This is a genomic window from Flavobacterium paronense (genome assembly GCF_030409795.1).
GTDB lineage: Bacteria > Bacteroidota > Bacteroidia > Flavobacteriales > Flavobacteriaceae > Flavobacterium > Flavobacterium paronense.
Window position 1 is genome coordinate 1,326,442 of sequence record NZ_JAUFQN010000019.1, and the last position, 57,671, is coordinate 1,384,112.

The window sequence follows — 57,671 nt, forward strand, 5'->3', positions numbered from 1 at the left end:
AAGACAGAAGTGGCATTAATTTCAGCAATTCCACATCCAGATTTAGGAGCGATTAAGCGCAGCATTGAATCTAATGCACAAAGAAAAGTAACTATTATTAAACCTAATCAAATCAGTTCGTTAACAAATTATAACGTTTTGATTTTGTATCAACCAAACGCCGAGTTTAAAGCCATTTTTGATCAAAATGAAAATGCCAAAATCAACACTTGGATTATCACAGGAAACGATACAGATTATAGCTTTTTGAATCAAAATCAAAACAGTTATACTTTCAAAATGAGTGGAAGCAAGGAAGATTATTTGGCTACATTTGAAAGTCAGTTTAATCTTTTTGCTTTAGATAATATCGGTTTCGAACAGTTTCCACCGTTGGAAAATCCTTTTGGAGCGATTACGGCCAGCGGTAATACCAATACGTTGTTATCTTCTACCATTCGTAATATTCCAACCAATCAGCCTTTGATGACTTTCACGGAAAATCAAGGTAAAAGAAATGCATTTTTATTTGGAGAAAACATCTGGAAATGGCGAGCCAATTGTTATGTTGATAAAAAAAACTTTGCGGATTTTGATATTTTTTTAGACAAAACGATACAATATTTGGCATCAAACAATGCCAGAAAATCATTGGTGGTTACTCATGAACGATTTTATAATTCAGGTGAAGGCATTGAAATTACAGCCCAATACTTCAACAAAAATTATGAATTAGACGAAAAAGCTAGATTGACAATTGCGGTTAGAAATACTAAAACCAAGCAAGTTAAAAATTATGATTTGCTTCGAACCACAAATGCTTTTCAGGTTAATTTAGATGGATTATCAGCAGGAAATTATTCGTTTACTGTGAAAGAATTGAATTCTAATTCCGTTTATTCAAGCAGTTTTGAAGTGTTAGATTTCGACATCGAAAAACAATTTGTAAATCCGGATTGGAACAAACTAAACCAATTGGCAATTCAAACTAAAGGCAAAGCATTTCTCCAAAATCAAACAGATGCACTTATCCAACAATTACTTGCTGACGACAGCTATAAAGCCATTCAAAAAACAGTCGTGAAAAAATCACCTTTGATTGACTGGATTTGGTTATTGGTTTTGATAGCCATTTCTCTTGGTGCAGAATGGTTTATTAGAAAATATAACGGAATGTTATAGTTTTACTTTTATCTCGAAACAAATTTACCTCCAAGATACGCCATTGGAATATAGGCTAATCCTAAATCGACAACTGTAAACCAAATTGGTGAAGGAAGCATGAAAACATTCAGTACGCCACCAACTAAAAAGCAAATTCCAATTGCCATAGCAAATCGCATTTTATAAGTAGTAGCTATACTTGCGGCAATTATTGCACCAACTATTGTTCCCAGTGCATGAGCAAGAAACGGTAATAAGAAATGTTTAGGTTCCATAAGTGGCATTGCGGCTTGTAAACCTTCCATAGTCGTTAAATCAGCTCCTTCTGGTGGAGGAATAATCGAACCGCTAGTCATAATGATTGACATGTTTACTGTTCCTCCTATAATTAGACCAGTAACTACTGCTAAAATGTTTTTTAAAACTGTCATACTAAATTAGTTTTAATTATTAGATAGTAAATCTCTTATTCTGAATTCAGGAACTTCTTTTCATCTACTAAAATAATAAAATTCATTCACATAATCATTTTTAACAAAAACTAACCAAAAGGCAAACCAATTTTGCTTAAATTCGTACCACTAAAAGAAACACATGAAAATAGCCATTGTATGCTATCCAACCTTTGGTGGTAGTGGAGTAGTTGCTACTGAATTAGGATTAGAGCTTGCGCATCGCGGACACGAAATTCATTTTATTACCTATCGGCAACCAGTAAGATTAGCACTCTTAAACTCCAATGTGCATTACCATGAAGTTAATGTTCCGGAATATCCTTTGTTTCATTATCAGCCTTATGAATTAGCATTGTCCAGCAAGTTAGTTGACATGGTTAAACTTTACAAAATTGAATTGATGCATGTACATTATGCTATTCCGCATGCGTATGCAGGTTATATGGCAAAGCAAATGTTGAAGAATGAAGGTATAAAAATTCCGATGGTAACTACACTTCACGGAACTGATATTACTTTGGTTGGAAATCATCCGGTATACAAACCGGCTGTTACTTTTAGCATTAACAAATCAGATATTGTGACTTCGGTTTCACAAAGTTTAAAAGACGAAACCAATAAGTTATTCAATATAAAGAAAGAAATTAATGTGATTCCAAATTTTATTGAGCTAGATAAAATCCGTAATGAGAGCCAGATTTCCTGTCATCGCTCGGTTATGGCGAAAAAAGAAGAACGAATTGTAACTCACATTAGTAACTTCAGAAGAGTAAAACGCATTCCGGATATTATTAAAATTTTCTATAAAATTCAACAAAAGATTCCCGCTAAACTTATGATGGTTGGAGACGGTCCAGAAAAAGCAAAAGCAGAAGAACTTTGTATAGAACTTGGTATTGAAGACAAAGTAATTTTCTTTGGAAACAGTAATGAGATAGATCAAATTCTTTCTTATTCAGATTTGTTTTTATTACCCTCTGAAACCGAAAGTTTTGGTTTGGCTGCACTTGAAGCAATGGCCTGGAGTGTTCCTGTAATATCAAGTAATTCTGGTGGTTTGCCAGAAGTAAACTTTGATGGAATATCAGGCTATCTCAGCAACGTTGGCGATGTTGATGGTATGGCCGAAAATGCTTTAAAAATACTTTCTGATGATGCAACTTTAGCTAAGTTTAGAGAAAGCGCCTTGAGTGTCGCTCAACAGTTTGATATCAAAAATATACTGCCATTGTATGAAGCATTATACCACAAAGCCATAAACAATTCCAAATGAGAAAAGTAATTTTAATAGTCGTAATTGCTCTTTTGTATTCCTGTTCGTCAACTAAGAACGCAGCAAACAAACCTTTGTATGAAGTGTTAATGGTAAACAACGATGGTGGTGCCAACATCAAGTTTTATGAAGTGCTGACTGAACCAAAAGAAATCAAAATGCTTTTAGGAGATGAAACGCTGAGTAAAAAGATAAAATCTAATGATATAACCGATTGTAATTTTGTTATCCTTAATTCAGGACCAACACTAGAAAATAATAATAAAGTGACAATTGAAAAAGTAACTGAAACTTCAACCCAAATAGAAGTTTATATTAAAGACAATCAAAAGAATATTGATGCGGTTCAAACTGATGACGATACTTTATATCCTTACACAGTGGTAAAAATCAATTCAAAGAAACCAATTGTTATCAAATAAAAAATCCCATCTGGTCAAAGATGGGATTTTTGTTTTTATAAAGCTTTTGATTAAAATCTATAACGAATTCCAAGTGCGATATCCGGACCAAAATTGTCTTCTCTAAATTTATTGCTACCTGAATTGTTTAAGTAAAATTCAGGTCTAAAATCTAAAGATAATTGAATTGGTGCCTCTTGAAAATTATATTCAATTCCGATATCACCAGCAGCTAAAATAATAGTTCCACTATCACTATAACCACCCTTGTCATAGCTCCAGCTTCCTAAACCACCACCAACACCAGCATACCAATTGAAACCATTATCAATGTCCCAAACCCATTGGTATAAACCAACAACTTTCCAGGCATCAACATCGTTGCTGTTTCTCCAGCCTAAATCCAATTCTAAACGATTATTTTTTGACAAACCTCTTTGGTAAGATACTTCTCCTCCAAAACCATCGTTGTCTCCTAAACGAAGTCCTAATGCATTCTTCGAAATGTCCTGAGCCTGCGCGCTAAATGCTAATCCAATTAGCATAAAAGCAGATAAAATGATTTTTTTCATTGTTTAATTTTTAAATTAGTTTTAGCAAAGTTGACAAAAATAATGCCAACATCCTTATATAATATTGCAAATTTATTATACAATTATTGACTAAACTAATCAGTTGTTAATTATTTTTCTTTGGCATAAATCACAGAAGCTATAAGTTGCTGACTTATAAATTACTCCATCTCAAATAAATTTACTTGATAACTTGGTTTCCTTTAATTATTTCAAGCTTATTCTAGGGTTAATTTTGAATAATAATTTTTTTCGCTTTTAAACTTTACCCTATATTTGTTTAAAACAATATAAAATGGCTGGAAATAGTTACGGAACACTTTTTAAACTTACAACTTTTGGAGAATCACATGGCGCTGCTTTAGGCGGTATTATTGATGGATGTCCTGCCGGAATTGAAATCGATTTGCAAGCTATTCAAAACGAAATGCAACGCAGAAAACCTGGTCAATCAGCTATTGTTACACAACGAAAAGAAGAAGATGAAGTACAATTGTTATCAGGTATTTTTGAAGGCAAAACTACAGGAACACCTATAGGTTTTATTATTCCAAACACCAATCAAAAGTCGGATGATTACTCGCATATCAAAGACAGCTATCGTCCAAGTCATGCCGATTTTGTTTATGAAAAAAAATATGGAATCCGTGATTATCGTGGCGGAGGAAGAAGTTCGGCTCGAGAAACTGCGTGTAGAGTAGTAGCTGGTGCTATTGCTAAACAAGTCTTATCCAATATAAAAATCAACGCTTTTGTTTCTTCTGTTGGCGAAATATTTATAGACAAACCTTATCAGGATTTAGATTTTTCTTTGACTGAAGCCAATGCCGTTCGTTGTCCGGATTTGGCTATTGCCGAAAAAATGGAAAACTACATCAAAGAAATCCGAAAAGAAGGCGATACAGTGGGTGGAACTATAACTTGTGTTATACAAAATGTTCCAATAGGTTTAGGCGAACCGGTTTTTGATAAACTCCATGCCGAATTAGGCAAAGCGATGCTTTCGATTAATGCCGTAAAAGGTTTTGAATTTGGTAGCGGATTTTGCGGAGCCCGAATGAAAGGAAGCGAGCACAACGATTTATATAACGAAGACGGCACTACAAAAACCAATCTTTCAGGCGGAATTCAAGGCGGCATTTCAAACGGAATGGATATTTATTTTAGAGTCGCTTTCAAGCCGGTAGCGACATTAATTCAGAAACAAGAAGTATTGACCAATGAAAACACTTTAGTTGAGCAACAAGGTAAAGGAAGACACGATCCTTGTGTAGTACCTCGTGCCGTGCCAATTGTAGAAGCAATGGCAGCTATAGTTTTAGCTGATTTTTATTTGTTAAATAAAACGTATCAATAATTAATGACTACAACTCAAATTCAAAAATCCTTCTTTTCCAATCTTACGGTTCAGATTCTAATTGCTATGATTGTCGGAGCTTTGCTTGGTGTTTTTATCCATAATAACTATTCAGAAGACATTGCTAAAGATTTTAGTGGTTATATAAAAATGCTGGCTACTGTTTTCATTCGATTAGTGCAAATGATTATTTCGCCATTGGTTTTTACAACTTTAGTTGTTGGCATAGCCAAACTGGGTGACATAAAAGCAGTAGGACGAATAGGAGGAAAGGCTTTAGGCTGGTTCTTTACAGCTTCGTTTATTTCACTTTTAATCGGAATGTTTTGGGTAAATACTTTACAACCTGGAGTTGGATTGAAATTAGGAAATGTAGACTTATCAACAGCAACCGAAGTGGCAGAAAAAGCTGATGGTTTCTCGGCACAGAATTTTATCGAACATATTATTCCGAAAAGTATTGTAGAAGCCATGGCAACTAATGAAATATTACAAATTGTAATTTTTTCTATTTTCTTCGGATTGGCAGCAGCTTCAATAGGTGCAAATGCAAAACCGGTCGTAAATGCTTTAGATAAAACGTCGCACATTATTTTAAAGATGGTAAATTATGTAATGAAATTTGCTCCTATAGGCGTATTTGGAGCCATAGCCGGAGTTTTTGCCATTCGTGATTTGAATGATTTATTACTTACTTATGCCAAATTTTTTGGTTCTTTTCTAGTCGGAATTTCAACACTTTGGATAGTACTATTATTGATTGGCTATGCATTTCTCAAAAGCAGAATGACCATTTTATTAAAACACATAGTAAGTCCACTGATAATCGCATTCGGAACCACAAGTTCTGAAGCTGTTTTTCCAAAATTAACGGAGGAATTAGAGCGATTTGGAATTAAAGATAAAATAGTTTCTTTCATGTTACCATTAGGCTACTCTTTCAATCTTGACGGAAGTATGATGTACATGACTTTTGCCAGTATTTTCATCGCGCAAGCATACGGTGTTCATCTCGATTTTGGTACACAAATGACAATGTTATTAGTCTTGATGCTAACCAGCAAAGGAATAGCAGGTGTGCCAAGGGCAAGTTTAGTGGTAGTAGCAGCTACTTGTGGGATGTTTAAAATTCCGATAGAAGGCATCGCTTTGATACTTCCAATTGACCACTTTTGTGATATGTTCAGAAGCGCAACAAATGTGCTGGGAAATGCTTTAGCCACATCAGTTGTTGGTAAATGGGAAAAAGATAGTTAAAAAACTATGATATTTAAAATACTTTATTAAATTTGTTCACTTATAACTAAAAAAACTATTTATATGAAAAAATTATTACTTTCTTCGATTCTATTATTAGGGTCTTTATCTTCATTTGCTCAAGATGATTGTTCAACGCCTTTAGTTGCTGTAATTGGAACTAACACTGCTCCAGCGGTTGCAGGTGTTTGGGAAGCTTCTTGTTTCAATCTTACTGCTGATAATACAGGTGGACCAATTAACGGATTATGGTATTCATACACTCCAACTTCTGATGGTGAAGTTACTATATCATCTGATTTAGCTGCAAACGTTGCTCCTAATAGCGTTGATACTATGATATCAATTATGACCGGAACATGTGGGACTTTAAATTGTGTTGCTTCAGATGATGACGTTTCTGCAACGAATTATTTGTCAAGTGTTACTTTCCCAGTTGCTGCTGGTGTTACTTACTATATAGAATGGAGTAACTATTGGGATGGTGCAGGTTTTGATTTCGATTTATCATTTACTGCAATTTCATGTTTAGGAACATATTCTGTTAATTTACCAACAAACACTACAACTACTTCAGTTACTTTAAACTGGGATGCTTCGTTAAGTAATCCTGCTAATTATGAAGTAGAATATGGTGCTCAAGGATTTACACAAGGGACTGGAACTACATTATCTCCAGCAACAAACTCTGTTAACGTATCAGGTTTAGCTGCTGAAACTGTATACGATTATTATGTAAGAGCTAATTGTGGTACTACACAAAGTACTTGGACAACGGTTAACAAATTTACGACTGCAAAACTTTGTCCTGAATTAGCTACTTTTGACAATGCTACGCAATTAGTTGGATGGACTACAAGTGGTAATACAGGCGCTTATGGTGTTGGTACAACTGCTGCAAATGCTCAAGGTGGAACAGGGCAATACTGGATATTTAACAACAGTATTGATGTTGCCACTAACAACTGGTTAATTTCTCCGGCATTTTCATTACAAGCTGGTGAGCAAGTAACAGTTTCTTTTTATGAAAGAAACGCAACTGCTAATGGACTTAGAAGCTTGAGAGTAACTGTTGGTACTACACCTTCAGTTGCAGCACAAACTACTCAGTTGTACTCAAATGCAGCATTGTTAAACAATACATATACTCAAATTACTGTTCCTGCTTGGACTGCTCCAGCAGCTGGTACATACTATTTTGGTTTTAATGATAATTCAGCTTTGGCTACTACAACTGCAGCAACTACTATGCGTTTTGACACAGTAAACTTCACTTCAGTTTTAGGAACAAGTGATTTCTTATCGTCTAAATTTTCAGTTTTCCCTAATCCTGTAACTAATGTTATCAACTTCTCTAACAATGCTAACGCTTTGGTAAGTACAGTTGAAATGACTGACATGAACGGAAGAGTAATTAAATCAGATAAAGTAAATGCTACTGAAGGTCAAATTTCAGTTAGTGACTTAGCAACTGGAATGTACATGATGAAAATCACAACTGACCAAGGTGTTGCTGTTAAGAAAATTGTTAAGCAATAATCTTATTTAACATCTTTAAAATAGAAAAAACGACTAAGGAAACTTAGTCGTTTTTTTTGTTTTTACTATTCATCATCATGATAACAAAGCCTACTAAAGCTGCAATAACCAAAGCAAAAACAGCAATCATAATAAAGGCACCATTTCCCCAGGAATAGGCTGCAATGTTTGAAAATGTCATATTGTAAATATTAAAGTTTATCCAAAATTACTTTAATTAAAACTTAGTTTAAATGACATTTATCATACAAGAAACTTGTTGGCTAAATCAGGTGTTGGAATCATACAACTCTCTTTTTTACCAAACCATTTGTATCTGTTTTTAGCAATAAAGTCATAGATTCTATTTAAAAGTGAAGTTGGTAAAATTGTAAAGACAAGCAAAACTCTATAGGCTCCGCTCAAATGTTTTACAATTTCTAACGCTGCCCTTGCTTTGTAACGGTAACCTTTTTCAGGTTCATATAAAATAATGCTGTCAATGTTAAAAGTATCAATACGACGAATAATTTTTTGACCTAATTCTGATTGAAGTGCAACAAACCTAAACACATCTTTCTTGTCGTGCTTTATCACAAATTGAACAGAAGAATTACAAAGATTGCAAACCCCATCAAAAAGAATTATTTTTTTATCTTTTGGTAAGTCTGAAATTTCCATGTGTATTATTTTGCTTGAACATATTCAAGTTGTTCTAGGTTTACTTTAGAAGTGAAGACACCATAATTAACAACAGCTTTATTTTTCTCTATTTTATCAATAGTGCCAATAGCTTTTCCATCAATCATTCGAACTCGGTCGCCAACTTTGATGGTAACTTTAGGCTTTTCTAAAGGAATGGCTTTTAATTTCTTTTCTTTCTTTTCAGCTCGAATTTCTTCTACTTTGATAGTAACTTCTTTTATAACTTCTTTTTCTTCCTGTTTTTTTACTATGATTTCTTTTGCTGATGCTTTTTTTCGCTTTGAATTTTCTACCTCAACAATCTTCAAAAATTCACCAATTAAAATCTTTTTGTCTTTATTATTAAAGTATTTCTCTGCAATATCATCTACTTTTTGTCCCATGTAAATCAAGCGTTGATTGGCATCATATAATTCCTGATACCGCTCTAATTTCAATTGAATTTTAGAATTTATGCTTTCCATTTTTTTGCTTTCTTCCCGAGTCTTTGTTTCTTCTTCTTTTAAGTTTTGTGAAGTTTTCTCTAGCTTGGAACGCTCTTTTTGAAGTGTAGCGATAGTTTTGTCAAATCGAACTTTTCCACCTTCTATTTTCTTTTTAGCACGATTTATTAATCCAAAAGGAATTCCGTTTTTCTGAGCAACCTCAAAGGTAAAGGAACTTCCGGCTTGCCCTAAAATCAATTTGTACATTGGTTCTAATGATTTCTCATCAAAAAGCATATTGGCATTAGAGGCATAAGGTAATTCGTTGGCTAGTATTTTTAAATTAGAATAGTGCGTAGTGATAATTCCGAAAGCTTCTCTGTGATAGAATTCCTCCAGAAATATCTCTGCCAAAGCACCACCTAATTCAGGATCTGAACCTGTCCCAAATTCATCAATAAGAAATAAGGTTTTACCATTACATTTTTTCAGGAAATAGTTCATGTTTTTTAAACGATAACTATAGGTACTCAAATGATTTTCTATCGATTGATTATCGCCAATATCAGTCAGAATTCTATCAAATAAAAAGGTTTTGCTACGCTCGTGTACCGGAATCAAAATGCCACATTGTAACATTAACTGCAGCAACCCTATGGTTTTTAACGAAATAGTTTTTCCACCGGCATTAGGTCCTGAAATGACAATAATCCGATTTTCAGTATTCAATTCTATGGTTTGTGGAAAGGTCTTTTCTTTCTTTTCCAAATTGCTTAAATACAAAATAGGATGGAAGGCATCTCTAAAAAACAATTCCTTTTCAGTAGTAATTGTTGGCAATAGCCCATTAATTTTGTTAGCATATTTAGCTTTAGCTGCAACCACATCTATATCGCTCAAAAACTCCTGATATTGTTTTAACAGGTCTAGAAAAGGCCGAATATCATTGGATAACTTCTTTAAAATCCGCGTGATTTCCTCACGTTCCTCATATTCCAGGTTACTCAGCTCTCTCGAATAACGCAGTGTTGCCTCCGGTTCAATATAAGCGATGCTACCTGTTTTAGAACTCCCCAAAATAGACCCTTTTACTTTCCGTCTGTACATAGCTAAAACCGCTAAAACCCTACGGTTTTCAACAAAACTTTCTTTTATTTCATCTAAGTAGCCTAACGAATTGTATTGGCTCATCGCTTGTCCGAAACTTTGATTCACTTTGCCCCGAACCAAACTCATATCTCTGCGAATGTTGATCAAATCAGGTGAAGCATTGTCTTTAATTTCACCATATTTATCAACGACTTCATCAATTTTCTGAATGATGTATTTGGTATATTCCACCTGAGTGGCTTTATCATTCAGCTTTGGGTAATACTCATGGAATTTCTTAAAGAACAACAACAACACATTTACGGTTTCCGATAGCGTTGCAATTTTTCTGAAACTGCCCACTTCGAGAAAACTGTCTTCAATGGCCAGAAATTTTAAATCGTTAGTAAGATTGTCAAATCCGTGATTGGGAATTGCATTGTTATTGGAGAAAGAAGAGAGATATTCAGAGGTCTGCAACAAAGCATTCATCAACGTTTCTTTGTCTTTAAAAGGAACAATTTCAAGTGCTTTTTGCTTCCCGATTTCAGTGTTGCATCGTTCTGAAATGGTTTGCAAAACCGTGTTGAATTCTAAATCTTGTAGTGTCTTATCAGTAATGGATATCATTAAATCAGTGTCTAAGGTTCAAAGTTACAAAGGATGCATTCCATATTGCAATAGAAAATGGTATTTTTGGTAAAATTTTATGAGATGTTTATCAAAATAGATTCCTCTTGGCAAACCCAACTTTCGGATGAGTTTGAAAAGCCTTATTTTCAGCAATTAATTTCTTTTGTTAAAAATGAATATGCCAGCAATACCTGCTTTCCAAAAGCAAGTGAAATCTTTGCCGCTTTTGATCATTGTCCGTTTGACAAAGTAAAAGTGGTTATCATTGGGCAAGACCCGTATCATGGATTTGGACAAGCCAACGGATTGTGTTTTTCAGTAAATGATAGTATTGCTTTGCCGCCTTCGTTGATAAATATTTTTAAAGAAATCCAAACCGATTTGCAACAGCCTTTTCCACAATCGGGTAATTTAGAGCGATGGGCTGACCAAGGTGTTTTGTTGCTCAACGCCACTTTAACCGTCAGACAAAGTGAAGCCGGAAGCCATAAAAAGCAAGGCTGGGAAACGTTTACCGATGCTGTGATTCAGAAAATATCAGAAGAAAAGGAAAATGTAGTCTTCCTGCTTTGGGGCGGATTTGCCAAAAAGAAAGGCGCTAAAATTAACCGTACGAAACACCATGTTTTAGAAACCGGTCATCCATCGCCATTGAGTGCTAATCGAGGCTTTTGGTTTGGAAATAAACATTTCAGTAAAACCAATACTTATTTACAAAGCTTAGGAAAAGAAACGATAGTGTGGTAGTTTAGTTTACAGTAAAGTTATAATAGCCACCAGAATTAAGTCCACTAATCAATGAATTTATATTCAAAATTAAACGTGTAGCCGGACTTAATGAACGCAGTTCTACTTTGGTCAAAGAATCACTGTTATATCCAAAACTCATACGATAAGTTCCCGAAGACAATAACGGAAATCCAACGCGATATTCATAAGTTTCATCTGTAGCATTGTATTCGCAAATGCCATAAACATAAGAACCATTTTGAGCAGTACCTTTTACAATGTCTAATTGACTATCATTTACCGTTACCACTTCCCAGGTAGTTGCGTTTGTTTGTTTTTCTATTACATAAGAAAAAGCAAACTGAGTTGCTCCTGTGGTTTTATAAATATCTAAGAGTGCACCATCACTTAAATACCTTGAGAAATCTGCCTCGATGTATAACTTTTCGCCAACAGCATACGTGGATGCATGTGGCTCGATGGCAACTAAATTAGGGATGTCTACAAAAATATTATTGTAAAAACCATCGTCGTTAGTATCGCAATTGGAAACCAGTAATGCAACTGCAATTAGTAGTATATAGTGTAATTTTTTCATCTTTCTGTTTATTAAAATCTGTACCCTAAATTTAAACCAACTCTTGAAATAACATCAGGACTTTTCTCTCTATTGGTAAGGTTTGATCCAAATCCGACAATAAATTCTAAAGCAATGCTATCATGGAAATACATTTTATAACCCAAGCTTCCGCCTAAACCGAAATCGGTATATTTTGATTTTTTTGTAGTGTAATAATCAGGTTGTGGTGCCGTGCCAGATACTCTAACGATCTCTTTATAATCACCGCCATTATAGGAACCAAAAACTTCGGCAAAGTAATATCTCGACTTGCTTTTGGATAGCGCATATCTCAAATAAGGATTAAACTCAAACTTGGGAACATTGTTTCTGTATCCATTGTCAAAGTCTTCATTTAGTTTATTACTATTAGAAAAATTTACATTAAAACCGGTAGAAAAACTATTTCCAAAAAAACGTTCATAACTTAAACTGGCTTTTGTATTGACAATAGCTGATAATAAATCAACACGAAATTCATTTTTTTTATTGACAAGTACCGTATTTTCTTGTGCTTGAGATGCTAATGATAGTAAGAGAAATAGACAAAATAACTTTTTCATTATAGGTCGTTTTATTTGGAAACGAATATAGTAAATTAATTGTGAATTATGAATTGTTAATTGTGACCCGAGCGCGCAGCGCGAACTGTATAGAGCGTAGCGGAATAAATTAATCTAGTGTCAATGCTCCGAGTATCTCTTCATTCATAAATGGACCACCAGGATATTTAGCGGTGTAATCAAGATTAAGCCAAATATTTCCTCGCTCATCGATGTGGTAATTGATGGGTTTATTTTTACTTTCGATTGGGAAAAGTTCTTTTTTGATGGCATAATTGATACGTTCTAAATCTTTTTTAGTTCCAATCAATAGTTCAGGATAAATATGTCCTTTAGTATGAATTAACCTTGTAGTGCCTCCAATTGATTTAATACAAGCCGCCATAAAAACCGAATGATCGTCACAATCACCGGAAAGATATTGCAGCGATTCTGTAGCGCTGGCAATATAGTCATGTCCTTTGGGATCGCTAACGTAATTCCAACGGGTATTTATTTCTTTAAAAATAGCGAAGGATTGAATGATGGTGAAATAATCATAATAGCCTTTCACATGCTTAAAATGCTTGTTGATAGCCATAATAGAAAAGTTTCTTATTCTCGGATTTTGATATTCTACGGCATCTACAATTTTAGATTTGTTTGGAAAAGGCAGTAATTTGGAAATGATAATATCCTCCGGATGCGGATCTTCATTCATAGTGTACATCATAGAACGATAATCTTCAATTACGCTCGTAAAGCCATACTTGCCTGATAATGTTCCGTATCCAAGCATGATAACATATAAAATTATCGAAATCAGCGTTACTCTTCGCAAAGCTCTCAATACAAATTGAATAGCTATGAGTATCACCAAAAAGAGAATTATTCTATCAATGTGATGCGCCCAATCTAAAGTGATAAAATTGTGGTGGGCAATAATAAAAATGGGTATGGTAATAAGAATGTTTAGGACAAAAATGATAATCAAATCCCAAGGACTTTTTATCCTGAATTTTTCTTTCAGTTCTTGATAAGTAAGACTTCCTAGTTTTATCATATTGCCAATGGCAAAAGCTAAACGGCTTTCACTATTTCAGCAAAAGTACCTTTTTTATCTATAATCTTCAGGTCAAACAATTGATTTTGAATTTTGTTTAACACTTTTTCTTCTAATGGTTTTTGTGACCATTTGGTTAATGACAGCCATTCCTGAATATCTTCTAATTTCTGATTGTATTTAGAGGCGAGCGTTCTGTCAATACTTGGAATATCTTTAAATTCAATAGTGGTATTGTTTATCGTTTCTAAAATAAGTGCGACAGATTGTTGGTTGGCTTCCAAAAACTCGTTTCTTACTGCAATCACAAAACAAGGCCATGGCGTTGGACAATCGGCAACCCGTCGAAAAATTCCTTTGTCAACCAATGGTTTTGTCATAAAGCGTTCCCACATAAAGTAATCGGCTGTGCCATTGGTTAGTGCTTCAACGGCGCCATCAATCGTGTTTACCGTTTCAAATTGTAAGGTATTGGTACTCCAATTCTGATTTTGAGCATTCACATACGCCATCAAATGCGAACCCGAACCATAGCGTGAAATGGCAACTTTGGTGTTTTCTAAATCTGATAATGCTTTGTATTTTGAAGTAGCTGCAACGTGAATTCCCCAAATCAAAGGACTCTCGACATAAACCTGAACGATAGAACAGTCATTTCCAGCTACGATATCTTTGACAATGCCTTCGGTTAAAATAACAGCCATATCGGTTTCGCCATCGCGAAGCAGTTGACACATTTTACCGGTGCCTTCCGGAATATCGGTCCACTCTAAAGCAATCCCGATTTCCTCAAACTCACCATTCTCAATGCATAAGTGCCAAGGCAGGTTAAAATGTTCGGGAACGCCTGCTATTTTTATTGTTTTCATAATTATTTTGGATGAGAGACGGAGAGATAATAAATGATAGACTTCTCAGTTTATATTTTGTCTATTAGTCTATTATCTATTATCTATTAGTCTATTCTCTTTTTGGATTTTCCATCTGCCACCATTTCCATAACACGCCATCTTTATCCAAATACTCTTCCATAAAGTTCATTCCGACTTTCTGCAGTATATGATTGGAAGCACCATTTTCTGAATGGGTGTAAGCATTCATTATTTCGATTTTCATTTGGTTGAAACCATACGCTAACCAGGCAATAGAAGCTTCGGTAGCGTAACCTTTGCCCCAATATTTTTCATTTAGTCGATAACCATAATCGTAGAAATTAGTATTTCCGTTTTCTACATGATCATCAATATATTTGATGCCTGTCCAACCAATGAATTCACCTGTTTCTTTTAGGATAGTGGCAAAACGACCAATAGCATTTCTTTCGTATTGACTACGAACATACTCAATGATTTTGATAGATTCCGCTATTGTTTGTGTTGGAGTTTGCCAAAGATATTTATGCACTTCCGGATTGTTATCCATAGCAAACATACCGTCAGCATCAGATAGTTCTAATGGGCGAAATAGCAGGCGTTCGGTTTCTAGAATTAGTTTCATTTGTTTGTTATTTGATTCAGATGATGATAAAAATGCACAAAGTAGTCTTCAATTACAAAGGCTAAATCGGTTACCGTTTTATTTGGAAGCACAATAGGATATTTTAGCGTTACTGCTGTTTGATTTTTGACCAAATAAATGATATGCCTATTCAATGCAATCAGGAGCGTAATCAAATCTTGAGTATTTTTATGCTGATAACAATTAGCTTTTACCAATTCGTCCTGATTATAAGGTCTGATACGATAGGGCTCAGCTGCATGTTGTATTTCGGTAAACCTTTGCAAATTATTGATGGCAGAATCGACCAAGTGTCCCAGAATTTCTTTTTTAGACCAAGACGTTTCTGTTGCTTTAATATCAAAATCAGCAATAGCCAACAACGACGTTTCAAGTCGGGCCAATACTATTTCAAATGCAATGATTTTATCTTTCACAGTAAACAATCGTTCGGTTTGAAGGAGTAGATTCATGATTTTTAGAAAATTAGACTAATAGATGATAGACGGATAGATGATGATGCTGTCTTTATAACAAAGTTGTCTATTCTCTCTTCGTCTTTTTTTACTCAGCCAATTTCCCCAAAGCATACTGAATCAAAGCATCCACAGCCTTATACGGATCATCACTAAAGGTTCCGTTGGCACGATTGGCAATGATAGCGTTTAACGACAAACAGTTATGACCTAAAAGCTTTCCTAAACCATAAATTGCTGATGTTTCCATTTCTAGGTTGGCCATTCTTACATTACCAAATTTGAAGCTATCCATTTTACTGTTCAACTCAGGATCCTGAATTGCCAAACGCAATACTCTTCCTTGTGGACCATAAAAACCACCGGCAGTTCCGGTAATTCCTTTGTGGATTTGGTTGCTGTCGAATTTATTTTTTAAGGTTTGTGAACAACCAATGATATACGGTTTTCCTTTTCTCAAATCCCAATTGGTGTGTTTGATGAAAGCATCCTCTATATCATTTTCAGTGATATCATTAATCACGTAAGAGCGAAGCATATTGTCTAAACCAAGTCCGTATTCGCCCATCACAAAGCTATCCACGGGAATATCCTCCTGCAATGAACCCGAAGTTCCGATACGAACAATGTTTAAAGAAGTCAACTGCTCTTTTGGTTTACGCGTTTCCAAATCGATATTCACCAACGCGTCCAATTCATTCATGGTGATATCAATATTATCCGGACCAATGCCCGTTGACATTACCGTAATTCTTTTGCCTTTGTATAAACCCGTTTGGGTTTTAAACTCCCGTTTTTGTGTGGAGAATTCAATGCTGTCAAAGAACTGTGTGATTTTTTCAACTCGGTTTTGGTCGCCCACAAAAATGATGTCGTGCGCAATATGTTCGGGTTTCAGGTTTAAGTGATAAACACTTCCGTCTGGGTTTAGTATTAATTCTGAAGATTTAATCATTTGGTTATTCGGTTATTTGATTATTCGTAATTTCTAATTCGTAATTTTTCAGCCTCCAACACGCTTTACTTTAAAGCCTTTCTCTTTTAGTAGGTTCATTATCTTATCGCGGTAATCGCCCTGAATGATAATCGCCCCGTCTTTAAAAGTGCCGCCTACACTGAGTTTGGTTTTAAGCTCTTTGGCTAATAGTTTAAAATCGTCATCGCTGCCTTCATAGCCTTCGATGAGGGTGGTAGCTTTTCCTTTTCGCCTTTCGTACTTGCAAATCATTGGTTCTTTTTGGATAAAAAGAGTATGCTCTTGCGTTTCAACGGCCTCGGGTTCGTTGGAAGGTTGGTATTCCGGAAATAGTTTTTTTAATTGTTCCTGTAAATCCATACTGTTCTGATACTACAAAAAGTAAAAATCCAAACCTCAGGGCTTATTGAGACTTGGAAATTACTACTTCAAAGATATAGATTTATTTTTTGATTATGCTTAATTCTGTCAATCTTTCGTTTCTTTTATAATATAGGCTTTTTTAATAGAATCCAGTTTCGGAAAAAGGCTCAAGTACTTTTTACGGTTGGCGCTTAGGGAGTCATAAACATCCATTGTCTTATTGCCGTATGCTGAATAGAATTTTTCTACCACATCCATGCCTGTAGTTACATAACCCAACACGGGGTAACCTCTTACACCTTCGGGAGCTACGGTATCTAACCTCACGTTGTCTTTCAGGTTAATAAACAAATCATTACCGCGGGTTTCCTTACCGGCTCTGGCAAAACTAACATAGCCTTTTAGATTGCTTTTAAGTACCGGTTCATCAGGAACTTTATACTTATCCCATTTCTTGTTGACTATAGTATCGGTATTCCCGAACTGCACTACAAAATCAGGCACGACTCTGTAAAAAAGCTGATGGTCATAAAAGTGATGTGTCAAGAGTTGGTGCAGACGATCAGCCGCTAGCGGCGACCATGCACGAGTAACCTGAATATCAAAACTCCCTTGTGAGGTTTCAAAACGGGCGGTATACGTTGGCGGTGCCGTTTGCTTTGTCCATTCAGGATTAAAGGTGGCTTTGCTGCAACAGATTAGAAGTAAGGCCAGAAGTGCTATTAGGATGTATTTCATAAGATGGTGTATGAGTTATTGTTTTAGCTATCGGGTTAACCGGCGTTATTAATTGGAATTATGGATACTTAACTTTCTCTCCATTTGCAATAAAAACCAAAGCATCAAAATGTTTGAACCATACAGTGTTGCCATTACCCATTCCGGTTCCAAACATGCCTTCAAAACTTTTATCCTTATCCAGTGGATTTGCTTCAATGAAAAGTTGGGAGTTAATAAAATAATTATGATCAGTATCCGGTAATAAACTTAGTAAATTATTCTTGTTTTTTTGCTGTGACTTAATAAATTTATCAGTTCTATACGGCATTTTAATTGGTGCAAAAGCAATATGATATGTTATTCCGGGATTGAGTTGATTGTATAGATATCCCATATTTTGGTATTCCATATAATCTTCATTAAGTTTTGATATATGAGCATTTGCGGCCCATACCATAAATTTGTCATTGGGTAATCTCTCCGTTAGAAAGTTAAGATTCTTTGCCATTTGTGAGTCTCTTAGCTGTTTGCCCATTTTTTTAGAAGAGGTATATTGTATAACTGTACTTTTGAAACTTTGCATAAATTGATTCCATTCAGCATTAGAAAGAACTCTGCTGTCTTTAAGCAGATTATCAATTTGAGCCGTAATGTAATCTACGTCATTCTGACTGAGTATTTTATCAATTTCGCTTCCGTTTTTCATTACTACTGCTACAAGATTTTTAAATCTTTCTTCAATAACAATATCATTTTGTTGTAGAAAACTAAACAGTTGCTTTGAAAAAGTAGCGAAAGTAAAAGGAGTACTAAATTGATTGTCAAAACCCCAAATTACAACATTATGTTCTTTTAAAAATTTAAAGAGCTCTTCACATTGCACTGATTTAGACCAAAAAGGAAATGTATTTTTCTGTTCATGCTCAAAATAGAGAGCGAAAAAATCACTTTCAAAAGCAATATTTTGATACTGATGTTCGGTCACAAGGTACTTGACAAACTCGGTTTTTGCTAAAAAATCGGAACCAATATGATGCTCAGATTCACCGAGAAAGACAATTCTTTTGTTTAAAAGATCCTGAGTAATTATATTTTTTACTTCGGGAGTTAAAAGCTTTTGAATTGAATCCAAAGTATAAACAGCTTTCTGAGCATTTAATGGATAACTAATTACAATGAAGAGTATACATTTATATAATTGTCTTAGCGTCATATTTTTGAATTCTGCATTTTTGATTTAGTATTTATGCAACGTTCCAATGCTTTAGGCTGTTTTGAAGTATGGAAGCCAACCCCAATATCTAAAACGGCACTTGACAATCCTTATTTATTTGATTTTGCCCAGACGTTATATTCATTAATCAAATCTATAATTTGTTTTTCTTTGGCAATTGGTTTTGTTACAAATAAAGTATCCAGTTTAAAACTTATTTCGTTGTTCCCATAAAGGTATGTTTTTAATATTTCATATACTGATTCATTTAATTCGATACCCTTACTAAAATCGAAAAATTTAAAGAATTTCTTGTCTTTGATTACTTCTAATTTCGAATCATATATTCCGATATAATAAGTACTATTTTCAGCAGTATAAAAACCAGCACCATTGCCATTTCCAAATCCATTTCCAACCCCGTTTCCAAATCCGTTTCCTAATCCATTTCCAACAGGAGGGCTATTTTTTATAACTTCACAAAATAGTTTAACTTTACCTTCGGTTAACCTTTGAATGTATTTATATTGTTTAACGACTTCATATTTCTCTAAATACAAGTTTTCATTTCTTTTATAATCATACCTGTCCGGCGTTTTAACCTCTTTTTTTTCGACCGGTATGCGAACATAATGCTCTTTTTTCTTGGCGATATAGTAACTAATGATATCATCAACTTTATATTTTTTCTTTTCGTCAAAAAACTTTGTTTTAATTTCAAAGTCGGACACAGTGATCTTATCAACATAAAGCGTATCATTGGCTGTAGTGACAATAAAATCAGATTTTTGAGCCGTACAAAAGGAGCAAATCAATAGTGCTAGTAAAGTTATATTGTTTATGGTTTTTTGTTTCATGATGTTTGCTAACGTTTCCTTGCTAAAGCTTGTGGCGGTTTATGGAATGCTTTTTTTCTGTAACCGTCCGAGCGAAGTTATGAAAAGTAAACGAACAATTTACCGAAAAACTAGCCAGGTGTTTTAGCAAGTGTTAGCGGATGCCATTTTTATTCGTCAAGTTGATTGTTTACTATTTCAAATTTGGAGATTATGGTGTCTAATTTTGCTCTTTGCTTATTTATTTGCTTTGGTCTTAAATAGAACCAATTAAATAAAATCCATATAAAAGTAATTCCATAAGTGGCTAATCCCCAAATTGGTTTCATTCGGGATGTATATTCATACATGTATAACCCAATTCCTGTTGAAAGTAAAATGAAATACAAATTCAATATAGTGGTTTCCATAAATTTCTGCTTTGCCTTAATGGTTAATAAGTCTTTTAAATAATCGCTATTGCTTTGCGAGTTCTTATCGCTTTTGAAAAGAGAATAGCTATTATTATAAGCAAATAGGAACACCGCCATTGCTAAAATAATCAATATAATTCCAATTTTAGTTGTAAGTAATTGGGGTTGATAACGCATCCAAATGAAGATGATAAATATAGCTGTAGCAATTAGTAATATGTTTGTTAATATGAGCTTTCTAAAATTGTATTGTTTTATTTTTTTAATCTCAGCTATTAAATTGTCCGGATTGGGCACAACAGATGTTTGCTTAGCCCATAGGTCTTTGAAATTTATATTATCGCTCATTTCGACTAAATTTTTGTGTTAATTTTTCTTTTATTCTGTGAATTTTCACTCGTATGTTGGCTTCTGATAATCCAACTATACTTGCTATTTCGGCTTGTTTTACGTCTTCAAGTTCTAGTGAAATAATGATACGGTCAATTTCTGGAAGTTCAGCAATACATTTGTATAAAAACTGAATTTGAGGTTCAATATTATGTTGCTTTTCTTGGGATAAATTTAAAGGCAATTGTGCTTTTGGGAAACGATTTTGTTTTTCAATTTGCCGCAAGCAATTATTAGAAGCAATTCTAAAAATCCAAGTTCCTATGCTGGATTCATTTCTAAATTTAGGAAGTTGTTCCCAAACACTTATAAAGGTTTCCTGTGTTAGGTCTTGTGCAAGGGCATGATCGTTTACATAACCCATGCACAAGCGAAATATCTTTTGCCAATAGCTTTCATATATTTCTTCAAACACCTGCATTTATCGCTTGATTAAGTTTATTTTAGATGCTAAGCTAAAGATTAAAATTAGAACAATACCTACGGCAATATTTTTTGTTGCTATTCCAACTGCGGCTCCAATAATGATTCCTTGTTTAGTTGGTGTAAAGTAATTTAGTTTTTTCATAGTAATTAATTTAAAAAGTTATTTAATTGGTTCAAATACCATTCTTTGTCGTCATACATTATAAAATGCAGACCTTTGTTGGAATATTGTAAGTTGGCAGTTTTCAAGTTTTTATATTGCTCTTCAATTGCAGGTTTTACATTTTTAAAATATTCTTCTAATAAAATCAGAGAAGGACATTTTATTGTTTTAATTTTTTCTCTCAAATCAGTATTTGAAAAATCGCAATACATTTCTGCAAATGTTCTTCTGTCGGATTTAACACTCCAACCCACAACTAATTCTTGTTTTGAAGTATCTGCAACAAGTCTTTGAATAGACATTTTTTGCATTTGATAAAATTGTTCATTCGTTGCCGAGGTCATTTGATTAATCATTGCAGAACAGTCTGTTTTTTCTTCTGCTTCAAAAGTTGGATTCATCAATGCTGCTAAGCAGGGAAGTGCGTCAACTACAATTATTTTTTTAATAAGTTCTGGATAGTCAGAAGCAATAGCCAAAGCCAATCCTCCTCCCATACTGTGTCCAATTAGTATTGGCTTTTCAATTTTGTTTTCATGAATATAGTTGACGATACTAGTTTCCCAATTGGTGAATGTTGCATTTGGTTGCGCTTTTACTTCTGCAAAACCCGCCATAGTCAAAGTGTAGCAAGTGAAATCTTTTTCATACATTGATTTTGTTTCGTTCCATACTTCACCTGAACTTGCAAATCCTGGAATAAAAATGATTGATTGTTTACCTTGTCCACTAATTTTTATATCAAATGGATACGACTTGTTTTGTCCATAAAGATTTGCCCATAAAGCAGTAAATAAAAATAGTGTAAAGAAGAATTTGAATTTGTTCATTTTGCTTGTTTTTTAGTTTGTTTCGCTTTTAGATACGAGCTTATCTAAAATGTTACAGTCTTCTAAAAAATAATTTCAAAATGCCCTCAAATGTCTATTAAGTAGAGTGTTTCGCAGGGTTTCCGCCAACATGTCGCCGCTTCACGAAGTTGCGGATTTTCAACACTTTTGCTTACAAATATAGACAAATTTTAGTTTCAAAAATTACCAATTCTGATAAATCCCAAGTCCCGCAATTTCGTGAAACGGCTGTTGTGCGTTCGTTTTTATTTAAATTTTCGTTTTTGTATTAAATATTCTTTGTTTTCTACAATCCAATATTTTTCTACCCAAAGGTTGTCTTTATTATAAACATATCTAAATTTTTCATTCTGATAGTGAGCTCTTCCACCAGTCATAATAATTGGATATTCTTCTTTTGGTTCTGATTCTCTATTCAATTCTATAACATTATTAAAACTATCATACTTATAAAATGTAATATCAATTTTAATTTGATTGTCAATTTTTGAATATTCTTTTTCTTCTATAATATTGTTTTTAGAATCATATTTTAATTCTTTTCTAAAACCAAAAACAGAATCTATTGCTGTTTTTTCAGATTCAATTGTTTGAGGTAAGTTTTTGTCATTGAAATTTGAAAAATATCGTTTAACTAAATCAACTTTTTCTATTAATTGTTTTTTTTCATTATATGTGTATGAATAATCTATTGTATCATTAATTTTACCTTTATTGATTTCAAATTTTATAATTTCAAAATCTAAATCATTATTTTTATCATATCTATATTCTGAATTGTATGTTAAGGTTGATTTGTTGTAATTACTAATACCACTTATTTTTCCATCTTTCAAAATAATTTTTTTAGACCAACCTGTTTTCTTTTTCTTATTGAAAAAATTAGTAATTTTTAAACTATTGTATTTTTTAAGGTTGTCATTTTTTTCAATTTTTTCAAATGATTGGCTAAATACTGTTGAAGAGAATAATAATATAATTAAAAGTTTCATAATGTAAGTTTTTCGGCGGTAAAATGACGCACAACTAGTAAATAAACGAAAGTTTTAATTATCTCCTTTACAGCAAAAAACTATTGTTATATACCTTCTAACAAAGCTAATCATTATTCCTACATTCCCTAACATTACCCTTACTATTTTAAACCTAAGTTGCCTCCGCCATCACCACCATCACGGGGCTAAACTCCTTCGTATTCAGATAATTTCTTTCGGTAAGTAGGTTGGGGTTGTAGTACAAGAGTTTTACTGCCGCCAGTACAAAATACCCTTCCGGAATTGGCGTAGTATGTAGCAGTTCCTGTGCAGGTAGTACATTGTTTTGCGTTATTGATAGCATGTTATGAAACACCAAGGGTATGGTAGTTTCCTTAAAGTCGGTCGCATAGGCAAAGACTAGTAATTTGGCATTACAACAGCCCATTGGGAATCCCATTGCTGTCGACGGGTCAAAGTCGGGTAAGGTAATCACTACTTCATTAGTGGTTGTTCGCTCGGTCGAGAAGGTAGGTTTAAAATACCCCTTAAATGGGGAGTGGGTATTGAATTCAAATCCAAGTAAGGAATCCATAGCCGTATTGAACGGGTTACGCTCTCCCAGCGGAATGGAGGTGTTGGTTCGTATGGCGTTATAAACCGTCGTGGTAAACCGTTGGTGCATGGTACTATCGGTTTGTCCCACCAATAAAGGGGTTAATCCTATGCGTAAATTCTTTGCCCAACGGCTGCATACGCCAAACTCGGAGGCGCTTTTTTTAGTAGCCTTGGTTTGCTTAATATTTTTGCGTTTTCCTTGTGCCACTTGTTTGTTATACACTTCTCTAAAAACCAAAGGGCCTATTGTGCCACTTAACATCTTGTTGTTTTTAATCGTTGCCATATCGTATTGTTTATAGTTCAGTTACTTAAATCCAATAATTGTGCCAATTAGGTTCGGAGTGTATCCATAATAATAAAATAGTAACTCTATCGTGAGTCCATAAAAAATGCGTTTTTCATGGACTCATCATGGACTCACCATGGACTCATCATGGACTCATTAGGACTAAAACTGCAATCGAAATAACTTGAAGTTGGATAACTGAACGGTGTTAAGTTAATCTAGAACAGTTTTAGATTTAACAGCTTCTCGATTAGCTTTGCTCAGTTCGTCTTTGCAGCCTCGGGTCAATTTTGTTGCACAAAATCACTCGAAGTGACGGCATTGCGTAAAGCTAGACCAATTGAAGTGACGACATAGCGTAAAACAGGAGCAATCAAAGTGACGGCTAATCGTAAAGTAAAACCAGTTGTTGTGTCAATTGATACCGCTATTAAAAAGTAAATCCTCTCGACTATGCAAATCTGGCTTTAGAGGTGAAAGAAAAACGATAGCTCTTTCTACCGTCAGTTCGAGTGTTCCGATGCAATCGGAATGTATCGAGAATAGGTGTAGATTTAAACGCTTCTCGATATAATTTTGTTGCACAAAATCACTCGAAGTGACGGCATATCGGATAGTAAGACCTATTGATGTAGGTATTACTATTTTCATTAAAATAAAAACTAAACTTGCCAACCTATTTTTATATTTTTGCGGGACATAAAAATACACCCATGAATTTCGACAGAAAAGAATTGTCTAATATCCAATTATTGGACTTATATAAAAGCTTACTAAAACCAAGACTTATCGAAGAAAAGATGCTTATTCTTTTGCGTCAGGGTAAAGTGTCCAAATGGTTTTCGGGTATTGGGCAGGAAGCTATTTCGGTGGGCATCACGGCTGCTTTAGATAAAGACGAATACATACTGCCTATGCATAGAAATTTAGGTGTTTTTACCGGTCGGGATATTCCGTTGCACCGTTTGTTTTCGCAATGGCAGGGTAAAGCAACCGGTTTTACCAAAGGCAGAGACCGTAGTTTTCACTTTGGTACGCAAGAGTTTCATATCATCGGAATGATATCGCATTTGGGTCCACAACTGGGTGTGGCTGACGGAATTGCCTTAGCGAATAAATTAAAAAAGAACGGCAAAGTAACAGCAGTGTTTACCGGAGAAGGAGCTACCTCTGAAGGCGATTTTCACGAAGCACTCAATATAGCTTCGGTATGGGATTTGCCGGTGTTATTTGTGATTGAGAATAATGGTTACGGGCTTTCGACACCTACCAACGAACAATACCGTTGTGAGAACTTGGCAGATAAAGGAATAGGGTATGGCATGGAAAGCCACATCATTGACGGCAATAATATCTTAGAAGTCTATACTAAAATAGCAGAATTAAAAGCTTCTTTAGCCGAAAACCCAAGACCTGTGTTATTGGAGTTTAAAACCTTCAGAATGCGTGGTCATGAAGAGGCGAGTGGCACCAAGTATGTACCGCAAGAGTTGATGGATATGTGGGCAATCAAAGATCCAATTTCAAATTATAAAGCATGGTTGACCCAAATCAGTGTGCTTTCAGAAGAGGAAGATGCCAAGATAATTAAAGCCATTAAGAAAGAAATAGATGAACATTGGGCGATTACACAAGCAGAACCTGAGGTCGTAGCCAGTTTAGAAGAAGAATTAGGTGATGTATATAGACCGTATGATTTTGAAGAAGTTACTCCTTCTGATAAAGTAGATAACATTCGTGTAGTTGATGCTATTTCGAATGCCTTGCGCCAATCGATGGAACGTCATGACAACCTCGTTATCATGGGTCAGGATATTGCTGAATATGGTGGTGCCTTTAAGATTACAGATGGCTTTGTAGCGCAATTTGGAAAAGAAAGAGTGCGCAACACACCTATTTGTGAAAGTGCTGTCGTTTCAGCCGGAATGGGATTGTCTATCAACGGACATAAAGCGGTGGTTGAAATGCAGTTTGCCGATTTCGTTTCTACCGGATTTAATCCGATTGTGAATTTATTAGCCAAGCAGCATTACCGTTGGAACGAAAAAGCCGATGTGGTAGTGCGAATGCCTTGCGGTGGCGGTACACAAGCCGGACCTTTTCACTCGCAGACTAATGAAGCCTGGTTTACTAAAACACCGGGACTAAAAGTAGTATATCCTGCCTTTCCGTATGATGTAAAGGGCTTATTGAATACAGCAATCAACGACCCCAATCCGGTGATGTTCTTTGAACACAAACAATTATACCGTTCGGTTTATCAAGATGTGCCTTCGGATTATTATACTATTCCGTTTGGAAAAGCGGCTTTGTTAAAAGAAGGTACTCAAGTAACCATAATTTCGTTTGGTGCCGGAGTGCATTGGGCCTTAGAAACCTTAAGCAAACATCCTGAAATCAGTGCCGATTTATTGGATTTAAGAACCTTGCAGCCTTTAGATACAGAAGCTATTTTTACTTCCGTAAAGAAGACCAATAAAGTGATTATACTGCAGGAAGATACACTTTTTGGTGGAGTTTCGAGCGATATCTCTTCTATGATTATGGAACAGTGTTTTGAACATTTAGATGCTCCGGTGAGACGTGTTGGAAGTTTAGAAAGCGCCATTCCGTTTGTAAAAGCCTTGGAAGATCAGTACTTGCCAAAGGAACGTTTTGAATCGACTTTGTTGGAGCTGTTGGCGTATTAGAGTAGAGAAGCAAGAGAAAAGAGAAAAGATAATAGATAATAGAAAAGGTGCTGTATAAAAGACACCTTTTTTATTTTTTAGACTGTATTGATATGCTTTTCCAATCGTTCTTGAATCACCTGTAGTGGTGTGGCAATAGCATTCACATACTGAAAATTACCATCACGTTGGTTGTTGATGGAAAGTTGAATAGGGCAGGCTTCGCTTTGCACCGCATTGACCTTGAAGGTGTTGGTTTTAGCATTATACACTACATAAGGCGCACCTGAAGAACCAAAACGGAAATAGCCTTTTATCAAATAGCGCAATCCTTCGAGGTTGTAGTTGCCTCCAATACGTTCCTGGAAAATGGCAAAGTGTTCAGTAAAACCTTCAATTTGCGCTTTGTTTAATAGTTTTCCGATTTCACTGGTAGGCGAACTTTGCAGGCAATAATAATCCTCCTGATTGTCATCTAAAATACTGTAATCTATCTCAAGGCTAGGCATGGCATCAATAACAGCTTGAGGTGTATTTATAATTTTATATAAGGCAATATCTTCATTATAAAAAGCTTCAACCAATGCTACTTCAACCAAAAAAGTATGTCGGTGAATTGTAGACTCTTCAAAATAGCTTGTGTGGTTAAAATGTGAAGTTAGTTCGGGACTATTATAAAACAAATTATTCTTGAATTGAATAACCAAATGTGTTTTACAAATACTGCGTTCCATAAGAGTCACCCAACGGGTATCAAAGTTAATTTGTTTGAGCAAGTTGATGATAGTTTGAAAATCAGTCGGATTGGTAATAGTAGCATAACGCCTTTGATTGCTCATTTCTAGAGGATAACAACTCTCAAACATATGCGCTTGTTCTGCATTTAAAAAAGGAAAGATATCCGTCAAATAAATTGTATTGTCAATAGATTTGAAAAGAGTGGCTTCTGTTTTCAGATTGTGTGCTACCGAGAGGATAAAACCATTCCCAATATGAAACGCACAAATGTTGTTTTCAAAATGCCTGCGGTGGGGTTCGTCTTTATTCTGAATCGACATTATTCGGAATAGTGGCGAAGTTTGTTCGTGGGTTAATTCTAATTGCTTATGAAGTTTATTGTTTTGTGTCATGGTTGTTTTAAATGAGGTCTGAATTACCAATGCTAACATTCAAATATAGCAAATTATGTTTTGTTTTTTGGGTGTGCTAAAAAAGGATACTGGCTCTTTTACCACTTATTAACAAGAAAATGGTTGATAAATATAATTGCGTGTAGGAAACACACATGATTAATTTGTTAATTTTGAAGTCAATAGGTATGAAATCAATGCAAATCATTTCCCCACATGATTGGATTTTATAATTAAAAATCACTAACCAATCTCAATGTTATGAATGAAAAAACGCTTTTTAAGTCAGCTGTATTATCTTTAATTATAGTATTGGTGGCAGTAGTTAGCTATGAAATCTACTTGCGTGGTCAGGGTATCCCGGCTGATTATGATGATAATTCACCACTTTGGGCCAATACAAGGGCAAAAGCCTGTGATGATGCTGATAAAACTATTGTTTTTATTGGTTCTTCCCGTATTAAGTTTGATTTAGATATTCCTACCTGGAATGCATTAACCAGGGTAATTCCTGTTCAATTGGCTATGGTGGGTAGTTGTCCCCGACCTGCTTTAGAAGATTTGGCCAACGACCCAACTTTCAAAGGAAAATTAGTTATAGATGTTACGGAAAGATTGTTTTTTACTAATGCACCACCCAATCAGGAAACACCTAATAAAAACATTAAATATTTCCATGAAAGAACTCCGGCGCAACGTGCCAGTTTTGAAATTAGTAAAGTATTAGAATCGCAATTGTCCTTTTTAGACCAAGGGAATTTATCGCTTAATGCTCGTTTGGATGCATTAGAATTAGAAAGCCGTCCGGGCGTTTTTATGATGCCCATTTTTCCGATGTATTTTGACAGAACGACTTATGAGCGTCAATCTTATATGACGGCTACCTTTGTTGCTGATACACAACAACAAAACAAAGTAAAAGCAATTTGGGCCTTTTTTGGCAAAGGTGCAAAAATGGCTCCACCACCAAAACAATCAGAATACGATGCTATTTTCAAATCGGTTGTGTTGAATGTCAATAAGATAAAAGCTCGAGGTGGAACAGTAGCGTTTGTCAGAACACCATCGAGTGGTCCTTATTATCAAGAGGAGAGTATGGGTTTTCCAAGAGACAAGTTTTGGGATCGATTGTTAAAAGAAACGAATTGTGCAGGTTTTTATTTCAAAGATTATCCGGCGATAGCCAACTTTGAATGTCCTGAGTTTTCTCATTTAAAAAGACCGGATGCTGTAATCTTTACTAAGCATTTCTTTGAATATTTGAGCCAACAAAAAGGCTTTACCTATTTACAGTCTAACAAACCACAAACTAACTAATCTTAAGCAATTATGGTATTTAATTCCTATACATTCGTCGCTTTTTTTATACTGATACTTTTTCTGCACAACTTACCCATTCCATGGAAGACCAAAAAAGTAAACCTGCTTTTGGCTAGTTATATTTTTTATGCTGCTTGGAATCCTCCGTTTATTTTATTGCTGTGGATGTCTACCATTATTGATTTTTATGTTGGTCGAGCTTTATACACCCAAGAAAACCCTCATAAGAAAAAACTTTTATTAGTTATTAGTTTGATTGGTAATTTGGGCATGCTTTGTTTCTTTAAATATGGCACTTTCTTATTAGATAATTTTGTGGCCTTAAGTCATGTGGTTGGTTTTGATTTTAATCCGGCGAAGCCTAATATTATTCTTCCTGCCGGGATTTCGTTTTACACATTCACTACTTTATGTTATACTATCGATATGTATAAAAAGGAAAGTAAACCTGTTAGTTCATTATTAGATTTTTCACTGTTTGTGACGTTCTTTCCACACTTGGTTGCCGGTCCAATTGTCAGACCACCACAGTTAGTACCACAGTTCGAAAGTCCGAGAGTTGCTTCCCGCAAGCAAATGATGGATGGTTTGCTGTTGCTAACATTAGGTTTGTTTATGAAAGTAGTTTTGGCCGATGGTATGTTATCTTCCACAGCGGATACTGTTTTTGATAGCCATGATGCCTTACCGATGTTAGATGCCTGGATTGGTGTTTTAGCTTTTTCGGGACAAATATTTCTGGACTTTGCGGGGTATTCTACCTGTGCTATTGGTGTGGCACTTTGCCTCGGATTTGTACTGCCTCAGAACTTTAACTACCCATACGCAGCTATCGGATTTACAGACTTTTGGCGTCGATGGCATATTACGTTATCCACTTGGTTAAGAGACTATCTTTACATTCCATTAGGTGGCAGCAGAAATGGAAAAGCCAAGATGTATTTTGCCTTGATGATGACCATGCTTTTAGGTGGTTTATGGCATGGTGCCAATTGGACTTTTGTGGTATGGGGTGGCTTACACGGTTTGTATCTTTGGGTTGAAAAATTCTTTAAAGACAGGCGAGGAGTGAAGCGGGAAAGCACTGCTTCAGCTAACACAATAACTAACTTTTGTTATGCGATGCTAACATTTATTTTGGTCAATATTACCTGGGTATTCTTCCGTTCTAAAACCTTTGTAGGATCATGGGCATTGTTGCAATCTATGTTTGGAATAGCAGATGGTAAACCGTTGCTAACTACCTTAGCGATATTGAAAGTGGCTATCATCATTCCGTTTATAGTACTATTTCATTGGTTTTTACGAAACACCAAAGTGTTGGATGTGGCCTATAAAATCTCGTGGGTTTGGTTAAGTCTTGTTTGGTCCGTGATGTTGTTATTGCTAATCTGGGCTCAGGAAAGTGGTAGTTCGTTTATCTATTTTCAGTTTTAACCAAGCTTAGTTACAATTTCTTAGTGTACACACCAGGCTTTAATTCGACAAACCCTAATTTTTTCAGGTAGTTGAAATAGTTTGTGTTATTTCCTTCGGCAATGATGCTTGTATAGCCTGCATCAATAAACTTTTGTTTGAGTTGGAAATACACATATTTGCCATTTTTGAAGTCTTTGTATTCGGGTAACACATAATCCAAATCGACATGAAGTTCGGTTTGATTATCGCGGTGTGCCAAAAAGAATCCGGCGACAGCCATATTTCTCAATATGAAAAAGCTCACCGTATTCTCATTGGGTTGATAGGAAAATCCGGGGCAATAGGTTTGAATTCTTTTATTGTGAAATTTTAAAAACCGAATCAAGTATTGACTGCCGGCATTGATTTCCAAGATTTCAAACTCTTCATTTTTAGAGTAGATAAGGATTAGATAATAAACATCAACAACTACAATAATTCCATTTAGTATACCGACAGGTATGGCACCTATCAGAAATCCGTAAGTTGAAAAGAGTAAAGCTCCAATCAGGTTAATCCATCTGAACTTGATAATAGAGCTCATCATCATGGAGAGCACTATGATAATGGAGGCTATATAACCAATCCACTGCAAAAAATCTATTCCCATACAAGTTTTATTCGAGACGCAAAAGTACTTCAATTTTTGCTAAAGACTATTTTAATGTAAATAATGAATTTTTAAAAAGTCATTATAAAAAGCAACCCACACGGTTTTTTAATTTTTATGAAAAAGGGAAGAGAAATTAGATTATTTAAAAATGTTCATTTGTTCATCATAAATAGGACTTTGTATGCCTAGAAAATTTAAAACACTATGAAAAACATGGTTCTGAGTCACTGTTTTAATTGTTTTAATTTGTTTAGAACCATCAGAAACCCAAACGATAAAAGGTATTTCATATTGTTCTTTGGGAGCTATACTCATAGGCAGTCCGTGCATATATAGCTTGTTTTCTCCTAACGATTCGCCATGGTCTGAAACAAAAATCATAGAACTATTATAGCCTTTTAATTGTTTTAAATTTTCAATTACCTTGGATAAAACATAATCAGTATAAACAATAGTATTGTCATAAGCATTGATTAGTTCCGTTTGAGAACAATTTCCTAATTCAACACTATTACAAACAGGTTTAAAAACTTCAAATTGGGGTGGATATTTTTTACTATAGGTAGGTCCATGACTCATGCTTGAGTGCAATACTATCAATACTTTATTCTTTTTGCTAGCTAGTATTTGTTCATTTAATCCATTCAAAAGAATTTCATCATAATTGCATAGTTCTCCTTTGCAATTGGACTTTAATTCCTCCTTTTTTTGATAATTCTTTATATGAACCGGAGGTTCTCCCCAATTGGTGGTTCTCCAAATAACTTCTACATTATTTCTGTATAAATAATTGGGTAAAATTTCATATAACTCATTGGTGTTTTTATATTCTAAAATAGATTTTACTCCTGCGGTAGTATAAGTCGCGGAAGAGTTTGCTTCAAAATGAAACACATTAGGGATTTTGGAAAGCAATGGGTTTGTGTTTTTTGGGTAACCATATAAAGAAAAATTTTGGCTTCTGGCTGATTCCCCAATAATCAATACCACAACAGATTTCTGGTTATCTTTTATGGTTGCATTGGGCAATAAAATTTCCTTTTGATTTTTTTGATGTTGATGCGTGTAAAAAAGGGAAATGTTAACAGTGTAAGACCAAGGCATGGCAAGTCCTCCTAATGCTTTTGAATTTTTATCAATCCAAAGCACATTGGTAGCGTTTACAAATACCAATGTTAAAATAAATAAAAGGGTAAGCGAAATGGTGGTTAAAAATTTCTTCCATGTTACAGGTATTATTTTAACTTTAATGATATAAATACTAGGAATAATTCCAAACAGAATGATGTATAGTATTAGTTTTATAGAAAAAAAACTGCTTGCTTCTTCATATTTTGTATTGAATACATTACCTATCATACTTTCATCAATGATGACACTATATGTATTGATGAAGTAAACTGCAATTGAATTGATAATAAAGAATAAGACCAATAAAAATTTTCCAACATAACGGGATAGAAAAAAAATCAGGTAAAAAACAAAAGCATTTAAAACCAACATTAGAACCATTAAACTAACAATAAGAATAATGCCATTTAAACTTTTATAATCAACGTTATTAAAGACAAATTTGAAAAATGGGTAATGAAAGAATAAAAAATTAAGTAAACTCATTACCAGAACGAAATGAGTTATTTTCAAACTATTTTTTAACATAAACAGTAATAATTTTAAATAGTGAAATCACTAAACTAGTTAAAGAAAGATAAAATACAATTAAATTTTCATTATTTATTTTATTGAGTAATACAATGCAACAAATAAGAAACAATGCTATAAAAACAGGATAGTATTTTTTATTATTAATCCAATCCCATATTTTATATTTTCGGCTGATAAAAATACCAATAAGCCCACAGATATATCCTATAATACTGCCTGTAATAACATCAAGTGGGTGATGTGCTCCAACACCGACTCTCGTAAACACAAGAATTAATCCTGTGATGATGATTAAAAAACTCCATAAAAATTTATAGCGCAACTTTTTGGGCATAAAGGCAAACAACAAAACGGTAAGTATGGTAAAAACGGTAATAGAATGTCCTGAAGGTAAACTGCTGAATCCAGGTAATGTTTTTCCGATGATTACAAAACTAGTGTCATCATAGGCTTGAGCAGGTCTTGGCACATGAAACAGGTCTTTTAGTGCGCGTGAAAATATAGCAGAAACAAGTGAAGCTGATAGTAAAGACTCCCACATTTTTGGAGCATATACTATAAAAATGGTTAAGAATGATAAAAAAATTAAGGCATCTCCAACCTGAGTAAGGTTATATATTGTATTTGGAAATTGCGATAATCTTGAATTGATAAAATAGAAGCAATTCTTTTGGATTAGTAAATATTTATCAACAGATAAAGCGTTTTGACTGTAAAGAAATGCAACTATTGAAGTTAAAAAAAATAGGGGTAAAAAAAATAAGGTTAGTTTTAGTTTTGAATAATTAGCAATAACATTTATGTTCATTATGTTTTTTTCTTCCAGATTTTCTTCGCTAATTCTATTTAACATATACTGATTTTTTTATTCTAATTGAATTCTTTAACGATTCGACAAGTTAAACATTACATAACAAGTTCCTGTTTTTATCTTGTAATAACTATGTAAAGGTTTTTATAATCGCGGAGCGAAGTTATAAAAAAGGAACGAACAATTTAGCGAAAACCTACTCTTAAGATTTAACATGTGTTGAAGATCTTTTTTTAAAGAAGTTCATTTTAGAATGTTTTTACAAAAATAGAAAACATTATTCTTGAAATGTGACATGCTAAAAAAAATAATAGTATTCATTTAACAACACTTTATGAATAACTCCATAGGGTAAAGTCAATTCGAGGTGTTAAATAAGAAACTATAATCATTTAACACTAAAAGTAATCAGTATGACACGTAAAGATTTTTTTACCAGAGTAGGTTTTGGAGCCGCTACCTTATTAATTCCAGCTTGTATTGGAGGCTTAGCATCAAGTTGTGAATCTGAAGATTCCCCATCAGCAGCACCTACAAATGTTGATTTTACTTTAGATACTGCTACAGGCTCTCTTGCGGCAAACGGAGGTTTTTTAGTACATTCAGGTATAGTGGTTGCCCGAACCAATTCGGGTGCGTTTTTAGCTGTTTCTGCCTCTTGTACACATGAGGGAACGAATGTAAATTATAATGCTTCAGGCAATGAATTTATATGTCCAAATCACGGAGCTCAATTTAGTAGTACGGGAGTTGTCACTCAGGGACCGGCTTCAACTAATTTACACCAATATAATACTTCATTAGACGGAACGCTTTTGAGAGTTTTTTCATAATTCAAAGATTTTAGAAAATAATTAATTTTTGATTAAAATAGAATCATAATTTGCCTAGTACTTTTAATTTAATTTATCTTTATCAAAAAGAAATTAAAATTGTATGAAGCATTTGTTAATAGTAGAAGATGAAGAAGGAATTGTTCAATTTTTAAAACAAGGATTAGAAGAAGAAAACTACCAAGTTTCTGCTGCAACTAATGGTTTAGATGGTTTGGCACTTTTTCAAAATGAAAAGTTTGATTTAGTTCTTTTAGATTGGATGCTTCCTAAAATGACAGGATTAGAAGTTTGTCAAAAAATTAGAGAAACCGATTCAAAAACTCCAATTATATTTTTAACTGCTAAAGACACTGTTCAAGAAACCGTAGAAGGTTTAAAGACTGGTGCTAACGATTATATTAAAAAACCTTTTAGCTTCGACGAATTAGTAGAGCGTATTAAAGTACAACTTCGAGACAAGACCGAACAAGAGTTCCTTACCCTTGGTCCAATTGAAATTAACATTCAAAAACATGCTGTGACTGTTAATAAACGTGATGTTTCATTCACTCATAAAGAATTTGAACTGCTATGTTATTTGGTAAGAAACAAAGGAAATGTTTGTTCCAGAACCCAAATTATTCAGGATGTTTGGAACATAAATTTTGAATATGAGACTGGTGTTATTGATGTTTTTATGAATTCTATAAGAAAAAAATTGAACCTCAAAGTTGAAGAAGATCATATTAAAACCATTCGAGGTGTAGGCTACATTGCTAACGACTAATTAAAATGCAACAACTTTCCTTTAAAAACAGAATAGCTTCCAACTATATAATTACCACTGCATTGTTAATTTTTGTGGTTTTTTGTGTTATCTATGGCATTGTAAGATTTAGTGTTTATATCAAAGTAAATAATGATATTAAGTCAGAAGTAGCAAAGCATCTAAAAGAAATTGAAGTCAAAGAAAACTGTGTGCTTCTGATTAGAGAAAAACAATGGAAAAAAATACAGTTTAACAAAGTAGATATTAGTCCGGCATTCATTCAATTTGTAGATGAATTAGGCGCCATTGTTGATAAATCTCCTAATTTAAAACAGAAAAAGCTAAATTATTATCCTGAAGCAATTAACAATGTTTTGTTTGACGCTAAGTTAGAAAAAACTTCAGTTAGACAAATACAAGTTCCTTTATATCAGAACACTAAAATTATAGGTTATATGATTATCGCCATGTCATTGGAAGACTCTGTTATGGTTTTGAATAATCTGTTTTTTATTTTAATTGTTGCTTATCCATTAATTTTGATTGTCCTTTTTCTAATCGCTAGATTTATTGCGGGTAGAAGCATAAAACCTATAAGTTCAATTATCCAGACTTCTAATATTATTACCAAAGACAATTTGAAATCCAGAATTCCGTTGCCAATAAATAAAGATGAATTGCATTTACTTTCAAATACAATAAATAATTTATTAGACCGGGTTGAAAACGCTATCGAACGCGAAAAACAATTTACTTCTGATGCATCTCACGAGTTAAGAACACCACTGGCTGTTATCAAAGGAACATTAGAAGTTTTGATCAGAAAACCTAGAAATCAGGAAGAATATAAAGAGAAAATAGATTTCTGCATTAATGAAGTTAACCGATTAAATTTCCTGGTAGATGAATTGCTTTTATTAGCTCGATTTGAAAATCAAAAGCAATCTTTAAAAATTGAAAAAGTACTATTGAACGCCATTTTTTTAGATATAATATCTAGAAATTCAACAATCATATCCGAAAAGAAACTTAAATGTGAAGCCTTGTTTTCAAAAGATTTTTATGTAGACACAGATTCCTATTTGTTTTCTATAATCATAAATAATATTTTAACCAATGCTATTAAATACTCAAAGAATAATGGTAAAATACATATTGATATTCGGGAAATAAATAATAAAATACTTTGTACTTTTTCTGATAGTGGAATCGGAATTGCCACTGAAGATTTAGAAAAAATATTTGACCAATTCTATCGCTCTAAATCCAATCAACATCCTGAAATAAAAGGAACAGGTTTAGGTTTGTCTATCGTAAAAAGATTGTGTATTTTGCTTCAAATTGATTTAAATATTGAAAGTAAAGAAAATGTTGGAACCAAAGTAGTTTTAAGTTTTTCTAAATAATATTTTTATGATACTTATCATAAAAAAAAGTTAGAATAAGAATTAGCTTTGAACTAGTATTAATTTATTCAAGAAAACTATGAACGACGCTCATTTACATTTATTGTTTAACCACATACCAATTATTGGGACAATCTTTGGGTTTGGAATTTTAATTGCTGGAATAGTTTTCAAAAACAATGCAGTAAAAAATGTTTCCTATATCTTATTTGTAGTAGCTGCATTTTTTGCCGCTATAAGTATGACAACCGGAGAAGGCGCAGAAGAATTAGTTGAAGACATGCCTAGTATCGGTAAAAGTATCATTCATGAGCATGAAGAATTAGCTGAAAAGTTAGCTATTGTTCTCTATATTTTGGGAACAGTTTCTTTGTTTGGATTGTATGCGAATGTTAAAAATCACAGCAAAGCCAAGTTGGTTTCTTTTCTGGTTTTAGTCATTGCGGTTATTGGAGTGATTTTGGCAAAAAGTGTCGGAACTTCTGGCGGTGAAATTCGCCACACCGAAATTAGAGCAAATGCTACACCAACACAAAGTACCGAAACAGAGGATAAAGAGTAGACATCATTTTCATATTTATCTAAAGCCTAACTACTAATTGCAGTTAGTTTTTTCATGCTTTATTCTCAAAATAATTGTCTTAAAAATTCTATTTCTCTAAATCATTTCCATTCTACTAAAATATCCATATATTTTAAGAAAAGACTTTGCTATAAAAAAGCAAAAAGGTATTTTTACGATTCTATAAATTTAGTTTAGCATAATGCGATGCGCAAAGAACAAGATTTGATATTAAAAGGAATACTGCCTGTGGCAGTCAGGTATACAAGCTTTAGCTTGTCATAATATAATTGGAATGAGTAAAGAACAAAGCAACCTGGAAGAAGATTTAGAAATTAAAAATATCATTGAACCCCAACTCAATATTATTCTCACCACCGACGAAGATGATGAACGTCCGGTTTATATTTCAGGTAATTTCAATAATTGGGTAACCCAGGACAAGAAATTTGAAATGGAAAAAGTAGGACAGGGTTTGTATCACTTCAAGTTTGAAAACGATTTTGTCTATCCCGAAGAATTGTTATATAAGTTTACCCGTGGTGATTGGAGCGAAGTAGAAATTGATAAATATGGAAACCGAACCGAAAACCGTTCGTGTAAAAAACACAATGGCGTTCACAAAGAGCATGTTGCCAAATGGCGTCACAATTGGTTACCCTTCAAATCAAAGTTTTTGCCAAAAGTGCATCTGATTTCAGAAGAGTTTGAAATTCCACAGCTGAATAAAACCCGCAGAGTTTGGGCATTGCTGCCACATGATTATGAAACTTCAGCGGAACGTTATCCGGTTCTTTATTTGCAGGATGCACAGAATTTATTCAATGAAAAAGCCAAATATGGCAACTGGGAAATTGATAAAAAATTGGCGGTAATGGCTGAATATAATATTGGTAAAATCATTGTTGTTGCTGTTGAGCATGCTGAGAAAGAACGCATAAAAGAATACAATGTTGGGAATACAGTGCTTGGAAATGGGCAAGGAAAAAAATACATTCGCTTTTTAACAGAAACGCTAAAACCATTTGTTGATTCCAATTTCAGAACCAAAACCGATAGAGAAAGTACAGGAATAGGAGGAAGCTCCATGGGTGGATTGGTTAGTATTTTTTCTGGAATTATGTATCCGGAAATGTTTGGGAAATTGATGATTTTTTCGCCTTCACTTTGGGTTGTCCCAAAAATCAACTTGTCTTTTTTAGATATGGATGAACCTCAAAATACAAGGATTTATCTATATGCCGGAGGTGATGAAAGTGCTACAATGATTGACCATGTCAAGAATTTTAAGAAACGATTATTAAAAAAAGAAGGCTACACCGATTTGATGAAAGTGCATGTAAGTATTAATATGCAAGGCAAACACAACGAAGTATATTGGAGTGATGAATTTCCGAAAGCTATCGAATGGTTGTATTTTAGTAACAAAGAAGAATAATAGAATTCTAAAATGAACCACATAAAAACATAGTGTTTTATAGAAAGCTATAAAATTTTAAAATCTATGTTGCTATGGGGTTAAAAATAACAATATGAAAATTAAAAAAATACAAAACCTAGATAATTTCACAGGAACGATATTAATTCCCGTTTTCGAAACAACTGCCAAAAGTATTGTTCCAATAGAATATCATGGAGTTACAGTATATTCTCAAGTGTTTTACGGTAAAAAAGACACCCATTATCTAGTAGAAAAATACGATTGTACTCATGTATTTATTGGCCTTGGAAAAGAGCAGGATTATAAATCATTAAAAACAATTTTCAGAAGAATTGCTGCTAAGCAAAAAGAAGTTTTTGCTAAAAATGTCATTGTAGTTATTCCAGAATCATTTTTGCCAAATCAAGTTGAAGCTGCAATTTCAGGATTGTTATTAGGAACATATGATTTGGGTCATTATAAGAAAAAAGAACTTCATCCATTTTTGAATACGGATTTTGAATTGAATTATATATCCAATAAAGATATCGAAGAAGCAATAACTAAAGGAATTAAAATCGCCAACGCACAACTTGAAACTTTTGCCTTAGTGGATTTGCCACCAAACAAGATTACACCTAAATATTTAGCCCATTGGGCAACCGAAACCGGAGCAAAATATGGTTTTGAAGTTACTGTTTTTGGGAAAGACAAAGCTACAGAAGTTGGTTTACATTCGTTTCTTTCCGTTGGAAAAGGAAGTGCACAAGAACCACAATTTATCATAATGGAATATAAACCGGACAATGCCAAAAAACACATTGGTTTGGTTGGAAAAGGAATTACGTTTGACACTGGCGGCTTAAATATTAAAACTGCTGGAATGGTTCAAATGAAATGTGATATGGCTGGCGGTGCTGCAATACTCGGCGCGATGCAATTGATTTCCGATTTAAAATTACCAATTCGGGTTACAGCTATTGTGCCTGCTTGTGAGAATTCGGTTGATGCGCTATCGTTTTTGCCTAGTGATGTGATACAAAGTTACGCGGGACATTCGATTGAAATTATTGATACAGATGCCGAAGGAAGATTAATATTGGCTGACGGTTTATCCTATCTAATAAGAAACTATAAACCCGAAACGGTAGTTGATTTAGCTACATTAACAGGAAGTGTTGTTGGAACTTTAGGTTATGAATGTGCCGGATTGTTTACCAATAATGAAGAATTATCAAAAAAGCTGCAACAAGCTGGAGATGCAATTGGGGAACGTTTGTGGCAATTACCGCTCTGGGATGCCTACAAACCTGATATTGAAAGCGAAATAGCCGATGTCAAAAACTATTCAGGTAAACCCGTTGCAGGAGCGATTTCTGCCGCTAAGTTTTTAGAATTTTTTACTGATAATCATACTTCGTGGGCTCATCTTGATATTGCCGGAGTAGCTTTTGGCGATGATGAATTTGCCAAGACAAAACATGCTACAGCCTATGGTGTACATTTAATTACAAATTATATTGAAAATCTATAGCTTATGGAAAATGTTACTAAGAACTTCATTTGTATTTCGAATTATTTTAAAGGAAATGATTTTTTAATCAACCTAAAAAAACAAGGTAATCGTGTTTATCTTATTACTTCAGAAAAACTACGTGACAAGCCATGGGCCTTTGATTATATAGACGAAATATTTTTTATGCCCGGACATGATGTCGATTGGAATTTAGAGGATTTACTTTCTGGAGTAGCCAGATTAATGCGTCACAAAAAAATTGATGGAATTGTTGCTTTGGATGATTTTGATGTAGAGAAAGCGGCGTATTTAAGAGAGAATATAAGAATGCCCGGAATGGGACAAACAACAGGAAGGTATTTTCGTGATAAACTCGCCATGCGGATGAAAGCCAAAGATGCCGGTATTCCAATTCCAGCTTTTAGTGCCTTGTTTAACGATGAAGAAATCAATCAGTTTGCCGATACTGTTGCTCCGCCGTGGGTTTTAAAACCTCGTTCTGAAGCTTCGGCTGCCGGAATTATGAAAGTCCATTCTAAAGACGAATTGTGGCAAAAAATTCATGAATTAGGTGATACAAATCGTTTAAAGTATTTGGTAGAACAATTCAAACCTGGTGCTGTTTACCATTGTGATGGATTAAATTGGAAAGGAAAAACATTGTTTTCGATTACGTCTCAGTATTTGGCAACACCAATGGAAATCTCACAAGGAGGCGGAATTTTCAGAAGTGCCAATATTCCATATGACACGAAAGATGACAAAGAAATCAGGAAAGTGAACGAACAAGTTTTAAAAGCTTTCGGGATGATGCATGGTGCCAATCATACCGAGTTTATCAAATGTAATGACGATGGTAAAATCTATTTCCTTGAAACGGCTTCTCGAGTAGGAGGTGCTCATTTAGCCGAAATGGTAGCTGCGGCTTCTGGTGTTAATCTTTGGGGTGAATGGGCTAAAATTGAAGATTGTTTGGTAAAAAACAAAGACTATAAATTACCAACTATAAAAAAAGAATTTGCCGGAATTGTATTAACGCTTTCCAAATTTGAACATCCTGATTTATCAGGGTTTAATGATACCGAAGTTTGTTTCCGTGTGCCATTAGACTATCATGCCGGTTTGATTGTAAAAAGTGACACGCATGCCAGAGTTCGCGAACTTTTAGATGATTATGCCGAGCGATTAATTAAAGATTTTGCTACAGTTGCACAACAGCAAGCTGTGAATAAACTACATTAATTCGTGGCAAATAAAACCTATAACAAACTTAACTTTCACTCTTACACCTTCTGTATATGGAAAGAAGTATTGTTTAGTGAAATTTCGGATTTAAAAATAAACTATAAAAGTCAATCAGGGAGTCAGTATATCTTTACTGCTGAAGGTTTGTATCGTATTTCCAATCATTGGGGAAGAGTTGCCAATTGTCATTGGAGGCTAATTCCTTTAGCTGATTTTAAGAATCAAAACACCATTGTCGGCTTTGCTAATTGGACTGATTTTTATTCAAATGATGATACTTCAAAACTGTTTTTTATTAAAGTAAATGATCAAACCAATGAAGTTAGTTTCTATCATAAATTGAGTTTACAAAATCAGGAAAAAGTAATCTTGCGAAATGCAAAAGAAACTGCCAAAACGATTCAAATCATCAAAAAAATTTTAACAGAAACCGATTGGTCAAAGTATTTGAAATATGAAGATTTAGACATTTTAAGAAAGGAAATAGTGAATGAACTGGTGAATTCTGAGAAAAGCTTTTTAGAGATTAAGAAACAGTATTTGTAATTACTTCTCAAACATTCCAACTGTTCCGCCAACCCAATCTTTGTCTTTATTAAATTTTACACCAATCATTTCACCACGACTTAAACGTACTAAGTTAGTTACTAGAGTAGGAGATGTCTCGTCTTTTTTCCAAACAGCAAGCAAACGAACTTCGGCTTTGACTTTTCCGTCAGGCGATTGAATGATTGGTTTGTAGTTGACTTTTTTCTGGAGTATGTATAAATCTTTTTCTTTTACGGCTTCAATATCTTCCCGTTTTACATGGAAAATGACACCGCTTCCTGAGAAAGAGAACAGAGGTTTCAAGACATAGTTTTCCAAATCGCTTGGGATTTCTTTTAAGTCTGAAAGCAAGGTAGTTTCTATGAAATATTTGCCTTTTAGATAGGGTAAAATAAATTTACTAATTCTGAAAAACCAATTTGGATGTCCTGCCCATTCAACATCGAGTTTGGAAGAAAAATCAAAGTTCAATTTTAAATCGGTACGTAAGTCCAATTCGTCAAAAATCACACGATTGTAGATTCGTTTTACCAAAATTTCTTCGCCTTTTTCATTCTTATAAAAAAGTTGCTTTCCTTTTTGGTACAAATCTGTTACACAAACTATTGGAATTCCGATATCGCGATGACAATAATAGAAATCAATCTTAGTGTTTTGTTTTTCGGGTTCTACTTCCAACAGAATTACATTTTCTTTTGGATAATTGTTGCAAATCACTTCTTCAATTAATGCCAAATAACTTTCCTGAGTTAATCCGTTTAAGAAAGGCGTCAACTCAGAAAGAAAAGGGTAGTGGTTGATAAACTTTTGCGACAAATGATTTTGAAAATTAAATAAAGAAGGAAAACCTTGTACTTCGATTAGTTTGGGAACGATTTCACCATCTTCTTCACAAATTCCGAAATCAATGGCTAAAAATGTAGTGTGGTTATCTTCGTTTGGTACTTTTCTGTTGAGTTCTAAAGCTCTATTGGTAAGTGCTTTGAAATCTTCTTTTTGAATAAAATCAATCACCTGTTGACATCCTTCAAGCAATTGGTACTTTAATTCATTCGGAATAAAAAATGGAGTTTCTCCAATACGGAACGTTACTTTATAATCAAAATCAGAAGTAATATCTTCAATGAAGTTGTTGTATTTAGCTTCCGAAAAATTGTCATTAAAAAGTTGTCTGTATTTGGAATTCATAGCGAGCTGGTTACTTGACTAATTCGATAATATCTTCTTAGTTTTAATCAAATCATTTATGGCAATACGCAAGAAATTTGGTATAATGGTTTCGTTAGTTTTATAGATTTTAGCTTCATCCAATAAATCTTCGAGCATATCACGGAATTTTGATTTCCCTTTCATGGCAATGATTTTTTCTCTTCTTTCGGCATTCTTTAAGTTTGCAATAAAACTCAAAGCATCGGCCTCGGGATGAAATTGCAATCCAACAAACTGTTCAGTGAAGCGTACGCCCATGATGGCACGTTCATATTCTCTATGTGTTCTTATTTTTTCAAGTGCGATAATTTGTGCACCTTTTTTCTTGAAAATACTCAATTTAGGTTGCACCACTTGATAATCTCGACTGTCAATCGCATAAAAAGGGTTTTGCAAACCTTCTAAAATTGGGTCACTTAGTCCTTCTTCAGTTTTATGGATGGTCATCACACCAAATGAAGTTGATTTTCTTTTTGTTATTTCGGCTAACCCAAAGTGATAGCAAGCCATTTGAAAGGAATGGCAAATAAACAAAACATGTTTTTTTACTTTTTGTTCTTTGTTCCAAATGGTTAATTGATCAATAAAGTCATAGTATTTTAAGTCCCAATTCCCATCACCTTCTAACGGATTTCCGGGTCCACCAGTAGAAATGTAAATATCAAACTTTTCGATGTTTGGAAATTGACATTTTCCGCGAATATCAAATATCTGGAAGGTAACCATTTGGTTAAATCTATTCATAATATCAATGATACAGCGCATTCCCTGATTGGGTTCTCCGTTGTACATGTCTAAAACTGCAATTCTAATTTGGTGACTCATTTTTTATGATTTGGTTATGCAAATATAACGCTTTCAATTATAATCCTCTTGTAAATTCGCTTGTAATCATGTCAACGACTTTGGTCAAATCATGTGTTTGTTCAAAAACTTTTAACTGTTTATCGGCACCGGTTCCTTCTTTCATTATGGTGTGAATGAAATTAATTTGTTCACGGCTTCCCAATTCGTCAACAACATCATCAATAAATTCGAGCAATTCATGAATCAAACATTTGGTATCCACTTCTTTTTGAAGACCAAAGTCAATCATGTTTCCTTCGATACCATAACGGGCGGCGCGGAATTTATTTTCTTTGATTAAAGCAATTCTATAAATATTAAAACTTGTATTGGCCATTGTCAATTTGTATAATTTGGCGACAATAGCCTGAATTATTGCGACAATACACATGGCTTCATCAACGGTCAAACTCATATCGCAAATGCGGAATTCAATAGTATCATAAAACGGATGCAAGCGCAAATCCCACCAAATTTTCTTTGGATTGTCAATGCAATTGGTTTTTACTAAAGTTTCCAGATAATTGTCATAGGATTGAACGCTATCAAAATATTCTGGCAAACCTGTACGTGGAAATTTATCAAATACTTTGGTTCTAAAAGATTTATAACCGGTGTTTCGCCCTTCCCAAAAAGGAGAATTCGTAGATAATGCAAAAATATGTGGTAAAAAATAACAGGCCTGATTCATTAATTGTAAACCAATCTCACGATTTTCAATACCTACATGACAATGCATTCCGAATATCAAATTAGAGCGGGCTGCATCTTGCAATTCATTTACGATATGATGATATCGTGGATCATCAGTTATTGGTTGATCTTGCCAACGAGAAAAAGGATGTGTTCCTGCTCCGCCAACGACTAAGTTTTGTTTAGCTGCCAGTTCAACAATCTTGCTTCGCAAAAATTTGATTTCATTTTTGGCTTCAGATACATTTTTACAAATATTGGTTCCGACTTCTACAACCGATTGGTGCATTTCGGCTTTTACCTGTTCGTTTAAAATGATTTTAGCGCCATCTACAATTTTGGATAAATGAGAGCGTAAATCCCTTGTGTCTGGATCTATAATTTGATATTCTTCTTCTACACCAAGGGTGAATATTGGTAGTTTTTTCGTCATCATTCTTTTCTTTAAGTTGCTACGTAACTAAGTAATTGATTAACTATGTTTTATTTTTGCGTAGCAGAATCTTTAATAAATGTTCCCCATGTCAAATTCGTTTGTCCTGGTTTTTGTTTTTTAGCTGCAGCTATTGCCATTTTAGCAGAAGCTTCTACAACCCATTCGAAATTTTCAGCACCGACTGATGTCAATTCAGCGTCAGGTGCTGGATTACCAAAATCTATTGCATAGGGAATACCGTCACGGACAGCAAATTCAACTGTATTGAAATCGTAACCTAATCCTTTACATAGACGTAGAGTATAATCTTTAACTGTAGCTAATAATTTTTTATCTACTGGTGGACCATCAATTACATAACGCAAATGATGTGGATTTCTAGGTTCGTATTGCATAATTCTAACATCTTTACAACCCAAACAATACACACGGAAATATTCGGTAAACACAATTTCTTCCTGCAAAAGCATTACTAGTTGTCCAGTTTCCTGGTGTTTTTCCCAAAATTCTTCTTTGTTTTCTAATCGGTAAACATTTTTCCAACCACCACCAGCATAAGGTTTCATATAGGCAGGAAAACCGATATAATCAAAAATTCCTTCCCAGTCCATAGGATATTTTAAATTACGGAATGATTTAGAAGTTGTGTCTGTTGGATGTTCAGCCGAAGGAAGAATTACAGTATTTGGCAATGGAACACCGAGTGTATCTGCTAAACAGTTGTTGAAGAATTTATCGTCAGCGCTCCACCAAAATGGATTGTTTATCACATTGGTTCCTGTAAGTGCTGCATTCTTTAAAAAAGCACGGTAAAAAGGAACATCTTGTGAAATTCTATCAATGATTACGGCATATTCACCACCTTTATTTTGAACGACTTTATCAATAGAAACCGCTTCAGCTATAATGCCTTTTTCACCTTTAGAATTTACTCTGTCTATAAATGCTTGTGGATAGGTATCTTCCATTCCAAATAAAATTCCAATCTTTTTCATGTTTATAATGTTTAACTTATACTGTTATTGTTGACTGCTTATTTAGTTTATAGTTCCAGTAACTTAGTTTAGAGTACTGGTTTCAACTTTTGATTATGGTTTAAAAAAATTTAATTCGTGATAAATAATGAGGAAACATTTCTTTCCAAACTGGCCAATCATGTTCTCGGTCCTGACGAATATCCAACCAATGCGGTATATCTCTTTGAGCTAAAATTTTGCTTAATTTTAAATTTGCATCAAAACATATATCCCAATTTGAAGTTCCCAAAACTACATCCATATTCCATAATTCATGGTCATTTAAGCCATGAATATAATCTTCTGGACTGTTATAAAAAACATCATCATCCCAATGTCCATCCATAAAATTTTTGATACTAAAAGCGCCACCCATAGAAAACATATGGCTAACATATCCGGGATGGCGAAAAGCAAAATTAGCAGCATGATAACCACCAAAACTGCAACCTGCAACTACAACTTTTCCGGCTCCAGTATTATTTTTTATACGTTCTACTATTTCGTGACAAAGCATCTTATCGTACCATGTATGATTTTGAATGCGATGAACTGGATGAATATGTTTATTGTAAAAGCTTTCTTTATCAATACTCGAAGGGCAAAATATTTGTATTAGTCCTTGCTCAATATACCATCTGGCACTTTCTACTAGACCTTGGTCTTTGTTTTCATGATAACTTCCCATTGAAGTAGGGAAAAGTATAACCGGATATCCAGCATGACCAAAAACAAGCATTTCGACTTCTTTATTTAAATTGGGTGAATACCATTTAAAATATTCTTGTTTCATAAATTGTTATTAGATTAACAATTATAATAAAAAAAACGTTGTAAAATGAGTAAAAATAAGAAAACTTAAAAGTTTTGCGATATACTTTTTAAAGATATTTAGATATTGAATAATCTTTAATAATTAGCATGAAATTGATAGTTGATTTTAATATTTGTCAATTAACAAACTATTGCTCTATTATTAGTATTTGACTTTTTAATCGTTCAACCAGCATATTCATCATTCGCTTATTCAAATTAGATGATATTTGTATATATTGAGCATATTCTTCTAGGGTAAATAAGGCAATTATCATACCTTTTAGAGCGTTTCTAAACTTAATATCGCGTTGAATAACGTTCTCTACATACATCATTTTTTTTTCGGGTGTCAGACTAAAGAAAACACTTTTTTGTTTTATAGCATAATTGATAAATACTTGAATGAATAAATCATTTTGCATTTTAAGAATAGGGCGGAGGGTTTTATTTTGAAAAATTTCTTCGAATGAAGACTGATTATTAATTGTTCCAAAGGATTCACCTCTGAGTTCAAGTACGTGTGTATCTCTTGCTTCCATTATTTTCTTTTAAAGTTAAAAAAAAACCTCTGTTGAAAAACAGAGGCTTTTTTTAGTTATTAATAATTAATTGTTAATTATTATTTGACTTTAAATATTGTTTTGCGAACTAGACGTCTTGCCCAATCAGATTTCTTATCAACCGAGTCATCTTCACCATTAGATAAGATATTCAATCTAGATTCAGCAATTCCAGCTTTGGCTAAAATCGTTTTAACAGCTTGGGCTCTATCACTAGCCAATTTTTGGTTGTAATCTGTTCTACCAATTTCATCAGCATAACCAGTAATATCAACTGACTTATTCGGGTTGTTTTTCAAGAAATTCAATATGAATCCAATGTTGCTGGCAGAAGCTGCGTTTGGCATTGATTTTCCTGTATCAAAGTAAGCCGCGATATAGCCGTCATTGATTAACTGAAGTACAGCACCTTCGGTTGCTGCTGCAGTAGTGGCAGTGTTATTATTGGAAATAGTATTGTTAACATATTTCTCTAACTCATCTGGAACACCATTAGAGTTTTTATCAACCATTCTTCCTTTAGTATCAACAGCTACACCAGCAATTGAATTTTGTTCAGCATCAAGATAATCTGGCACACCATCTTTATCACTATCGTTCATTAATTCTTCGATTTCTCCAATTTTATTGTTGAGAGAATCTAAACGTTTGTCGTTTTTATCTTGAATAATAGCCCAATCTCCATGAATTTTTCCTTTACCTAAAGCAACTGAAATTCCTAGTGAAGTTCTAAATAAACTACCTGTTAAATTATTTTTAGAATCAGAATCTGAACCATCCCAATTAAAATGCTGTCTAACATTTGAGTTAATAGTTACGTCAGCAAAAAGACTAACATTTTTAAATATTCTAAATTGTGGAGCTAAACCAGCAACAATACCACCATTCCATTCGCTTTTCCCTTTATTTGAATAACCAACTGATGTTGTAATTAAAGGCGTCATACGGGAAACCTGAAATCCAAAGTGAAATAACAATCCAAATCGTCCTGCTTGATTTTGTATGTCAAATAATCTGGTCAAATTTGTAACTCCTTCACCTGATAATTGAATGTGACGCATCTGGAATGGTAAGCTTCCTGAATTATTTTGCTCTTGAAGATTGTCAACATTTAAATTCGATTTAACACCAAATTTTGGGCTAAACATGTATCTCGCACCAATTCCAAAATGATTTATAGCTAAACCTCCAAAAAATTTACCAGGATTGTTTGCGTAATAACCATCAGCATAAGGTTTTGAACCTTTTGCCTGGCCAAATTCCGCTTCAATAGACCATCTATTAAAATATTCCCCAACAAGTTCTTTATCAGGATTAACCGTAATAAGTTCTAAATCTTTTTTGTTTTTCTTATTGTCTTTTTGGGCATTGGATGATAAAGTAATAAAAAAAACGGGTATCAATAAAAGTAGGTAATTCTTCATATAGTTTGATTTGCAATTATTAATTAAATGTTAAAATCGATACAAATATATATTTTTCCAATTAAAAATCAAGTTTTTTATGCTTTAATAATTCAATGTTTAAAATTATTCTACAAAATTACTCTTGTCAGAAGGCATTTCATAGATTTCTAAATCAAAAAAGCGTATCGAAGCAAAAATATGGTCAAAAATATCAGCCATAATATATTCATAATTTTCAAAGCGTTTATCATTAGAAAAAGTGTAAATTTCCAAAGGAATGCCTTGTGGTGTTGGTTGCAATTGACGACAAAGTAAAATCATATCTTTATTTAATCCAGGATATTGACTCAAGTATTGTGTGATGTATTTTCTGAACAAACCAAAATTTGTCATATTTCTACCGTTTATTAAAAGCGTTTTGTCAACTTGATATGTCTTGTTAAACTTATCGATTTCGGTTTGACGTAGTTCTATATAACTGGTAACGAGCTGAATTTTTTTCAATTCTTGGAGTTCTTTTTCATTTAGAAAACGAATACTGTTTACTTTAATTAGAATATGCCTTTTTATCCGGCGTCCATCCGAATTTAACATGCCACGCCAGTTTCTAAAAGAATCTGAAATCATGCTATAGGTTGGAATTGTCGTCGTAGTGTTGTCAAAATTTCTAACTTTTACAGTAGCTAAATTAATTTCAATAACGTCACCATCAGCACCAAATTTGTCAAACGTTATCCAATCACCAATACGAACCATATCGTTTAACGAAACTTGAACACTAGCAACAAATCCAAGTATAGTGTCTCTAAATATTAAAATTATAATGGCAGAAACTGCTCCAAAAGTACCAAGCATCGTTCCGGTTGTGATGTCGAAAATTTTGGAAACGACAAAAATAAAAGCAAAAATCCATAGCACTATCATAATTACTTGGATGTAACTATCAATAGGTTTGTCGCTATATCTCGGGTTTAGTTTTAAATAATCTCGCAGCGCATGGAAAACTGTTTTTATAATCCACAAACTTAAGAGTACAATATATATTTCAACAAGTTTCCCGAAAATAGATTCCCAATACACAAAGTTTTCCAAAATTATTGGAACACATTTATATATAAAAAGCAGTGGAATTAAATGTGCAATATATTTAGCTGTTTTATTAGAAACTAATAAATCATCAAATCTTGTTTTGGTTTTTCGAGCAACAATAATCATTGTTCTTACCAATACAAATCTGAAAACCAAAAAAATGATATAGGAAAAAATAGAAAGAATAATAATATTGATAACCAAACTTAAATAAGCAGAAATTGTTTCTCCTAAATCCAGTTTTTTTAAAAGCGGATAACACCAACTAAATATTTTTTCGACGAGTTTATGCATTTCTCAAGTATTTTTTTTCAATATAAAATGTTCCAAAAGGAATTATAGAAGCAACTGCAACGATTCCAAATTTCTTTCCGCTCCAACTTTCTTCAAATTTAAGCATGATTGCCATGATGATGTATCCAATAAAAAGCAAACCATGAGTCATTCCGATGGGTCTGATATAACTTGGATTTTCAAACATATATTTCAATGGCATAGCAAAGAAAAATAATAATAACAATGAAATTCCTTCGAGTAAAGCAATGATTTTAAAAAAACGAAGCATATATTTAATTTTATGAAGCAAAAATAGCGATTATCATTTATTATAGAAGCCAAGAACCATAAAGTAATTTACTTTTGTACTTATAAAATTTAATAATGAGTAAACGCGATTTAAAAAAATACTTACACGAGCTCAATAAAGAGCAACTAGAAGAGCAAATAATTGAATTATACAACAAGTTTAGTGATGTAAAAGTCTATTATGATTTTGTGTTTAATCCTAATGAGGATAAATTAATTAGAGAAGCAAAGTTTAAAATATCCAATGAATATTATCCTGTCAAAGGTAAAAGGGCGAAAATGCGTCGTTCTGTAGCTCAAAAATTCATCAAGCATTTTATAATACTTGGAGTAGATGTTTTCATCATTGCTGACATCATGCTTTATAATATCGAAATAGCTCAAACATTTTCTGCTGAAAAGACTATCAAACAAGAATTATTTTTCAAAAGTATGCTGAGTTCTTTTCAACAAGCGATTAGTTTTATGATGGGACATGGAATTTTAAGTGAATTTCAGAGTAGAGTAGTGGCTATAAAGGATGAAACTATTTGCCAAAATTGGCTTAACCAATATGAATTCAATGCAATAGTGGAACGCTTTGAATATTAAATTTTTGTAAATAACCAATTTAATTTGGTGATAACTCTTTTTTAGATGTACTTTTGCAAAATTGTACAAATTGCCATGTCTCAAAAAGATTTTATTACCGAAATTGAAGAGAAAAAGGAACTTTACGGTTACCAAAAGGGCGATATTGACAAAATTTTTGACCGATTAGACAACGCACCAAGTGATCATCATTTGTTATATCAACTGCCAACTGGCGGTGGAAAAACAGTGATTTTTTCAGAAATTGTTAGGCGATATTTATCGCAACACGACAAAAAAGTTGTGGTATTAACACATCGAATTGAGCTTTGTAAGCAAACTTCTAAAATGCTTAAAGGATTTGATGTCAAAAACAAAATTATCAATAGTAATATCAAAGAATTGCCAGATCAAGATGAATATTCTTGTTTTGTAGCTATGGTTGAAACGCTGAAAAACCGTTTAAACGATGAGAAGTTACTTATTGACAATGTTGGTTTAGTTATAATTGATGAAGCGCATTATAATTCGTTTCGAAAATTAATGAGTTCGTTTAAAAAATCTTTTATATTAGGTGTTACAGCAACGCCTTTGAGTTCGAATATTAAGTTACCAATGCATAATAATTATAGCGAACTTATTGTTGGAGATACTATTCAATCATTGATAGATAAAGGATTTTTGGCGAAAGCAACAACATATAGTTATGATGTTGGTTTAACATCATTGAAAGTTGGAATTAATGGAGATTATACCGTTAAATCTTCGGATGATTTGTATATGAATATGGTCATGCAAGAGAAATTATTGCATTCTTACACCGAAAAATCATTGGGAAAGAAGACTTTAATATTCAATAACGGAATCAATACATCCTTATATGTTTATGAAACTTTTAGAGAAGCCGGATTTCCTATACGACATTTAGATAATACAACATCCGTTGAAGACAGAAAAGATATTTTGCATTGGTTTAAAAAAACGCCGGATGCCATTTTAACTTCTGTTGGAATTCTGACCACAGGATTTGATGAACCAACAGTTGAGAGCATTATTTTGAATCGTGCCACCAAATCTTTGACATTATATTTTCAAATGATTGGTCGTGGATCTAGAAAATTGCCACATAAGGATAATTTTACAGTCATTGATTTAGGAAATAATGCATTGCGATTTGGTTTATGGAATGATCCTGTTGATTGGCAGCATATTTTTAGATCACCCGAATATTATTTGGAAAGCTTAAGAGATGATGCCGAAATTGAAACTCATTTTAAATATGTAATGCCAGATTCAATTAAAAAAATGTTTGCCAAAACAACTATTTTAACAATCGATATTGAAGAAGAGTTTAAAAAAGCCTTAGCTCAAAATTTGCGCTCTAAAGAAGTTATCGAAAAATCAATACAGCAACATGCTTTAATGTGTGTTGAAAATACTACCGAATTAAATCAGGCAAGAATGCTTTCTAAATTATTGTCTGATGATATTGAAAGTCGCATTCAACGTTTTGTAAGCTGCTTAGGAAAAACGAGTAAAAATTATCGTGAATGGCTTGTTGAAGATTATAAAACAAAATTGAGTTTGGCTATTGGAAAAAAATTTAGAGAATTAAATTTTTAAAACTATAACTTTAAAAAAGGTAGTCTATAGTTATTAAAAACAGTAAATTACCTTAAAATACTCTAAAACATAAAAGAAGTATTAGTATGAACTATAATTTATATTATGTAAAATAGAATGTTTTGTAATCTCAAAGCAATTAGTTTTCAAATGTTTTTAACAAAAGACTTCTTCTTCTCTAAAGCTTTACTATTTTTGTGTCTAAATATTCAATAAAATAAATGCATGAGTAATTCTGTTGCCGAAAATATTGCCAACTTTTTAAAAGAATATTCACCTTTCAGTTATTTGAATCATGAGGAACTAATTCAGGTAGCAACAAGTATTGGTGTAATAAATTTAGATAAACATAAAGTTTTATTTCAAATTAACGATAAGCTTCATGATAGCTTTTATGTTGTCGCTTCTGGTGTTATCAATCTTTCTGTAATTTCTGATGCTGAAGAAACCCTTTTGAACAAATGTTATCCTGGAGATGTTTTTGGTTTGCGCCCTTTTTTTGCAAAAAACAATTACATGATGACAGCCAAATCTCGCGAAGACAGTATTGTTTATGCTATTCCGATTACTGTTTTTAAACCTTTTGTGGCTCAAAATCCTCAAGTTTTGGATTTCTTATTAGAAAGTTTTGCTACAAACACCAGAAACCCTTTTGATAAAGAAAATAGAGGAAAACTGATTACAGATAATGTTTACACAGAAGGACAACAAAACGAAATTCAATATTTTCAGTCTTTAGCATACAACAAAACACCCATAAAAGTCAGTATTACAGCTATTGTTAAGGATACAGCTCAATTGATGAATGAAAACCTTACAGATAGTGTTGTAGTTACTGATCAGAGTCATCCTATTGGAATTGTTACTGATACTGATTTTAGATCTAAAATTGCTAATGGAAGATTTCCCCTTATTTCAACTATTGATAAGATAATGTCTTCCCCAGTTATCACTGTTCCTGAAAATGTTTCTGTTGCCGAGGCGCAACTATTAATGTTGAAACATAATGTAAGTCATTTATGTGTCACCATAGATGGATCGGATAAATCAGAAGTTAAAGGTGTAATTTCAGAACATGATTTAATAGTGGCACAAGCTAATAATCCTGGTGTTTTGATTAAGGAAATAAAACGTTCATTGTCTCCTAAAGAACTTAAATTGGTTAGAGAAAAATTAACTGAGTTAATCCAAACTTCCATAGCTAAAAATATCCCTTTACCACATATTTACAACATTTCGGGTGAAATTATTACAGCTATTATAAAGCGATCGATAGAAATAGCTATCCTCGATTTAGGCTCTCCTCCAGCCAGATTTGCTTGGTTTAGTATTGGTAGCCAAGGAAGAAAAGAACAGTTTTTATTAACCGATCAGGATAGTATTTTAATATTTGAAGATGTTGCTGCAGAAAAATATAGAGATGTTAAAGATTACTTTTTAAAATTAGCCAAAAGAGCTACTTCAATACTCGAAAAAGTAGGTTATAATTTTTGTCCAAATGGGCACATGGCAAGCAATATGCTTTGGTGTAAATCAATGTCAGACTGGATAAAACAGTATAATAACTGGATGAAAACTCCAGGGGAAAAGTCTAATGATATTAGCAGTATATTTTTTGATTACGAGCTTGTTTTTGGCGAAGGCAAAATAGAAGACACTCTTGATGATTTAATTTTAAAAAATACTAAAAATAACGCTTTATTTTTCGATTATCTAGGTAATGATGCATTGCGAAAAAATCCACCAATAAACTTCTTCAAAAAATTTAATCTGGAAGAAGAAGGTGAATATAAAGGAAAATTTGATATTAAAAATAGAGCTATCATGCCTTTAGTTGATGGTGCTCGCCTTTTTGCATTAAGTATGAACTTGAAAGGAATAAATAATACATATCTAAGATTTAAACAACTAGCCATTATTGATCCTAAATTTTCTGAAATATATTTAAATTGTGCTGATGCCTTTTTAATTTTATCAAAATTCAGAACACTTGAAGGCTTAAAAAATGACAGTACTGGAGATTATATCAATGTAGAAGAGCTTTCAAAAGTTGATAAGGAAAAAATCAAAAATGCTTTGCTTCCAATGAAAGAATTGGAAGAATTAATAAAAGATAAATTCCAATTAACTCAATTCTCATAATATGTTAGATTGGATAAAAAATATAAATAAAGAATTCCCGGATTTTTGGAAATTGTATTTAGCAAAATTTGAAAGTAAATCCAATAGATATGTCGTTTTAAGTACAGAAACTACGGGCTTAAATCCAAAAAAAGATGTTATCTTATCGTTTGGAGCTATAGCAGTTGTTGATGATATTATCCGTATTGGAGACAATTTTGAAGTAATAATTTTGCAATATAAATACCTTCATGACAATGGATTGTCAAATGAATTTTTGATTGATAGCAAATTATCCAAACTCGCAGAACCTCAAGCAATACAAGCATTAGTTGAATACATTGGCAATGCGGTTTTAGTTGGTCACCGTATTCATTTTGATATAGAAATGATTAATGATGTTTTAGAAAAAATGGAATGTGGTAAGTTAAAAAATGAAGCTTTAGATGTCGAAATAATGCACCAAAAATTAATGGACATTACAAATAAGTCTTTTTCATTGGAAGATTTAGTGAAGCACTATAAACTTCCTTTAAGTGAAAAAAATTCGGCATCAGATGACGCTTATTCTATTGCATTATTATTTGTTAAATTGAAAACCAGATTAGGGTTTAAATAATAAACCCATTCGTTAGAATGGGTTTATTAAAATTATCAAAATTTAAACAAACAAACTATTTTTTCTTTATAAACATATTAGTGTAATATTTTTTCCCAGTTGCTTCATCAACAGTAATCGATATACCAATATGAGTGTAATCTCCTTCGATATTAGCTTTGTGATCTGGACTATTTAACCAAGCACTCATGGCACTTTCTGGAGTTTGGTAATTGTAAGCAATGTTTTCACCTACTCTCGTTGCACCTAATACTTCAATTAAATTATTAGCTCTCTGTTGAAAATAATCGTGATTTACTACTTTATTGTCAATCATGTATATATTATGCTCTTGTGATTTGTAAGAGATGTGATTAATTACCTCAAGTGCATTCAATCCGATGCTTTGACGATAATTATTTACAAGTGAAACAATTTTCAACTCTGAATCATTGTAATTGTAGGAAGTTACAATTTTTTTATCAGCTGAAGATCCTTCTGAAGAATCAGAAGAACAAGATACCATTGTGAACACAATTGCTAACGGCAACAATGCTCTAAACATTTTTGCTTTCATAGTAGTAGGTTAAGTTTTTAATAAAGTAGATGTGGGGCAAACACTTTATTTGATTATTATTGACAGAACGTATTGTTTGATTTGGTTAGACAACTTTACAACTTTTATCGATTAAATAACAAATAAAATCGTTGAAATGCACTTATTTAATATATAAATATGTATTATTCTTACTTTTTAATAGCTAATTGTATTACTTTTAACTTTTCAAAAAGAAAAAATTATCGAATTAAATACTAATTATTGAAATATATTTGACCTTTAAAATATAACTCTTTTGACAACAATTATTTCAAATTCAGAATTAGCGGCAACTATAAATCATAAAGGAGCTGAATTGATTTCCTTAAAAAGGATTGCTTCAGATACAGAATACATCTGGGAAGGAAATCCAAAATATTGGGGAAAGCATTCGCCTATCCTATTTCCAATCGTCGGAACATTAAAAAACAATTCCTTTACTTATAAAAGTGGTACTTATGAACTAACCCGTCATGGATTTGCCCGAGACATGAATTTTGATTTGATTAGCCATGATAATAATGAAGTTGTTTTTTCATTGTCATCAGATGAATTAACATTTGACAAATTTCCATTTGAATTTGAATTGCGGGTAATTTACACCTTACTCAACTCTGAATTAAATATTAAATATCAGGTTATTAATAAAGGTTCTGACATTATGCCTTTCTCTATAGGCGGGCATCCGGCATTTTCACTACCCAAAAAATTTGAAGACTATAGTTTGCAATTTGAGACAGAGGAAAGCTTAACTTGTTATCAATTGGAGAATGATTTGCTTTCAGAAAAAACAAAAAAAATTGACCTATTGAAAAACAACTTGCCACTCACCTATCCTCTTTTTGAAAATGATGCTTTGATTTTTAAAGAATTAGAGTCAAAACAAATCCAAATTTTAGAAAGTAGCATTCCAATATTGAATTTTAAGTTTAACCATTTTCCAAATTTTGGACTATGGACCAAAAGCAACGCACCCTTTATATGCTTGGAACCGTGGGTTGGCTATTCGGATGTTTTAAATGCAACTGGGAATATTTTAGAGAAAGAAGGCATTCAAATACTGGAAAATAATTCTTCAAAAGAATTTAATTTTAGTATTGAAATTCTATAATTTTATAACTAAAAAATCATGTTAGAAATTAATTTCCACCCTTTTCAAAACATTGAAACCGAACGATTGTTTTTACGACGGTTAGACAATACTGATGCTGAAGAAATTTTAGCGCTTCGTGGTAATCCGGAAACCATGAAATATATTCCACGACCATTGGCAAAAACTAAAGAAGATGCTTTAGAACACATTGCCTTGATTGAAGAGAAAATTGTCAATAATACTGGAATTAATTGGGGAATTACCATCAAAGGAAACTCGAAAATCATTGGGATTATTGGTCATTACAGAATTTCAACAGAAAATCACCGAGCTGAAATTGGTTATATGTCTTTTCCTGAACATAATGGAAAAGGGTATATGTCTGAAGCTATAAAGGCGGTTATTGCCTATGGTTTTGAGCAAATGGACTTACATTCAATCGAAGCAATCATTGACCCAGATAACATTGCTTCAGAAA

61 protein-coding genes (2 of these 61 only partly in view) are annotated in these 57,671 nt (G+C 33.4%); 24 read left to right on the top strand and 37 right to left on the bottom strand.

Annotated features, from left to right (window positions below):
* On the top strand, positions 1-1,161 hold the 3' portion of the coding sequence (locus QWY90_RS07120; protein WP_290285178.1) for a hypothetical protein. It extends 867 nt beyond the left edge of the window; 1,161 of the gene's 2,028 nt are visible here — the last part of the coding sequence; its start codon lies beyond the left edge, outside the window; its stop codon occupies positions 1,159-1,161.
* Between the two features lie 8 nt (positions 1,162-1,169).
* On the opposite strand, the gene QWY90_RS07125 is transcribed toward QWY90_RS07120, so the two are convergent.
* The gene (locus QWY90_RS07125) at positions 1,170-1,574 is read right to left on the bottom strand and encodes a hypothetical protein (protein WP_290285179.1); all 405 of its coding nucleotides are present in this window, start codon (positions 1,572-1,574) and stop codon (positions 1,170-1,172) included.
* A gap of 163 nt (positions 1,575-1,737) precedes the next feature.
* Between QWY90_RS07125 and bshA the strand changes: the two genes are divergently transcribed.
* Both bshA and QWY90_RS07135 read left to right on the top strand, forming a co-directional pair.
* Complete coding sequence (bshA, locus tag QWY90_RS07130) at positions 1,738-2,871, top strand: N-acetyl-alpha-D-glucosaminyl L-malate synthase BshA (RefSeq protein ID WP_290285180.1); 1,134 nt, start codon at positions 1,738-1,740, stop codon at positions 2,869-2,871.
* On the top strand, positions 2,868-3,293 hold the full coding sequence (locus QWY90_RS07135) for a hypothetical protein (protein ID WP_290285181.1): 426 nt from the start codon (positions 2,868-2,870) through the stop codon (positions 3,291-3,293). The genes bshA and QWY90_RS07135 overlap by 4 nt, the downstream gene beginning before the upstream one ends.
* 50 nt (positions 3,294-3,343) lie before the next feature.
* Here QWY90_RS07135 and QWY90_RS07140 read toward each other — a convergent pair whose 3' ends face one another.
* Positions 3,344-3,844 (bottom strand): hypothetical protein, encoded by a 501-nt coding sequence (locus QWY90_RS07140; protein WP_290285183.1) that lies wholly within the window; start codon positions 3,842-3,844, stop codon positions 3,344-3,346.
* A gap of 295 nt (positions 3,845-4,139) precedes the next feature.
* Between QWY90_RS07140 and aroC the strand changes: the two genes are divergently transcribed.
* The 3 genes from aroC (at position 4,140) to QWY90_RS07155 (ending at position 7,997) form a co-directional block, all read left to right on the top strand.
* Positions 4,140-5,201 (top strand): chorismate synthase, encoded by a 1,062-nt coding sequence (aroC, locus tag QWY90_RS07145; RefSeq protein ID WP_290285184.1) that lies wholly within the window; start codon positions 4,140-4,142, stop codon positions 5,199-5,201.
* A 3-nt stretch (positions 5,202-5,204) separates the two neighbouring features.
* Positions 5,205-6,458 carry a dicarboxylate/amino acid:cation symporter gene (locus QWY90_RS07150; protein WP_290285186.1) on the top strand — a complete coding sequence of 418 codons (1,254 nt, stop codon included), beginning with the start codon at positions 5,205-5,207 and terminating at the stop codon, positions 6,456-6,458.
* Between the two features lie 63 nt (positions 6,459-6,521).
* The gene (locus tag QWY90_RS07155; RefSeq protein ID WP_290285187.1) at positions 6,522-7,997 is read left to right on the top strand and encodes a T9SS type A sorting domain-containing protein; all 1,476 of its coding nucleotides are present in this window, start codon (positions 6,522-6,524) and stop codon (positions 7,995-7,997) included.
* 43 nt (positions 7,998-8,040) lie between these two features.
* On the opposite strand, the gene QWY90_RS07160 is transcribed toward QWY90_RS07155, so the two are convergent.
* The 3 genes from QWY90_RS07160 to QWY90_RS07170 all read right to left on the bottom strand — a co-directional run bounded on the left by QWY90_RS07160 (position 8,041) and on the right by QWY90_RS07170 (position 10,825).
* Positions 8,041-8,178: a hypothetical protein gene (locus QWY90_RS07160; protein ID WP_290285188.1), complete on the bottom strand. Its 138-nt coding sequence runs from the start codon at positions 8,176-8,178 to the stop codon at positions 8,041-8,043.
* Between the two features lie 62 nt (positions 8,179-8,240).
* Positions 8,241-8,657, bottom strand: coding sequence for a thiol-disulfide oxidoreductase DCC family protein (locus QWY90_RS07165; RefSeq protein WP_290285189.1), 417 nt, complete (start codon positions 8,655-8,657; stop codon positions 8,241-8,243).
* A gap of 5 nt (positions 8,658-8,662) precedes the next feature.
* Positions 8,663-10,825, bottom strand: a complete 2,163-nt coding sequence (locus tag QWY90_RS07170; RefSeq protein ID WP_290285190.1) for an endonuclease MutS2 — start codon at positions 10,823-10,825, stop codon at positions 8,663-8,665.
* An 84-nt stretch (positions 10,826-10,909) separates the two neighbouring features.
* Here QWY90_RS07170 and QWY90_RS07175 point away from each other — a divergent pair, with 84 nt between their 5' ends.
* Positions 10,910-11,575, top strand: coding sequence for a uracil-DNA glycosylase (locus QWY90_RS07175; RefSeq protein WP_290285191.1), 666 nt, complete (start codon positions 10,910-10,912; stop codon positions 11,573-11,575).
* 1 nt (position 11,576) lies between these two features.
* On the opposite strand, the gene QWY90_RS07180 is transcribed toward QWY90_RS07175, so the two are convergent.
* The 18 genes from QWY90_RS07180 to QWY90_RS07265 all read right to left on the bottom strand — a co-directional run bounded on the left by QWY90_RS07180 (position 11,577) and on the right by QWY90_RS07265 (position 24,637).
* A complete protein-coding gene (locus tag QWY90_RS07180; RefSeq protein ID WP_290285193.1) occupies positions 11,577-12,155 on the bottom strand; it encodes a hypothetical protein in 579 nt (192 codons plus the stop codon).
* A gap of 11 nt (positions 12,156-12,166) precedes the next feature.
* On the bottom strand, positions 12,167-12,739 hold the full coding sequence (locus QWY90_RS07185; RefSeq protein WP_290285194.1) for a DUF3575 domain-containing protein: 573 nt from the start codon (positions 12,737-12,739) through the stop codon (positions 12,167-12,169).
* Between the two features lie 109 nt (positions 12,740-12,848).
* Complete coding sequence (locus tag QWY90_RS07190) at positions 12,849-13,781, bottom strand: transglutaminase-like domain-containing protein (RefSeq protein WP_290285195.1); 933 nt, start codon at positions 13,779-13,781, stop codon at positions 12,849-12,851.
* 17 nt (positions 13,782-13,798) lie between these two features.
* A complete protein-coding gene (locus QWY90_RS07195) occupies positions 13,799-14,650 on the bottom strand; it encodes a substrate-binding domain-containing protein (protein ID WP_290285196.1) in 852 nt (283 codons plus the stop codon).
* Positions 14,651-14,741: 91 nt separating this feature from the next.
* Entirely contained in the window at positions 14,742-15,278 is a 537-nt protein-coding gene (locus QWY90_RS07200; protein WP_290285197.1) for a GNAT family N-acetyltransferase, read from the bottom strand.
* Positions 15,275-15,751, bottom strand: a complete 477-nt coding sequence (locus QWY90_RS07205) for a DinB family protein (protein ID WP_290285198.1) — start codon at positions 15,749-15,751, stop codon at positions 15,275-15,277. The genes QWY90_RS07200 and QWY90_RS07205 overlap by 4 nt, the downstream gene beginning before the upstream one ends.
* 91 nt (positions 15,752-15,842) lie before the next feature.
* On the bottom strand, positions 15,843-16,709 hold the full coding sequence (locus tag QWY90_RS07210) for a nucleoside phosphorylase (protein WP_290285199.1): 867 nt from the start codon (positions 16,707-16,709) through the stop codon (positions 15,843-15,845).
* A 48-nt stretch (positions 16,710-16,757) separates the two neighbouring features.
* Positions 16,758-17,090: a translation initiation factor gene (locus tag QWY90_RS07215; protein WP_290285200.1), complete on the bottom strand. Its 333-nt coding sequence runs from the start codon at positions 17,088-17,090 to the stop codon at positions 16,758-16,760.
* A gap of 108 nt (positions 17,091-17,198) precedes the next feature.
* The gene (locus QWY90_RS07220; RefSeq protein WP_290285201.1) at positions 17,199-17,831 is read right to left on the bottom strand and encodes a peptidylprolyl isomerase; all 633 of its coding nucleotides are present in this window, start codon (positions 17,829-17,831) and stop codon (positions 17,199-17,201) included.
* Positions 17,832-17,889: 58 nt separating this feature from the next.
* Complete coding sequence (locus tag QWY90_RS07225; RefSeq protein WP_290285202.1) at positions 17,890-18,945, bottom strand: erythromycin esterase family protein; 1,056 nt, start codon at positions 18,943-18,945, stop codon at positions 17,890-17,892.
* A 191-nt stretch (positions 18,946-19,136) separates the two neighbouring features.
* Complete coding sequence (locus QWY90_RS07230; RefSeq protein WP_290285203.1) at positions 19,137-19,883, bottom strand: hypothetical protein; 747 nt, start codon at positions 19,881-19,883, stop codon at positions 19,137-19,139.
* Positions 19,884-20,032: 149 nt separating this feature from the next.
* Positions 20,033-20,623 (bottom strand): hypothetical protein, encoded by a 591-nt coding sequence (locus QWY90_RS07235; protein WP_290285204.1) that lies wholly within the window; start codon positions 20,621-20,623, stop codon positions 20,033-20,035.
* Positions 20,613-21,086 carry an RNA polymerase sigma factor gene (locus QWY90_RS07240; protein WP_290285205.1) on the bottom strand — a complete coding sequence of 158 codons (474 nt, stop codon included), beginning with the start codon at positions 21,084-21,086 and terminating at the stop codon, positions 20,613-20,615. Before QWY90_RS07240 ends, QWY90_RS07235 begins: the two co-directional genes overlap by 11 nt.
* Entirely contained in the window at positions 21,087-21,233 is a 147-nt protein-coding gene (locus QWY90_RS07245; RefSeq protein ID WP_290285206.1) for a glycine zipper domain-containing protein, read from the bottom strand.
* A 5-nt stretch (positions 21,234-21,238) separates the two neighbouring features.
* The gene (locus QWY90_RS07250) at positions 21,239-22,084 is read right to left on the bottom strand and encodes an alpha/beta fold hydrolase (RefSeq protein ID WP_290285207.1); all 846 of its coding nucleotides are present in this window, start codon (positions 22,082-22,084) and stop codon (positions 21,239-21,241) included.
* Between the two features lie 266 nt (positions 22,085-22,350).
* The gene (locus tag QWY90_RS07255; protein ID WP_290285208.1) at positions 22,351-23,097 is read right to left on the bottom strand and encodes a hypothetical protein; all 747 of its coding nucleotides are present in this window, start codon (positions 23,095-23,097) and stop codon (positions 22,351-22,353) included.
* Positions 23,098-23,251: 154 nt separating this feature from the next.
* A complete protein-coding gene (locus tag QWY90_RS07260; RefSeq protein WP_290285209.1) occupies positions 23,252-23,983 on the bottom strand; it encodes a hypothetical protein in 732 nt (243 codons plus the stop codon).
* A 417-nt stretch (positions 23,984-24,400) separates the two neighbouring features.
* Positions 24,401-24,637 (bottom strand): hypothetical protein, encoded by a 237-nt coding sequence (locus QWY90_RS07265; RefSeq protein WP_290285210.1) that lies wholly within the window; start codon positions 24,635-24,637, stop codon positions 24,401-24,403.
* A gap of 62 nt (positions 24,638-24,699) precedes the next feature.
* On the opposite strand from QWY90_RS07265, the gene QWY90_RS07270 reads away from it, so the two are divergent.
* Positions 24,700-26,676 carry an alpha-ketoacid dehydrogenase subunit alpha/beta gene (locus QWY90_RS07270; protein ID WP_290285211.1) on the top strand — a complete coding sequence of 659 codons (1,977 nt, stop codon included), beginning with the start codon at positions 24,700-24,702 and terminating at the stop codon, positions 26,674-26,676.
* Positions 26,677-26,753: 77 nt separating this feature from the next.
* Here the strand turns inward: QWY90_RS07270 and QWY90_RS07275 are convergent, their stop codons facing one another.
* Complete coding sequence (locus tag QWY90_RS07275) at positions 26,754-27,785, bottom strand: hypothetical protein (RefSeq protein ID WP_290285212.1); 1,032 nt, start codon at positions 27,783-27,785, stop codon at positions 26,754-26,756.
* A 261-nt stretch (positions 27,786-28,046) separates the two neighbouring features.
* Between QWY90_RS07275 and QWY90_RS07280 the strand changes: the two genes are divergently transcribed.
* Positions 28,047-29,102 (top strand): hypothetical protein, encoded by a 1,056-nt coding sequence (locus tag QWY90_RS07280; RefSeq protein WP_290285213.1) that lies wholly within the window; start codon positions 28,047-28,049, stop codon positions 29,100-29,102.
* Between the two features lie 12 nt (positions 29,103-29,114).
* The gene (locus QWY90_RS07285) at positions 29,115-30,542 is read left to right on the top strand and encodes an MBOAT family O-acyltransferase (protein WP_290285214.1); all 1,428 of its coding nucleotides are present in this window, start codon (positions 29,115-29,117) and stop codon (positions 30,540-30,542) included.
* 10 nt (positions 30,543-30,552) lie between these two features.
* On the opposite strand, the gene QWY90_RS07290 is transcribed toward QWY90_RS07285, so the two are convergent.
* The 3 genes from QWY90_RS07290 to QWY90_RS07300 form a co-directional block, all read right to left on the bottom strand.
* A complete protein-coding gene (locus QWY90_RS07290; RefSeq protein WP_290285215.1) occupies positions 30,553-31,173 on the bottom strand; it encodes a hypothetical protein in 621 nt (206 codons plus the stop codon).
* A gap of 141 nt (positions 31,174-31,314) precedes the next feature.
* A complete protein-coding gene (gene eptA, locus QWY90_RS07295) occupies positions 31,315-32,835 on the bottom strand; it encodes a phosphoethanolamine--lipid A transferase EptA (RefSeq protein ID WP_290285216.1) in 1,521 nt (506 codons plus the stop codon).
* Positions 32,822-33,694 (bottom strand): phosphatase PAP2 family protein, encoded by an 873-nt coding sequence (locus tag QWY90_RS07300; protein ID WP_290285217.1) that lies wholly within the window; start codon positions 33,692-33,694, stop codon positions 32,822-32,824. The genes eptA and QWY90_RS07300 overlap by 14 nt, the downstream gene beginning before the upstream one ends.
* 371 nt (positions 33,695-34,065) lie before the next feature.
* Between QWY90_RS07300 and QWY90_RS07305 the strand changes: the two genes are divergently transcribed.
* The 8 genes from QWY90_RS07305 to QWY90_RS07340 all read left to right on the top strand — a co-directional run bounded on the left by QWY90_RS07305 (position 34,066) and on the right by QWY90_RS07340 (position 41,931).
* The gene (locus QWY90_RS07305; protein WP_290285218.1) at positions 34,066-34,485 is read left to right on the top strand and encodes a QcrA and Rieske domain-containing protein; all 420 of its coding nucleotides are present in this window, start codon (positions 34,066-34,068) and stop codon (positions 34,483-34,485) included.
* 103 nt (positions 34,486-34,588) lie between these two features.
* Positions 34,589-35,254 (top strand): response regulator transcription factor, encoded by a 666-nt coding sequence (locus QWY90_RS07310; protein WP_290285219.1) that lies wholly within the window; start codon positions 34,589-34,591, stop codon positions 35,252-35,254.
* 5 nt (positions 35,255-35,259) lie between these two features.
* Complete coding sequence (locus QWY90_RS07315) at positions 35,260-36,642, top strand: sensor histidine kinase (RefSeq protein WP_290285220.1); 1,383 nt, start codon at positions 35,260-35,262, stop codon at positions 36,640-36,642.
* A gap of 79 nt (positions 36,643-36,721) precedes the next feature.
* A complete protein-coding gene (locus tag QWY90_RS07320; RefSeq protein WP_290285221.1) occupies positions 36,722-37,204 on the top strand; it encodes a DUF2231 domain-containing protein in 483 nt (160 codons plus the stop codon).
* 295 nt (positions 37,205-37,499) lie between these two features.
* On the top strand, positions 37,500-38,642 hold the full coding sequence (locus tag QWY90_RS07325; protein WP_290285222.1) for an alpha/beta hydrolase: 1,143 nt from the start codon (positions 37,500-37,502) through the stop codon (positions 38,640-38,642).
* 94 nt (positions 38,643-38,736) lie between these two features.
* Entirely contained in the window at positions 38,737-40,158 is a 1,422-nt protein-coding gene (locus QWY90_RS07330; protein WP_290285223.1) for a leucyl aminopeptidase family protein, read from the top strand.
* 3 nt (positions 40,159-40,161) lie between these two features.
* Complete coding sequence (locus QWY90_RS07335; protein WP_290285224.1) at positions 40,162-41,382, top strand: ATP-grasp domain-containing protein; 1,221 nt, start codon at positions 40,162-40,164, stop codon at positions 41,380-41,382.
* A gap of 3 nt (positions 41,383-41,385) precedes the next feature.
* Positions 41,386-41,931 carry a hypothetical protein gene (locus QWY90_RS07340; protein ID WP_290285225.1) on the top strand — a complete coding sequence of 182 codons (546 nt, stop codon included), beginning with the start codon at positions 41,386-41,388 and terminating at the stop codon, positions 41,929-41,931.
* On the opposite strand, the gene QWY90_RS07345 is transcribed toward QWY90_RS07340, so the two are convergent.
* The 9 genes from QWY90_RS07345 to QWY90_RS07385 form a co-directional block, all read right to left on the bottom strand.
* The gene (locus tag QWY90_RS07345; protein ID WP_290285226.1) at positions 41,932-43,122 is read right to left on the bottom strand and encodes a hypothetical protein; all 1,191 of its coding nucleotides are present in this window, start codon (positions 43,120-43,122) and stop codon (positions 41,932-41,934) included.
* A gap of 18 nt (positions 43,123-43,140) precedes the next feature.
* Positions 43,141-43,968: a type 1 glutamine amidotransferase gene (locus QWY90_RS07350; RefSeq protein ID WP_290285227.1), complete on the bottom strand. Its 828-nt coding sequence runs from the start codon at positions 43,966-43,968 to the stop codon at positions 43,141-43,143.
* Positions 43,969-44,005: 37 nt separating this feature from the next.
* Positions 44,006-45,115 (bottom strand): carboxylate-amine ligase, encoded by a 1,110-nt coding sequence (locus QWY90_RS07355; protein WP_290285228.1) that lies wholly within the window; start codon positions 45,113-45,115, stop codon positions 44,006-44,008.
* Positions 45,116-45,165: 50 nt separating this feature from the next.
* Positions 45,166-46,113: an ATP-grasp domain-containing protein gene (locus QWY90_RS07360; protein WP_290285229.1), complete on the bottom strand. Its 948-nt coding sequence runs from the start codon at positions 46,111-46,113 to the stop codon at positions 45,166-45,168.
* A gap of 100 nt (positions 46,114-46,213) precedes the next feature.
* Complete coding sequence (locus tag QWY90_RS07365) at positions 46,214-46,927, bottom strand: esterase family protein (protein WP_290285230.1); 714 nt, start codon at positions 46,925-46,927, stop codon at positions 46,214-46,216.
* Positions 46,928-47,096: 169 nt separating this feature from the next.
* Positions 47,097-47,489 carry a glyoxalase gene (locus QWY90_RS07370; protein WP_290285231.1) on the bottom strand — a complete coding sequence of 131 codons (393 nt, stop codon included), beginning with the start codon at positions 47,487-47,489 and terminating at the stop codon, positions 47,097-47,099.
* Positions 47,490-47,569: 80 nt separating this feature from the next.
* On the bottom strand, positions 47,570-48,934 hold the full coding sequence (locus tag QWY90_RS07375) for an OmpA family protein (protein ID WP_290285232.1): 1,365 nt from the start codon (positions 48,932-48,934) through the stop codon (positions 47,570-47,572).
* Between the two features lie 105 nt (positions 48,935-49,039).
* Positions 49,040-50,299, bottom strand: a complete 1,260-nt coding sequence (locus tag QWY90_RS07380; protein WP_290285233.1) for a mechanosensitive ion channel family protein — start codon at positions 50,297-50,299, stop codon at positions 49,040-49,042.
* Positions 50,292-50,570, bottom strand: a complete 279-nt coding sequence (locus QWY90_RS07385; protein ID WP_290285234.1) for a DUF3817 domain-containing protein — start codon at positions 50,568-50,570, stop codon at positions 50,292-50,294. Before QWY90_RS07385 ends, QWY90_RS07380 begins: the two co-directional genes overlap by 8 nt.
* Positions 50,571-50,665: 95 nt before the next feature.
* On the opposite strand from QWY90_RS07385, the gene QWY90_RS07390 reads away from it, so the two are divergent.
* From QWY90_RS07390 to QWY90_RS07405, 4 genes are all read left to right on the top strand, one after another.
* Complete coding sequence (locus tag QWY90_RS07390) at positions 50,666-51,181, top strand: DUF6155 family protein (protein ID WP_290285235.1); 516 nt, start codon at positions 50,666-50,668, stop codon at positions 51,179-51,181.
* 45 nt (positions 51,182-51,226) lie between these two features.
* Complete coding sequence (locus QWY90_RS07395) at positions 51,227-52,783, top strand: DEAD/DEAH box helicase (RefSeq protein WP_290285236.1); 1,557 nt, start codon at positions 51,227-51,229, stop codon at positions 52,781-52,783.
* Positions 52,784-53,008: 225 nt separating this feature from the next.
* The gene (locus tag QWY90_RS07400) at positions 53,009-54,925 is read left to right on the top strand and encodes a DUF294 nucleotidyltransferase-like domain-containing protein (RefSeq protein WP_290285237.1); all 1,917 of its coding nucleotides are present in this window, start codon (positions 53,009-53,011) and stop codon (positions 54,923-54,925) included.
* 1 nt (position 54,926) lies between these two features.
* The gene (locus QWY90_RS07405; protein WP_290285238.1) at positions 54,927-55,523 is read left to right on the top strand and encodes a 3'-5' exonuclease; all 597 of its coding nucleotides are present in this window, start codon (positions 54,927-54,929) and stop codon (positions 55,521-55,523) included.
* A gap of 55 nt (positions 55,524-55,578) precedes the next feature.
* Here QWY90_RS07405 and QWY90_RS07410 read toward each other — a convergent pair whose 3' ends face one another.
* Positions 55,579-56,079 carry a CAP domain-containing protein gene (locus QWY90_RS07410; RefSeq protein ID WP_290285239.1) on the bottom strand — a complete coding sequence of 167 codons (501 nt, stop codon included), beginning with the start codon at positions 56,077-56,079 and terminating at the stop codon, positions 55,579-55,581.
* A gap of 277 nt (positions 56,080-56,356) precedes the next feature.
* Between QWY90_RS07410 and QWY90_RS07415 the strand changes: the two genes are divergently transcribed.
* Positions 56,357-57,211, top strand: a complete 855-nt coding sequence (locus QWY90_RS07415; protein ID WP_290285240.1) for an aldose 1-epimerase family protein — start codon at positions 56,357-56,359, stop codon at positions 57,209-57,211.
* An 18-nt stretch (positions 57,212-57,229) separates the two neighbouring features.
* Positions 57,230-57,671, top strand: the 5' portion of a protein-coding gene (locus QWY90_RS07420) for a GNAT family N-acetyltransferase (RefSeq protein ID WP_290285241.1). The gene runs 119 nt beyond the window's last position; only the first 442 of its 561 coding nucleotides appear in the window; its start codon is at positions 57,230-57,232; its stop codon lies beyond the right edge, outside the window.

Bases quoted from the DNA above. Each gene is read 5' to 3' on its own strand.
- QWY90_RS07125 (WP_290285179.1), bottom strand. From the start codon at position 1,574: ATGACAGTTTTAAAAAACATTTTAGCAGTAGTTACTGGTCTAATTATA.
- bshA (WP_290285180.1), top strand. From the start codon at position 1,738: ATGAAAATAGCCATTGTATGCTATCCAACCTTTGGTGGTAGTGGAGTA.
- QWY90_RS07135 (WP_290285181.1), top strand. From the start codon at position 2,868: ATGAGAAAAGTAATTTTAATAGTCGTAATTGCTCTTTTGTATTCCTGT.
- QWY90_RS07140 (WP_290285183.1), bottom strand. From the start codon at position 3,844: ATGAAAAAAATCATTTTATCTGCTTTTATGCTAATTGGATTAGCATTT.
- aroC (WP_290285184.1), top strand. From the start codon at position 4,140: ATGGCTGGAAATAGTTACGGAACACTTTTTAAACTTACAACTTTTGGA.
- QWY90_RS07150 (WP_290285186.1), top strand. From the start codon at position 5,205: ATGACTACAACTCAAATTCAAAAATCCTTCTTTTCCAATCTTACGGTT.
- QWY90_RS07155 (WP_290285187.1), top strand. From the start codon at position 6,522: ATGAAAAAATTATTACTTTCTTCGATTCTATTATTAGGGTCTTTATCT.
- QWY90_RS07160 (WP_290285188.1), bottom strand. From the start codon at position 8,178: ATGACATTTTCAAACATTGCAGCCTATTCCTGGGGAAATGGTGCCTTT.
- QWY90_RS07165 (WP_290285189.1), bottom strand. From the start codon at position 8,657: ATGGAAATTTCAGACTTACCAAAAGATAAAAAAATAATTCTTTTTGAT.
- QWY90_RS07170 (WP_290285190.1), bottom strand. From the start codon at position 10,825: ATGATATCCATTACTGATAAGACACTACAAGATTTAGAATTCAACACG.
- QWY90_RS07175 (WP_290285191.1), top strand. From the start codon at position 10,910: ATGTTTATCAAAATAGATTCCTCTTGGCAAACCCAACTTTCGGATGAG.
- QWY90_RS07180 (WP_290285193.1), bottom strand. From the start codon at position 12,155: ATGAAAAAATTACACTATATACTACTAATTGCAGTTGCATTACTGGTT.
- QWY90_RS07185 (WP_290285194.1), bottom strand. From the start codon at position 12,739: ATGAAAAAGTTATTTTGTCTATTTCTCTTACTATCATTAGCATCTCAA.
- QWY90_RS07190 (WP_290285195.1), bottom strand. From the start codon at position 13,781: ATGATAAAACTAGGAAGTCTTACTTATCAAGAACTGAAAGAAAAATTC.
- QWY90_RS07195 (WP_290285196.1), bottom strand. From the start codon at position 14,650: ATGAAAACAATAAAAATAGCAGGCGTTCCCGAACATTTTAACCTGCCT.
- QWY90_RS07200 (WP_290285197.1), bottom strand. From the start codon at position 15,278: ATGAAACTAATTCTAGAAACCGAACGCCTGCTATTTCGCCCATTAGAA.
- QWY90_RS07205 (WP_290285198.1), bottom strand. From the start codon at position 15,751: ATGAATCTACTCCTTCAAACCGAACGATTGTTTACTGTGAAAGATAAA.
- QWY90_RS07210 (WP_290285199.1), bottom strand. From the start codon at position 16,709: ATGATTAAATCTTCAGAATTAATACTAAACCCAGACGGAAGTGTTTAT.
- QWY90_RS07215 (WP_290285200.1), bottom strand. From the start codon at position 17,090: ATGGATTTACAGGAACAATTAAAAAAACTATTTCCGGAATACCAACCT.
- QWY90_RS07220 (WP_290285201.1), bottom strand. From the start codon at position 17,831: ATGAAATACATCCTAATAGCACTTCTGGCCTTACTTCTAATCTGTTGC.
- QWY90_RS07230 (WP_290285203.1), bottom strand. From the start codon at position 19,883: ATGAAACAAAAAACCATAAACAATATAACTTTACTAGCACTATTGATT.
- QWY90_RS07235 (WP_290285204.1), bottom strand. From the start codon at position 20,623: ATGAGCGATAATATAAATTTCAAAGACCTATGGGCTAAGCAAACATCT.
- QWY90_RS07240 (WP_290285205.1), bottom strand. From the start codon at position 21,086: ATGCAGGTGTTTGAAGAAATATATGAAAGCTATTGGCAAAAGATATTT.
- QWY90_RS07245 (WP_290285206.1), bottom strand. From the start codon at position 21,233: ATGAAAAAACTAAATTACTTTACACCAACTAAACAAGGAATCATTATT.
- QWY90_RS07250 (WP_290285207.1), bottom strand. From the start codon at position 22,084: ATGAACAAATTCAAATTCTTCTTTACACTATTTTTATTTACTGCTTTA.
- QWY90_RS07255 (WP_290285208.1), bottom strand. From the start codon at position 23,097: ATGAAACTTTTAATTATATTATTATTCTCTTCAACAGTATTTAGCCAA.
- QWY90_RS07260 (WP_290285209.1), bottom strand. From the start codon at position 23,983: ATGGCAACGATTAAAAACAACAAGATGTTAAGTGGCACAATAGGCCCT.
- QWY90_RS07265 (WP_290285210.1), bottom strand. From the start codon at position 24,637: ATGAAAATAGTAATACCTACATCAATAGGTCTTACTATCCGATATGCC.
- QWY90_RS07270 (WP_290285211.1), top strand. From the start codon at position 24,700: ATGAATTTCGACAGAAAAGAATTGTCTAATATCCAATTATTGGACTTA.
- QWY90_RS07275 (WP_290285212.1), bottom strand. From the start codon at position 27,785: ATGACACAAAACAATAAACTTCATAAGCAATTAGAATTAACCCACGAA.
- QWY90_RS07280 (WP_290285213.1), top strand. From the start codon at position 28,047: ATGAATGAAAAAACGCTTTTTAAGTCAGCTGTATTATCTTTAATTATA.
- QWY90_RS07285 (WP_290285214.1), top strand. From the start codon at position 29,115: ATGGTATTTAATTCCTATACATTCGTCGCTTTTTTTATACTGATACTT.
- QWY90_RS07290 (WP_290285215.1), bottom strand. From the start codon at position 31,173: ATGGGAATAGATTTTTTGCAGTGGATTGGTTATATAGCCTCCATTATC.
- eptA (WP_290285216.1), bottom strand. From the start codon at position 32,835: ATGTTAAAAAATAGTTTGAAAATAACTCATTTCGTTCTGGTAATGAGT.
- QWY90_RS07300 (WP_290285217.1), bottom strand. From the start codon at position 33,694: ATGTTAAATAGAATTAGCGAAGAAAATCTGGAAGAAAAAAACATAATG.
- QWY90_RS07305 (WP_290285218.1), top strand. From the start codon at position 34,066: ATGACACGTAAAGATTTTTTTACCAGAGTAGGTTTTGGAGCCGCTACC.
- QWY90_RS07310 (WP_290285219.1), top strand. From the start codon at position 34,589: ATGAAGCATTTGTTAATAGTAGAAGATGAAGAAGGAATTGTTCAATTT.
- QWY90_RS07315 (WP_290285220.1), top strand. From the start codon at position 35,260: ATGCAACAACTTTCCTTTAAAAACAGAATAGCTTCCAACTATATAATT.
- QWY90_RS07320 (WP_290285221.1), top strand. From the start codon at position 36,722: ATGAACGACGCTCATTTACATTTATTGTTTAACCACATACCAATTATT.
- QWY90_RS07325 (WP_290285222.1), top strand. From the start codon at position 37,500: ATGAGTAAAGAACAAAGCAACCTGGAAGAAGATTTAGAAATTAAAAAT.
- QWY90_RS07330 (WP_290285223.1), top strand. From the start codon at position 38,737: ATGAAAATTAAAAAAATACAAAACCTAGATAATTTCACAGGAACGATA.
- QWY90_RS07335 (WP_290285224.1), top strand. From the start codon at position 40,162: ATGGAAAATGTTACTAAGAACTTCATTTGTATTTCGAATTATTTTAAA.
- QWY90_RS07345 (WP_290285226.1), bottom strand. From the start codon at position 43,122: ATGAATTCCAAATACAGACAACTTTTTAATGACAATTTTTCGGAAGCT.
- QWY90_RS07350 (WP_290285227.1), bottom strand. From the start codon at position 43,968: ATGAGTCACCAAATTAGAATTGCAGTTTTAGACATGTACAACGGAGAA.
- QWY90_RS07355 (WP_290285228.1), bottom strand. From the start codon at position 45,115: ATGACGAAAAAACTACCAATATTCACCCTTGGTGTAGAAGAAGAATAT.
- QWY90_RS07360 (WP_290285229.1), bottom strand. From the start codon at position 46,113: ATGAAAAAGATTGGAATTTTATTTGGAATGGAAGATACCTATCCACAA.
- QWY90_RS07365 (WP_290285230.1), bottom strand. From the start codon at position 46,927: ATGAAACAAGAATATTTTAAATGGTATTCACCCAATTTAAATAAAGAA.
- QWY90_RS07370 (WP_290285231.1), bottom strand. From the start codon at position 47,489: ATGGAAGCAAGAGATACACACGTACTTGAACTCAGAGGTGAATCCTTT.
- QWY90_RS07375 (WP_290285232.1), bottom strand. From the start codon at position 48,934: ATGAAGAATTACCTACTTTTATTGATACCCGTTTTTTTTATTACTTTA.
- QWY90_RS07380 (WP_290285233.1), bottom strand. From the start codon at position 50,299: ATGCATAAACTCGTCGAAAAAATATTTAGTTGGTGTTATCCGCTTTTA.
- QWY90_RS07385 (WP_290285234.1), bottom strand. From the start codon at position 50,570: ATGCTTCGTTTTTTTAAAATCATTGCTTTACTCGAAGGAATTTCATTG.
- QWY90_RS07390 (WP_290285235.1), top strand. From the start codon at position 50,666: ATGAGTAAACGCGATTTAAAAAAATACTTACACGAGCTCAATAAAGAG.
- QWY90_RS07395 (WP_290285236.1), top strand. From the start codon at position 51,227: ATGTACTTTTGCAAAATTGTACAAATTGCCATGTCTCAAAAAGATTTT.
- QWY90_RS07400 (WP_290285237.1), top strand. From the start codon at position 53,009: ATGAGTAATTCTGTTGCCGAAAATATTGCCAACTTTTTAAAAGAATAT.
- QWY90_RS07405 (WP_290285238.1), top strand. From the start codon at position 54,927: ATGTTAGATTGGATAAAAAATATAAATAAAGAATTCCCGGATTTTTGG.
- QWY90_RS07410 (WP_290285239.1), bottom strand. From the start codon at position 56,079: ATGAAAGCAAAAATGTTTAGAGCATTGTTGCCGTTAGCAATTGTGTTC.